Raw genomic sequence first — 52,541 nt, forward strand, 5'->3', positions numbered from 1 at the left:
ATTCGCGCGGATCATCTCCGTCGCCGACGCCTTCGACGCCATGACCTCGACGCGTTCCTACCGCCCGGCCCGGCCCATCGAGGACGCCGTCGCGGAACTTCGCAGATCCGCCGGCAGCCAGTTCGACCCCGACATCGTCACCGCGTTCCTGCACGCGCTGCGGACCCACGGATGGCAGTTGCCCGATCCGGTCGCTCCACCCGACGACGACATCGCCGAGATCACGCAGCAGGATCACGACGACCCCTCCGCGCCGATCGCGGTGACGGGTGAGGGCGACCCGGCTCCGCGTTAGGCGCCGGTCAGCAGGTCCCGTCCTCGTACAGCCTTCGCTTGTTGATGTACTGCACGATGCCGTCGGGCACCAGGTACCAGATCGGCTCGCCGGCCTCCACCCGCTCACGGCACTCGGTGGAGGAGATCGACAACGCCGGGACCTCGACCAGGCTGACCCGGCCGGCCGGCAGGCCGGGATCGGCCAGGCTGTGGCCGGGGCGGGTGCACCCGATGAAGTGCGCGAGCTCGAACATCTCATCGGCGTTGTGCCACGCGAGCATCTGCTCGAGCGCGTCGGCGCCGGTGATGAAGAAGAACTCGGTGTCCGGGCCGTGCAGCTCGCGCATCTCCCGAAGGGTGTCCACGGTGTAGGTCGGCCCCGCCCGGTCGATGTCGATGCGGCTGACCGAGAATCGCGGATTCGAGGCGGTGGCGATCACCGTCATCAGGTAGCGGTCCTCGGCCGGAGCGACCTTCCTGCGGGTCTTCTGCCAGGGCTGGCCCGTCGGCACGAACACGACCTCGTCGAGGCCGAACAGGTGCGCCACCTCGCTGGCCGCCACCAGGTGACCATGGTGAATCGGATCGAAGGTGCCACCCATGATTCCGATCCTGCGGGGCCCCCTCGTACTCATAGGGGAACCCTAGCGAGCAGTGCTCACGGGGCCGCCGACCGCCCCGGCCGGGTGCGGGAAGAGGTACGCGCGACCCGGAGGGAACCCTGGGCTTCGGCGGTTCGTCGGAACTAGCATGCCGGATATGACGAAGACCCCGGATCGTTCACGCACTCGCTTTCCCGGGATCAGCTCCCGGGCCTATGAGCACCCCGCCGACCGTTCGGCGCTGGTGGCGCTGAGGTCGCTGACCGGGTTCGACACCGTACTGAGGCGCCTGTCCGGGCTCTTCAGCGAGCGTGCAATCCGGCTCATGTTCCTCGGCGGCAGCGTCCGGGTGGGCGAGGACCAGTTCCGCAACATCCACGACATGGTGCGCGACAGTTCCTACATCCTCGACTTCGACGAGGTCCCCGAACTCTACGTCGTGCAGGATCCCACGCCGAACGCCATGGCGATCGGCACCGACAAGCCGTTCATCGTGATCAACACGGGTCTGCTGGACCTGCTCGACGACGAGGAACTGCGTTACGTCGTCGGCCACGAGGTCGGTCACATCCTGTCCGGGCACGCGGTCTACCGCACCATGCTGCTGATCCTCACCTCGCTCGGCGCCCGCCTCGCGTGGCTGCCGCTCGGCAACATCGGCATCGCGGCCATCATCATGGGCCTCCAGGAGTGGCAGCGGAAGTCCGAGCTGTCCGCCGACCGGGCCGGCCTGCTGACCAGCCAGGACCCCGAGGCGGTGAAGCGCGCGCTGATGAAGATGGCGGGCGGTAGCCGGCTCACCGAGATGAACGCCGAGGCCTTCCACGCGCAGGCCCGGGAGTACGACGCCGCGGGTGACGTGCGCGACGGCCTGCTGAAGTTCCTGAACCTGATGCGGCGGTCGCACCCCTACGCCGTCGTGCGGTTCGCCGAGATCGACAGGTGGGCGCGCGAGGGCGAGTACCAGCGGATCCTCGACGGCGCCTACCCCCGCCGCGCCGACGACCGCGACGCCAAGATCTCCGACGAGGTCAAGAACGCCGCGAACGCCTACCGCGAGTCCTGGAGCCGCACCGCCGACCCGTTCATCGGCAAGGTCCGCGACGTCGCCGAGGGTGCCGCGAGCGCCGCCGAGGGGCTCTTCGACCGCATCGGCCGCAGGGGCGGCGGCGGCCAGACCCGCGAGAACTGACGCCACAGAATCAGACATAGGGCGACATCAGTAGCATTTCCCCATCACGCTCTTGACTTCCCCTTTTTTGTAAACTTTGCTCACAGAGCCGAATATTTCTCATGCGTCACGGTTTGGGGCACCGGGCGCATTGGCTCTGGGAGCACAGCGCATGCGACATCTCCTGAGGACGAAGGCCGCCCGGATCGGGCTGGCCGCGGCATTGACGGCCACCGGGCTGACCATGACGGCCGCCTCCGCCGGGGCGCAGTCATCCGAGCCGATCTATCTCGACCGGCACGCCCGAACCGACGCGCGCGTCGCCGACCTGCTCAAGCGCATGACGCTGGAGGAGAAGGTCGGCCAGATGACACAGATCGCCGTGGCCCGGCTGCGGGGCGACTGCGAGTGGACCAACGGCGACTGGCGGCCGGACTGCCTGAAGGCGGTGTTCGACGACGCCAAGACGGGATCGATCCTGTCCGGCGGGGGCATGACGCCGCCCACCAACACGCCCAAGGCATGGGCCGAGATGGTGAACCACGTCCAGAAGTACGCCATCGAGCACAGCAGGCTGCGCATCCCGATCATCTATGGCGTCGACGCGGTGCACGGCCACAACAACGTCTCCGGTGCAACGATCTTCCCGCACCAGATCGGCCTGGGGTCCAGCTGGAACGACGCGCTGGCGCGCGACGTCGGCGCGGCGACCTCCAAGGTCGTCAAGGCCACCGGCCCGACCTGGAACTTCGCGCCCGTCTCCGACCTGGCCAGGGACGCACGGTGGGGCCGCTACTATGAGGCCTTCTCCGAGGATCCGGTGCTCGCCGGCTCGCTCGCCGGCAGCACCGTGAAGGGCATGGAGGCGGCCGGTCAGGTGGCCGCGACGGTGAAGCACTTCGGCGGCTACTCCGAGCCGTTCAACGGCCACGACCGGACCAACGCCGACGTCTCGATGCGCTACCTGCAGGACACGCTGCTCCCCCCGTACAAGGACCAGGTCGACGCGGGCGCCGACACGCTCATGGCCAACTCGGGCGCGGTCAACGGCATCCCCGCGCACGCCTCCAAGTACCTCCTCACCGACGTGGTGCGCAAGCAGTGGGGCTTCAAGGGCGTCGTCATCACCGACTGGCGGGACGTGAAGGCGCTCGAGGAGAGCTACCACATCGCCGGGGACTACAAGCACGCGATCGCCGCCTCGGTCAACGCCGGCGTCGACATGGCCATGGAGCCCTACAGCGCCAAGGAGTTCACCGACGGACTGCTGGCCGCGGTCCGCGACGGCCTGGTGCCGAGGAAGCGCATCGACGAGGCCGCCTCGCGCATCCTGCGGCTGAAGTTCGAGCGCGGGCTCTTCGAGAACCCCTATGTCGACCCGGCCAAGGCCGACGGCATCGTCCTGAACGCCGACACCGCGCTGGCCCGCAAGGCCGCGGCCGAGTCGCTCGTGCTGCTGCGCAACCAGGGCGGCGCGCTGCCGCTCGCCGCCGGCAAGAGGATCGTGGTCACCGGTGAGAGCGCCGACAGCCTGCCGAACCAGATGGGCGGCTGGACCATCGGCTGGCAGGGAATGGCCGACGGCGATCGGGTCCCCGGCCAGACGGTCCTCGCCGGACTGCGCACCGGAGCCCCGTCGGGCACCTCGATCGAGCACGCCACCACCAAGGACGACGCCGTCGACAAGACCGAGGACGCCGACGCCGCCGTCGTGGTCATCGGCGAGAAGCCCGGCGCCGAGGGCACCAACGACAAGGAGGTCCCCGCCTTCACGGCCGAGCAGCAGGACCTGGTCGCGGCGCTCAAGGCCACCGGCAAGCCGGTCATCGCCGTACTGATCACCGGGCGCCCGCTGGTGCTGGGCAAGGTGAACGACGCCGACGCGGTCCTCGCGGCGTGGCTGCCCGGCTCCGAGGGCGGCAACGCCGTCGCCGACGCGGTCTACGGCAAGACCAACCCCACGGGCGTGCTGCCGGTCTCGTGGCCGAAGAGCGTCGGCGACATGCCGATGTACTACCAGCAGCTGCCCGGGACCAACGCCGGGGAGAGCTCCGGCTACGACCCGCAGTACGCCTTCGCGCACGGCCTCTCCTACACCTCGTTCGCTGTACAGGGCGTGACTCTCGGGTCGGAGTCCGCCTCGCGGCGCGGGAACGTCTCGGTACGGGTGGCCAACAGCGGTCCCCGGGACGGCGACATGATCGTTCCGGTGTTCGCCGCACAGCCGGTCAGTCCGGTCCTGGTGCCGCCGAAGCGGTTGGCCGGGTACGCGCGGGTGCCGCTCAATGCCGGCGAGGCCAAGACGGTGACGCTGTCCATCCCGCTGTCGCGGCTGGCGGTCACGGCGGGCGACGTCAACGGGGCGGGTCCCCGTACCGTCCTGCCCGGCGCCTACAAGATCCTGGTGGGTGACAAGAGCGCGGACCTCACCGTCCGCTGACGCACCGGACGGCAAGAGCGCACGAGGCCTCCCGCGACGCGCGGTCGCGGGAGGCCTCGTGCCGTCTCGGCCGCGTCTCGCTCAGACGCCCCTGAGGTGGCCCTCGCCGGTGACGACGTACTTGGTCGAGGTCAGCTCGGGCAGCCCCATCGGGCCGCGGGCGTGCAGCTTCTGGGTGGAGATGCCGATCTCGGCGCCGAAGCCGAACTCCTCGCCGTCGGTGAACCGGGTGGAGGCGTTGACCATGACGGCGGCCGAGTCGACCAGTGCCACGAACCGCTTGGCCGCCCCCTGCGAGGTGGTGACGATCGCCTCGGTGTGGCCCGAGCCGTACCGCCGGATGTGCGCGACCGCTTCCTCGAGGGAGTCGACGACGGCCGCGGCGATGTCCAGGGAGAGATACTCGGTCGAGTAGTCCTCCTCGGTGGCCGGCACAACGTCATCGCCGTAGGACCGGACGCGGGCGTCACCGTGCACGGTGACGTTCTCGTCGCGCAGAGCCCTCAGGGCCACCGGCAGGAACGCCTCGGCGATGTCGGCGTGCACGAGGACGGTCTCGGCGGCGTTGCAGACCGACGGGCGCTGCGTCTTGGCGTTGATCAGGATGTCCACCGCCAGATCGACGTCGGCCGACGCGTCGACGTACACGGCGCAGTTGCCCACCCCTGTCTCGATCACCGGCACGGTCGATTCCTCGACCACCGAGTTGATGAGCGCGGCGCCGCCACGCGGGATCAGGACGTCGACCAGCCCGCGGGCGCGCATCAGGTGCTTCACCGACTGGCGCGAGGTCCCGGGGACCAGCTGAACGGAGTCGGCCGGGAGTTGGGTGCCGGCGAGCGCGTCGCGCATCACGTCCACCAGCGCGGTGTTGGAGTCGTAGGCCGACGACGAGCCCCGCAGCAGCACGGCGTTACCGCTCTTGAGAGTGAGCGCGGCGGCGTCGACGGTCACGTTGGGCCGGCCCTCGTAGATGATGCCGACCACCCCCAGCGGCACCCGTACCTGCCGCAGCTCCAAACCGTTCGGCAGCGTGTAGCCGCGGACGCTCTCGCCGACCGGGTCGGGCAGCGCGGCGACCTGCCGGACGGCCTCGGCGATCGCGGCGACACGCTGCTCGGTGAGGCTCAACCGGTCGATCATCGCTTCGGCGGTGCCGCCCTCGCGCGCCCTTGCGACATCGGATTCATTGGCCTTGAGGATCTCGGGGGCCCGGGTGATCAGGGCGTCGGCGATGGCGTTCAGCGCCGCGTCCTTGGCCCGGCGTGGCAGCGGGGCCAGTTCGGCGGCCGCCTGCCTCGCCCGTCCCGCGACCTCGAGCACCTGCTCGCGCGTTGCCTCACTCATCGCCTGTTCCCTCTCGTGATCTCGCGGTTGTAAGCGCGTCGACGGCCGTCACCAGCAGTACGAGATCGTCCCGGTGGATGATCTCGCGCTCGTACTCGGGGCCCAGTTCGCGGGCGAGCCAGCGGGTCGAGCGTCCCATCAGATCAGGGATCTCCCCCGCGTCGTAGTTCACCAGACCGCGGGCGACCACGCGGCCCGCACGGTCGCAGACGTCCACCGGATCGCCCGCGGCGAAGTCGCCCTGGACGCCGGTGACTCCGGCCGGCAGCAGCGATTTGCGGCGCCGTACGACGGCCTCCACCGCGCCCGGGTCCAGTACGAGCCGTCCCTGCCCGGTGGTGGCGTGCGCGAGCCACAGGTGGCGGGTGGAGGGCCGGCGGCCGTTCGGGTGGAAGAAGGTGCCGACCGGCCCTCCTGCGAGCGCGGCGGCGGCGGACGCGGCGTTGGTCAGCACCACCGGCACGCCGGCACCCGTGGCGATCCGGGCGGCCTCGACCTTGGTGACCATCCCGCCGGTACCGACCCTGCTGCCGGTCCCGCCAAAATCGACGCCCGCCAGATCCTCAGGCGATCGGATCTCGGCGAGGCGGCGTGAGCCGGGCCGCCGCGGATCGCCGTCGTACAGCGCGTCGACGTCGGAGAGCAACACCAGGGCGTCGGCCCGGATCAGATGCGCCACCAGCGCGGCCAGGCGGTCGTTGTCGCCGAACCGGATCTCGTCGGTGGCGACCGTGTCGTTCTCGTTGACGATCGGGACGATCCCGAGCGTCAGCAGCTGGGCCAGGGTGCGCTGGGCGTTGCGGTGGTGGGTGCGCCTGATCAGATCGTCGGCGGTGAGCAGTATCTGGCCGACCCGCAGCCCGTACGCGGCGAAGGCGGACGCGTAGCGCGCGAGCAGCAGCCCCTGGCCGACGCTCGCCGCCGCCTGCTGCGTGGCGAGATCGCGGGGACGGCGTGGCAGCCCCAGCGGACCCAGGCCCGCGGCGATCGCCCCCGAGGAGACGAACACGACCTCGCCGCCCTCAGAACGCCGGGCGGCCAGCACGCCGACCAGGGCGTCGACGCGGTCGGCGTCGAGCATGCCCTCCGGGGTGGTGAGAGACGACGACCCCACCTTGACCACGATGCGGCGCGCGTCGGCGATCGCCGTGCGCACCCCTGTCCTCTCGGACAAACTCGGCCTCCTCAGGTCGGGGACTTCACCAGGGCTACCAGTCGCTGAGCCGCCGGTCGGTGCCGCGGGGGCCGAGACCCGACTCGGCGCCGGCGGCGATGTCCGGCTCCCAGTCGAAGACCACCGACTCCTGCTCGGTGCCGATCATGACGGTGGCGCCGGACTCGGCACCGGCCTTCGCGAGCCGTTCCTCGATGCCGAGCCGCGCCAGCCGGTCGGCGAGGTAGCCCACCGCCTCCTCGTTGGTGAAATCGGTCTGGCGGAGCCACCGCGTGGGCTTGGCCCCCGTGACCAGGTAGGTGTTGTCGCCGAGGTTCTTGACCTCGAACTCCACCCCGCCCACCGCGGCCGGGCGGAGAACGATCCTGGTCGGCTCCTCGGGCGGCAGCGTGGCTCGGTGGGCCTCGACCATCTCGGCCATCGCGAAAGCCAGGTCGCGCAGCCCCTCGTGCGACGCCGCCGACACCTCGAAGACCCGCATGCCGCGCGCCTCGAACTCGGGCCGTACGAGGTCGGCGAGCTCGCGGCCGTCCGGCACGTCGATCTTGTTGAGGACCACCAGGCGCGGCCGGTCGGACAGCGGCCGGTCACCGAGCACCTCGTCGTAGGCCCGGAGCTCGCGCTCGATGACCTCGAAGTCCGACACCGGGTCGCGGCCCGGCTCTGGGGTGGCGCAGTCGAGCACGTGAGCGAGGGTCGAGGAGCGCTCGATGTGTCGCAGGAACTCCAGCCCGAGGCCCCTGCCCTCGCTGGCGCCCTCGATCAGGCCGGGGACGTCGGCGACGGTGAAGACGTGGTCACCGGCGCTCACCACACCGAGATTGGGGACGAGCGTCGTGAAGGGATAGTCAGCGATCTTGGGCTTGGCCGCGGACATCGAGGCGATCAGCGACGACTTGCCTGCGCTCGGGAACCCGACCAGCGCGACGTCGGCGACGGTCTTGAGCTCCAGCACCAGGTCCTGCTCCGTGCCGGGCTCGCCGAGCAGCGCGAACCCGGGGGCCTTGCGCTTGGCCGACGCCAGCGCGGCGTTGCCGAGACCGCCCTTGCCGCCTTCGACGACCACGTACCGGGTCCCCGCCCCGACCAGGTCGGCCAGCACCGTCCCGCGGGCGGACTTCACCACCGTGCCGTTCGGCACGGGAAGCACGACGTCGCCGCCGTCGGCGCCATTGCGGTTCGAGCCCTGCCCGGGCCTGCCGTTGCCGGCCCTGCGATGCGGCCGCCGGTGGTAGTCCAGCAGGCTCGCGGCGTTCGGGTCGACCTCCAGGATCACGTCGCCGCCATGCCCGCCGTTGCCCCCGTCGGGCCCCCCGAGCGGCTTGAACTTCTCCCGGTGAACGGAGGCGCACCCGTGCCCGCCGTTGCCCGCCGCCACATGCAGGACCACACGGTCCACGAAATCAGGCACGTCGCTCCCTCCCTCTCCTCATGTCGATCTCCTAGCGCCGGCCCGCACGGGCCGTCCGGAGAAAACGACAAGGGCGGACCGGTACCGGTCCGCCCTTGGTCAATAGCCTGTGTGCTGCGGCGGACTACTCCGCCGGCGGGACGATGCTCACGGCACGACGGCCGCGGTATCGGCCGAACTCGACCGTGCCGGCCATGAGCGCGAACAGCGTGTCGTCGCCGCCACGCCCGACGTTGAGACCGGGGTGGAAGTGGGTGCCGCGCTGACGCACGATGATCTCGCCCGCGTTCACGACCTGGCCACCGTAACGCTTCACGCCGAGGCGCTGAGCGTTGGAGTCACGGCCGTTACGGCTGGACGAGGCGCCCTTCTTGTGTGCCATCTTCTGCCTCCTCCTGGGTCATCCCCGCGTGTGCGGGGGCGGCCTTACTTTCCGGCCTTGATTCCGGTGACCTTGACCTGGGTGTACGGCTGACGGTGACCCATCCGCCGCTTGTACCCGGTCTTGTTCCGGTAGTGCATGATGTTGATCTTGGGGCCCTTGGTCGCGCCGAGGATCTCGGCACTGACCACGAACTTCGACAGCTCGGCCGCCTTGCTCACGACGTTGTCGCCGTCGACGACCAGCAGCGCCGGGAACGTCACCGTCGAGCCGACCTCTCCGGTCAGCTTGTCGACGGTGAGCACGTCATCGACGGCCACCTTCTCCTGCCTGCCGCCGCAACGGACAATCGCGTACACGCGGAACCCTTCCGGACCATCCCCGTATCACGGGGCTGAAACTCCTGTGTCGGCCTCGTCGCTCAGAGACCCGAGGATCTGAAGTCCTGCGCCAAGTCCGCAATTCTCGGGTGGCCCGTAACGATCCCGGGCGCGAGGACACGCGCGTGCCAGACGCGCGGTTTAACAGAGTACCGGAACCCCCGGCCGGAAAGCGAACCGGCCGGGACACCCGGAACCCGCGACCGGCCTCAGTCGGCGTCCTCAGAGCCGACCTCGGCCTTGGCCCGCGACCGGCGGGGGCGGCGCTTACGGCCGTTGCTGGTGGCCGCCGCGTCCTCCTCGGGCCCCTTGGGCTCCGCCGGGGCCCCGGCACCGACCGGATCCACGGGATCGACCGCCTCGACCGCGCCCAGGGTGGCTCGGACCTCGACGGCCGACTCGGCGGCGTCCTCGGCGGCGTTCTCGGCGGCCAGAGCCACGGGCTCGGGCATACCGGGCAGTGTCCGCGTCTCAACCGTCTCAACCGACTCAAGGGACTCAGCGACCTCGGCCGCCTCTACCGCCTCGGCCGACGCCGACGTCGCCTTCGCACGCGACCGGCCGCCCTTGGCCCGCCCCTGCTTCCGGTCCGGCTTGCCGGTCTCGTCCTCGTGGTCGGCCACCGCGGGCCGCTCGGCCTCGTGCCGGGCGAGCTTCTTCTCGACCGTCTTCTCGACGTCGCCCTTGCGCTTGCGGCGGCGGGGCGTCGCCGCCTGCTCGGGCTTGTCCTCGACCGGGGTCAGCGACACGTGGATGCCGCGGCCGTTGCAGCACTCGCAGACCTCCGAGAAGGCCTCCAGCAGGCCCTGGCCGACCCGCTTACGGGTCATCTGGACCAGGCCGAGCGAGGTGACCTCGGCCACCTGGTGCTTGGTGCGGTCGCGGGCGAGGCACTCGAGGAGCCGCCGCAGGACCAGATCACGGTTGCTCTCGAGCACCATGTCGATGAAGTCGACCACGATGATGCCGCCCAGGTCCCGCAGCCGCAGCTGACGAACGATCTCCTCGGCCGCCTCGAGGTTGTTGCGGGTGACGGTCTCCTCGAGGTTGCCGCCCTGGCCGGTGAATTTGCCGGTGTTGACGTCGACGACGGTCATCGCCTCGGTACGGTCGATCACCAGCGAGCCGCCGCTGGGCAGCCACACCTTGCGCTCGAGTGCCTTGGCGATCTGCTCGTCGATGCGATAGGTGGTGAGGACGTCCTCGGGGCCGGTCCACTTCGTCGCCCGGCCGGCGAGGTGCGGCGCGACGTAGCTGACGTAGTCCTCGACCATGCTCCACGCCTGGTCGCCCGAGACCACGAGTTCGCCGAAGTCCTCGTTGAAGATGTCGCGGACCACCCGGATCGTCAGGTCGGGTTCGCCGTAGAGCAGTTCGGGCGCCGACGCCGTCTTGCTCTGGCGCTGGATGTTCTCCCACTGGGCGGCCAGCCGCGACACGTCACGGGCCAGCTCCTCCTCGGTGGCACCCTCGGCGGCGGTACGGACGATCACGCCGGCGTTCTCGGGCATGACGCGCTTGAGGATCTGCTTGAGCCGCGCGCGCTCCTTGTCGGGCAGCTTGCGGCTGATGCCGGTCATCGAGCCGTCCGGCACGTACACGAGGTAGCGGCCGGGCAGCGAGACCTGGCTGGTCAGGCGGGCGCCCTTGTGACCGAGCGGGTCCTTGGTGACCTGTACGAGCACGGACTGGCCGGACCGCAGTGCCGACTCGATGCGGCGCGGCTGGCCTTCGAGCCCGGCGATGTCCCAGTTGACCTCGCCCGCGTAGAGCACCGCGTTGCGGCCCTTGCCGATGTCGACGAACGCCGCCTCCATCGACGGCAGGACGTTCTGGACCTTGCCGAGGTAGACGTTGCCGACGTACGACTGGTGGCTGGCCCGGTCGACGTAGTGCTCGACCAGCACGTCGTCCTCGAGCACGGCGATCTGCGTGCGCTCGCCCTCCTGGCGGACCACCATGACGCGTTCGACCGCCTCGCGCCGTGCCAGGAATTCGGACTCGGTGATGATCGGCGGGCGGCGGCGGCCCTGCTCACGACCCTCACGGCGGCGCTGCTTCTTGGCCTCGAGCCGGGTCGAGCCCTTGACCGACTGCACCTCGTCCTCGACCGCACGCGCCTCGCGCACGTGGACGACCGTGTTCGGCGGGTCGTCCTGGCCGGTGTCGTCGGTGTCGGCGACGCCTACGGCACGCCGGCGACGCCGCCGACGCCGCCGGGTCGAGCCGGCCGTGCCATCGTCCTCGTCGGTGTCGTCGTCCTCGTCGGACTTCTCGGGCTTCTCGGCCTTGCCGGCCCTCGTGGCCTTGCCCTGCCTCTCGGCGGGCTCGGCCTTCGCCGCGGCCGCGGGCCGGTCCTCCTCGTCGGAGGTGTCGTCGGCGCTCTCGTCGGCCCCGTCCTTGGCCTTGCCCCGGCCACGGCCGCCGCGGCGCCGCCGGCGGCGGGACGGCCGGTCACCGGACTCGTCGTCATCGGCCTCGTCGCCGCTCTCGGCGGCCTCGTCGTCCGGCTCCTCGACGCGGGCCTTGCCGCCGGCGGCGGGTGCCGCCGGAGCCGCCTGCTCGGGCGGCCCGGCCGGCTGGAAGACGACCATGGGCGGCTGGAAGGTCACCGCCGGGATGCCCACCACGCTGACCTCGACCGCCGGCTCCTCGGGGACGTCCCGCGGTTCGGCCGGCTCCGGGGCCGTCTCGCGCTTACGAGACCGGCTCCTCGTCGTCTTCTTGGGCTTCACCGGCTCGTCGGCCGGCTCGGCCGGCGACTCCACGTCGGGCTCGGGAGGGCTCGCCTGGTCACCGGACGGCGCGGCCGCCGCCGGAACGGCGGGGACAGGGGCCGCCGGGGTGTCATCGATCTCCGGGGGCGGGCCCGCCGGGCGGCTGGCCGCACGGCGACGCGGACGCCTCTCGGCGCTCATCTCCACGCCGGTCGAATCGCTATCTGTCTGTTCTGTGCCTTCGGCACCGTTGGCCGAATCGGCCTCGTTCTCGAGCATGCGGGCAATCTCCTGTCAGGCCCCCGGGCGCTACGGCATGACACACCATCAGGTGAATCAGCACCGTGCGCCGCACAGGAGCTCCGTCTGTCGTCAGAGTCGTCACATCCCGGGCTTTCGTCCGGAGCGAACGACAAAAGTCGTTGGGGGCGCGCCCTTCCGTCCCCTGCGGTGCGGCACCGTGTGCACGATGCCGTCCCTACGGATGGGCGCCGACCACGTCCGCGCTCACGGCTCCGGCCGGCATGCTCGCGAGACCGTGCCCCGCAGTGGCGTCGCCACCTGGCGGTTCGGTCTCACGGTCAGGATCCAGTGGGTCCGTGAGCTCGCCGGTGTCCGCGTTCAGTGGGCCCTGCGCCAGCCGAGTCACCAATGGGGGTGACGGCGGCGCGAAGCCGGCCACCTGACGCAGTCCGGCTAGGACGTCGTCAGGTCGTACGGCAGGAGTAGTCTGCCGAACAACCATTCGAAGTATCACACAAGGGACAGCGGTCTCGTCCGAGCCGCGCCGATCAGACTCACCGGGCTGAATCCCGCAAGTACTGACGGCGGACCTGGCGTCGAAACGGCGCAGTCCCTTCTTGGTGAGGCGTTCCACCTCGACCTCAGCGGCGGCCATGAAGGCTTCGGTGGCCTCGACGGCGGTGTCTGGGGCGACACCGTCCAGTCTTATCGTCCACTCGGACGCCTCCAGCCGGTCCGCGATCGACGTGCCCGCCCGGGCCACCACGACATCGAGGATGTCGAGGCCGCTGGGGAGTGCTTCGTCGAGGGCGGTCCGCACCCACGCGGGGTCGCGGGTTGCGGTGAGCCCGATCTCGAGATATTCCGCCTCACTGGCCACCCCGGTCGCCGCCGCACCCGCGTAAGAGATCTTGGGATGCGGCGTGAATCCGGCGCTGTGCGCGACAGGGATCCCGGCGCGCCGTACTGCGCGTTCCACGGCCCGGGAGATGTCGCGGTGACTCGTGAACCGCAACCTGCCGCGCTTGGCATAGCGCACTCGCAGGCGCTGGGTCACGGGAACCGGCGCTGGACCCTCCGGCATGGGAGCCAGGGTCTCAATCCTTCCTACTAGCGTCCAGTAAAACGTCTGCACATCGAGGGTGCCGCCAGGCCCCGGCCGTGCGCATCGCCTGAGATGCCGGCCCCGGCCGAGCCGTACAGCACCCTTATAGAGTACGGGGCTCACGGTCCACCTGCGCCCATGGCCCGGAGCAAGGAACGTGTCACGTCGCCCACCGGCCGTATGACGTTGGTTCTCGTCCACCGCGCCGAGCTCGCCAGCGCGGCGCGGGAGGCACGCCACACGCGCCCCGCCGCGCCCAGCACCGGCCGCACGAGGGCCCGCCAGATCCAGCGAACGGGCCGTACAGCCAGGTGGAACAGCACCCGGCCGAGGAACGACGCGATCATCCCGACGACCCTCCAGGCGAACGCCAGGACGTCGATCACCACCCGGCCGCATGCGGCCAGCGCGGCGCCCACGGCCCGGTACGCGGCCCGCACGGCCCTGCCGCTCCACGTGACCAGGGCGACCAACGGCGTGACGACAGCGATCCGGAGCCCGATGCCGATCCAGCGGATCACCTGGCCGGCGGGGACGATCACATAGCGGTACAGCGCCAGGCCGAGGGGCGCGAGGATCACGCGGAAGAACCAGGACACTGGTCGGACGATCAGCCAGAGGCCCAGCCAGCGCAGCGTTACGGCCACCGCGTGCAGGGCCCAACGCAGGGGCAGCACCACCAGCGTGGTCCACACCCACCACAGCGGGGCCACGAGCAGACGCGCGAACGCCCATGCGAGGCCGCGCCACAACGCCGCCAGCGGGGCCACCACCAGGCGGGTGAACGCCCACACCATTCCACGCCACAGCCAGGTCAGCGGCAGCACCACCAACGTCGCCCACAGCCACCGCAGCGGCGCCGCCACCAAATGCGCGAACGCCCACATCAGACCCCGCCAGAGCCTGGCCAACGGCGCCACGATCAATGTGGCCCACACCCACCGGAGCGGGATCACGAGCAGATGCGCGAACGCCCACACGAGGGCCCGCCACAGCGCCGACAAGGGCACCACTACGCACGTCGCCCACACCCACCGCAGAGGTGCCACCACGACACGGTCGAGCACCCAGCCGATCGGTCTGAGCACGTAGGCGCACACGCAGCGGCCGAGCAGCGCGAAGAGTTCCCAGAGCAACCGCACCGGCAGCACGATCAGCACGCCGATCACCCTCGCCGGCCAGAGAACGCAACCCGGCGGACTCGACTCGGCGGGCGGCCGTCGCTTCACCAGATCGACGTGAGGCTCGGGAGGAGGGGGGCCTGGCGGATCAATCATGATCCGTTAGACGCGGCGACGCGGCGGCGCGTTCACCTCATCGAGACGGCGTTCTCCTGAGCTTCCTCAGCGGACGACGGTCAGCGGCAGGAGCTTCTTCCCGGTGGGGCCGATCTGGATCTCGGTGTCCATCGTGGGGCAGACACCGCAGTCGTAGCAGGGCGTCCACCGGCAGTCCTCGACCTCGGTCCCGTCCACCGCGTCCTGCCAGTCCTGCCAGAGCCATTCCCGGTCGAGCCCGGCGTCGAGGTGGTCCCAGGGGAGCACCTCGACCTCGTCACGCTCACGGGTCGTGTACCAGGCAAGATCGACGGGCTGCTCCGCGAAGGCCGTCTCGGCCGCGGCGGCCCACCGCTCGTAGGAGAAGTGCTCGCTCCAGCCGTCGAAGCGGCCCCCGGCCTCCCACACGGCCCGGATGACGTCGCCGACCCGCCGGTCGCCCCGGGACAGCAGCCCCTCGATGATCGACGGCTTGCCGTCGTGGTAGCGCAGGCCGATCGACTTGCCGTACTCCCGGTCCCGGCGCAGCGTGTCCTTCAGCGCGCGGAGGCGGCGGTCGACGGTCTCGTGGTCGGCCTGGGCCGCCCACTGGAACGGCGTGTGCGGCTTGGGCACGAACCCGCCGATGGACACCGTGCATCGGATGTCGCGACGTCCGGTGGCCTCCCGCCCCGCCTTGATGACCCGCCGGGCCATGCCGGCGATGGCGAGGACGTCCTCGTCCTCCTCGGTGGGCAGCCCGCACATGAAGTACAGCTTGACCTGCCGCCAGCCGTTCTCGTACGCCGTCGTCACGGTGCGGATCAGGTCGTCCTCGGTGACCATCTTGTTGATGACCTTGCGCATCCGCTCGGACCCGCCCTCGGGGGCGAAGGTCAGGCCGGACCGGCGCCCGCCCCGGGACAGCTCGTTGGCGAGAGTGATGTTGAAGGCGTCGACGCGGGTGGAGGGCAGCGACAGCGAGGTGTTCGTGCCCTCGTAGCGGTCGGCCAGCCCCTTGGCGATGTCGCCGATCTCGCTGTGGTCGGCGCTGGACAGCGACAGGAGCCCCACCTCGTCGATCCCCGACTCCTTGAGCCCGGTCTCGACCATGTCGCCGATGGTGGTGATCGAACGCTCGCGCACCGGACGCGTGATCATGCCGGCCTGGCAGAACCGGCACCCGCGCGTGCAGCCGCGGAAGATCTCCACGCTGAACCGCTCGTGCACGGTCTCGGCCAGCGGGACGAGCGGCTTCTTCGGGTACGGCCACTCGTCCAGGTCCATGACGGTGTGCTTCACGATCCGCCAGGGGACACCCGGCCGGTTCGGCACGACGCGCTGGATCCGGCCGTCGGGCAGGTACGACACGTCGTAGAACCGCGGCACGTAAACGCCGCCGGACTTCGCGAGGCGCAGCAGCAGCTCGTCACGCCCGCCGGGCTCGCCCTCACGGCGCCACTCCCTGATCACCTCGGTGATCGCGAGGGCGACCTGCTCACCGTCGCCGAGCACCGCCGCGTCGAGGAAGTCGGCGATCGGCTCGGGGTTGAAGGCGGCATGTCCCCCGGCCAGCACGATCGGGTGCTCGTCGGTGCGGTCGGCGGCGCGCAGCGGGATTCCGGCCAGGTCGAGCGCGGTCAGCAGATTGGTGTAGCCGAGCTCGGTGGCGAAGCTGACGCCGAGAACGTCGAAGGCCCCCACGGGGCGGTGCGCGTCCACGGTGAACTGCGGGATCGCGTGTTTCCGCATGAGCGCCTCGAGATCGGGCCAGACGGAGTAGGTCCGTTCCGCGAGCACGCCCTCGCGCTCGTTGAGGATCTCGTACAGGATCTGCACGCCCTGGTTCGGGAGCCCGACCTCATAGGCGTCCGGGTACATGAGGGCCCAGCGGACCTCGGCCTCATCCCAGTCCTTGACCTGTGAGTTCAACTCGCCACCGACATACTGAATCGGCTTCTGCACGGTCGGGAGCAGCGGCTCCAGACGGGGGAAGATCGATTCAATGGGCATAGGGATCTCCGGAGACAGAACGCGCGGATGAACCCCCACCCTACTGTGTTCATGGCCGCGCCTCCGGCGCGGCGGCTCGGGGGCGCTGGCGATCAGACGTTGTGGGAGCGGAGGTGCACGGCCTGCAGGAGGCCCAGCGCGATCATGTTGGCGAAGGTGGCCGAGCCTCCGTAGGACAGGAAGGGCAGGGGCAGGCCGGTGATCGGCATGATGCCGAGCGTCATGCCGACGTTCTCGAAGGTCTGGAAGGCCAGCCAGCACACGACGCCGCTGGCGACCAAGGTGCCGAACAGGTCCATGGCCTGGCTTGCGATCCGCAGGCCGTGCCAGAGCACGATGCCGAGGAGCACCAGGATCACGAGGGCGCCGACGAAGCCGAGCTCCTCCCCCGCCACCGTGAAGATGAAGTCGGTCTGCTGCTCGGGCACGAAGTGGCCGGCGGTCTGCTCACCGTTGAAGAGCCCCTTGCCGCTGAAGCCGCCCGAGCCCACCGCGATGCGCGCCTGCTGGGCGTTGTAGCCGGCGCCGCGCGGGTCGGCCGCCGGATTGGCGAACGCCGTGAAGCGGGCGATCTGGTACGGCTTCAGGAATCCGAACCACCACACCGCGAAGCCGGCGAAGGCGGCGGCGCCGACCAGGCCGGCCATCCAGCGCTTCGGCGCGCCCGAGATGGCGAGCATGCCCATGACCACCGCGCCGAACACCAGCGTGGTGCCGAGGTCCGGCTGCAACATGATCAGTACGGCGGGCAGCGCCGCGAGCGCCAGGCCGAGCAGGATGTCGCGATACCCCGGGCCCTCCTCGCCGTCGCGGGGCTCGCCGAGCAGCATGGCGAGGAGGATCACCAGACCCACCTTGCCGAACTCGGACGGCTGCACCTGGAAGCCGCCGCCGAGCACGATCCAGGAGTGGGATCCGTTGATGGTGTCGCCCAGCGGGGACAGCACCGCGATCAGGCCGATGCACGACAGGGCGTACAGGAACGGCGCGTAGGCCCGCAGCAGCCGGTAGTCCAGCACACTCACCAGGGCGCCGAGGGCGAACCCGATCAGCAGGTTCAGCAGATGCCGCTTGAGGAAGGCGTGCGGGTCCCTGGGCAGGCCGATCGGGCCGACGCGGGTCGCCGACCACACCAGCAACGCCCCGATCACCGACAGTGCGAGCACCGCGAAGATCAACGTCCAGTCCAGACGGCGCAGTGCGGACGCCTTCCGCCACCAGGGCGGACGCTGAAGGTGGCTGCTGATCATGGCGCGGCGAAGGTTCCGTCGCGACGCGGCTTCGGCAGCCTGGCCGGCGGCTTCCCGCCGGGCCATACCGCCTTCTTGCCGTTCAGGCCGTAGATGGTCTCGTAGATCTCCCGTACGGCCGGCGCGGCGACCGCGCCGCCCGTGGCCGACTGCGTCACCATGACCACCACGGCGAGCCGCGGGTCGTTCGCCGGGGCGTACGAGGCGAACCAGGCGGTGTCGTCCTTGCCGTAGACCTCCGCGGTGCCGGTCTTGCCGGCCACCGCGACCTTCTTGAAGTCGAAGCCGGAGAAGGCCCCGGCGGCGGTGCCCTTCGTCGGTACCTCGGCCAGTGCCTTCTGCATGTAGGTGATGACCTTGGGGTCAACGGGCAGGCGGCGCTGCGCGGGCGGCTCGATCTCACGGACCACGGTGCCGTCCTGCCGCACGACGGCACGGGCCAGCCGGGGCACGACGAGCTTGCCGCCGTTGGCGACGGCCGCGTAGGCGCGGGCCAGCTGCAGCGGCGTCACGAGTACGTCGCCCTGGCCGACGGAGAAGTTCGCGGCGTCACCGGCGCGGAGGATGTAGCCGTCCACGCAGTTCTCCGCGGCCATCTGTTTGAGGAAGGAGGCGCGGCTGGGGTCGGTGCGCTCAAGCTCCGGATATCCGCTCTTCGCCGCCCGGCAGTTCTCCTGCTTGGTCGCCTCCCAGTAGTCCTTCTTCCAGGTCCGGTCGGGAATCCGGCCGGCCGACTCGCTGGGCAGGTCGATCCCGGTGGGCCTGCCGAACCCGAACGTCCGGGCCATCGCCGGCATCGGGTCCTTGGGTTTCGGCACCGGATGTATACCGCCGTCGCGCAGCCACTCCTCGTAGGCGAACCGGTAGAAGATCGTGTCGCACGAGACCACCAGGGCCTTGTGCAGGTCCATCGGCCCGTGACCCTGGCCTTCGAAGTTGGTGAAGGCCCGGCTGCCCACGTTGTACGAGCCGGGGCAGTCGTAGATGCCGTTGAGCGAATAGCCGTCCCGCACCGCCGCCGCGACCGACGAGATCTTGAACGTCGAGCCCGGGGCGAACTGCCCCTGCGTGGCGCGGGAGATCAGCGGCTCGCCCTGGCCCTTGCCGAGCAGCGCGTCGTACTCGGACTGGGTGATCCCGCCGGTCCAGACGGCCGGGTCGTACGTGGGCAGGCTGGCGAGGGCGATCACGCGGCCCGTCTTGACGTCGAGCACGACGCCGGCCGCGGCCTCGGCCTTCTTGCCCTGCTTGCGCATGTCGTCGACGGCCTTGCCGATGGCCCGCTCGACCGCGCCCTGCACCTTGGCGTCGATGCTCGTGACGAGATGGTCGCCGGGCCGCGCGGGCTCCTCACGGGCGGTGCCGGTGACCCGCCCCTGGCTGTCGACCATGAGGCGGCGGATCCCCGGCTCGCCGCGCAGGTCGGCGTCGTAGACCGCCTCGAGGCCGTCCCTGCCGACCAGGTCGACCCGGCTGTAGCCGGTGACCTTGATGCCCTTGCGCCGGTCCATCTCCTCCTGCGTGATCGGCTGAAGGTAGCCGAGCGCCTGCACGGCGGTGGCGCCCTCGGTCTTCGGATAGTCCCGTACGGCCTGGACCTGGGCGATGACCCCGGGGAACTCCTCCTGCCGTTCCATGATCTGCAGGGCGCGCTTGATGTCGACATGGTCGTCGATGGGGATCGGCTGGTACGGGGAGCCGGGCCAGCAGGGCCGCTTGATCCCAGGCGCGCACAGCCGGGTCTTGAGCGCCAGATCGTTGTAGGTGGTGCCGAGCACGCCCGCCAGCCGGTGGAGCACCGCCCTGCCGCCGTCGCGCTGCCGCGCCATGGCCTTGCTGTCCACCGAGACGACGAGCGCGCTGCGGTTGCGGACGAGCGGGCGGCCCACGTCATCGAGGATCTGCCCGCGCAGGGCGGGGACCACGATGTCACGGGTCCGGTTCTCGGCGGCGACCTGCTTGTAGTGCGCGCCGTTCATGACCTGAAGGGTCCACAGCCGGCCGATGAGCACGAGCAGCAGGGTGACCACCATGACGTGCAGCACCATCAGCCGGAAATACGAGGCGGACCTCACATGCGCTCCCTGGCCATGGCGCGGAAACGGGCGGTGGCCGGATCGTAGCGATCATGGCCTCGTTCGCCCTCGAGGCGACGGGTGAGGCGGAGGACCGCCCAGACCACGAATGGGCTGGCGAGCACGTCGTAGAGGACCATGAGGGGCACCAGGCGGGACGCCACCGGCAGGCTCGCCCGCGGATCGCCGAGCATCATGCCCACCCCGACGTAAAGCAGCGTCCCCGCGAGCGCGCCCGCCGCCACCCCGATGAACGGGGTGACCGGCGAGCGGTCCATCTCGTCGGCGAACAGCCCGCAGATATAGCCGGCCAGGCAGTAGACCAGGGCGTACCGCCCGATGGTGTGGTCGGCGGGCGGCACGATGTCGGCGGTCAGGCCGGCGCAGAACCCGGTGACCAGGCCGAGCAGCGGACCGTTGACCAGCGCGAGCGCCACGACGGTGAGCAGCACCAGGTCGGGGGCGACCGAGCCCGGCAATGGAAGGCGGTTCGTCACCGACACCTGGACGATCAAGGCAAGGGTGATCACGGCCACGGCGGTGAGCCTGCGTCCGGTCGGTGGCCTCGAAGCGGTGGAGTGCAGCATGTCAGTCCCCCCTGCCGGTCCTGCCGGCCGGTGTGTTCATGACCGTGGTCCCCGGCCGGGGGGCGGGCCGGCTGGACGGATCACCGGTTGATCGGTTCGTGGGCGCGGCCATCGGGCTGTCGGCCGGGCCGGCCGTCGGACTCACCAACGGGGTGCCCGGCTGCCCGGGGACCGGGCTTTCGGTCGGGCTTCCGGTCGGGCAGGGGCAGAGGCTCGGGCTCGGCGCAGCCGGCGTGGGCGCGCCCTTCGGGCGCGGCGGAAGCACGGCGTCGCGCGGATCCTCCTTCGGCGGTGCGACCACGACGCCGACCACATCGAGGCTGGTGAACTGTACGAACGGCCGGATAAAGGCGGTGCGGGTGATGGCGCCCTGCGTCTGCTCGACCTTCTCGACCGTACCGATCGGCACACCAGGAACATAGGGACGTTCGCCCTGTGAACCGAGCGTCACGATGCGCTGACCCGGGGTCAAGGGCGCGTTGACGTCGAGCAGCTGCAGCCGGATCGGATTGGCGCCGCCGCTGCCGAGCCCGCGGCGGCCCACGCCCTGTGCGATCCCGATCTCCTTGGAGTCCTCGACCCGGCTGCCGATCGCCGACGCGGCGTCGGTGGCGAGCAGTACGGTCGCCGTGTCGGGCCCCACGCGGGTCACCCGGCCGACCAGGCCGTCCCCCGTCATCACCGTCATGTCGTTCTGCACGCCGCTGCGGCTGCCGACGTCGATGGTCACGGTGTCCTCGAAGCCCTGACCGGCGGAGATCACCTGGCCGGACACGATCTTGTAGCCGCCGATCCCCGCCGAGCGCAGCAGCCGGCCGAGCTGGCCGCTGCGGTCCTGATCCTGCCGGTTCGCCCGTAGCTGCTCGCGCAGGCGCTGGTTCTCCAGGGCGAGCCGGTCGGCGCGGCGCCGCTCCCGCGGCGCGTCGGTGATGGCGTCGACGGTGTTGCCGATGGGCCGTACGGCGGACGCCGAGAAGCGCTCGATCGGCCCGAAGACGGCCGCGCCGAGACCGCGCAGGCCGCGCAGCGGCGAGTTGTCACCGCCCCGGTAGTCGACCGTGATCAGCGTGAGCGCGACGAACAGGAGCACGCCGAGTGCCGTGCGTGTGTGCCGGGTGTCGTTCACGAGGTCGAGGTCAGCGCCGTGGTTCGGGGACGAGCACCTGCCGCAGCGACTCGAAGTCCTCGACGCATTTGCCGGTGCCGAGGACGACCGAGTCGAGGGGGTTGTCGACCATATGGATCGGCATGCCGGTCTCTTCGCGCAGGCGTTCGGCCAGGTTCCTCAGCAGGGCACCACCGCCGGTGAGCGCGATGCCCCGGTCCATGACGTCGCCGGACAGCTCCGGCGGGCACTTGTCGAGCGTGGTCTTGACCGCGTCGACGATGGAGTTGACCGGCTCCTCGATCGCCCTCCGCACCTCTTCGGCGGAGATCACGATCGTCTTGGGCAGGCCGCTGACCAGGTCGCGGCCGCGGATCTCGGCATGCGGCTCGTCGGCGGACGGGTAGGCCGAGCCGATCGCCATCTTGATCTCTTCGGCGGTGCGCTCGCCGAGCATCAAGGAGTACTCCTTCTTGGAGTACGAGATGACCGCCTGGTCGAGTTCGTCGCCGCCCACCCGTACGGACTGGCTGGTGACGATGCCGCCGAGCGAGATGATCGCGACTTCGGTCGTGCCACCGCCGATGTCGACCACCATGTTCCCGGTCGGCTCGTGAACCGGGAGGCCCGCGCCGATCGCCGCCGCCATCGGCTCCTCGATGATGTAGACCCGCCGGGCACCGGCCTGGTATCCGGCCTCCTTCACCGCGCGCTGCTCGACCCCCGTGATGCCGCTCGGCACCGCCACCACGATCCGGGGCTTGGCGAAGTGCCGGCGCTTGTGCACCTTCTGAATGAAGTAGCGGAGCATCCGCTCGGTCACGTCGAAGTCCGCGATCACACCGTCCTTGAGCGGCCGTATGGCGACGATGTTGCCCGGCGTCCGGCCGATCATCCGCTTCGCCTCGATGCCGACCGCCACGATTTTCCCGGTGTTGGTGTTGATCGCCACTACGGAGGGTTCGTTGAGCACAATGCCGCGGCCACGTACGTACACCAAAGTGTTCGCTGTACCCAGATCGACCGCCATATCACGGCCTAGGAACGACAGCTTGTTACCCATGAAGAAAGGGAGCCTTCCTGCTGGCGGCGGACGTGCGGAGCGGCATGCTCATCGTAACGCGACAGACCCGGCGAGGTCAGTGACCATGAGCCTCCGCGTTGGTCCAAATACCTCCGATCGAGACGTCACTCGCCGGTAAACGCAAGCGGACCGGGTCCCCCCGGTCCGCATGTCTCAGTGTCGCGACTCAGAAAAGATCCGGAAAGAACAGCTTGATCTCTCGCTCGGCCGAGTCGGTCGAGTCGGAGCCGTGCACGATGTTCTCCTGGATCTCCAGTGCGTGGTCGCCGCGGATCGTGCCCGGGGCCGCGCTGACCGGGTCGGTCGCGCCGGCCAGGCCACGGAACGCCTCGACGGCACGGGGTCCCTCGACCACCAGCGCGACGAGCGGGCCACCGGTGATGAACTCGACGAGCGAGCCGAAGAACGGCTTCGCCCGGTGCTCCTCGTAGTGCTGCTCGGCCGTCTCGGCGCTGAGCGTGCGCAGCTCCAAAGCGACGATCTTCAGACCCTTGCGCTCGATCCGCGCGATGACGTCGCCGACGAGGCCGCGGCGGACACCGTCGGGCTTGACCAGGACAAGAGTGCGCTCGGACACGGATGACTCCCCAACTTGACTGCGTTGATTTGCGCTCGCTCCGCTCACGCGGCTCGGGGGGCTTCGGAGACCCCTCGCGTGCGTTTCAGGAGGATACCCGCCGCGAGCGGCCGGCGAGAATGGCGCCGCCCGCCATCAGGACGGCGATGACGCCCGCGACAACGAGCCAGACGCGGAACGCGGAGGTGAGCGCGTAGACGACCTCCTGCCGTCCCCCGCCCGCGTCGACGGCCTCGTTGACCTCGGCGACCTGCAGGGGGCCGACGATGAGGTAGCCGGTGAGGACCGCCGGAAAGCACAGGGCGATCCCGAACAGCGCCGATCCGAGTCCGGTCGCGCGCAGTGACGCGGCGAGCGCCGTTCCAATCCCCGCTCCGAGCGCGGACAGCGGGACGGCGAGCAACCACGTGCTCGAGGTGGCGTCCGTGGTCAGGAAGACAAGAACCGCGATGATGACCAGACCGTGGCCGGTCAGCACGGCCGTACGGGTGCCGCCCTCGTGGAGCCGGGCGGTGAGCAGGGCACCGGCGATCGCGGCGGCGGCTCCGGCGGCGAAGGGCGCGACGGGGACCCCGCCGGGCCCGGACTCGGTGCTGACGAGCCCGGTCAGCGGGGCGGCCACCGGCACCGTCAGCAGTCCCGTAGTGAGCGAGACGACGGCGAAGCCGTGCGGGCTGCCCATGGCGGTGTTGCGGAAGCCCGCCAGCGCCAGGCCCAGCAACGCGGCCAGGCCGATGCCGGCGACGATGAGCTGCGCTCCCGGCGACCAGCCGTAGGTGGTGACGACCGCCAGGAAGGCGAACCCGGCGGCGGGGACGAACGGGAGCAGCAACTGGGTGCGCTCAGTGTGGCGCAGTACCGGCAGCGGACCGGCCTTCATCCAGATCCGGAGGATCACCAGTAGCGCGACGGCACCCAGCGCGAGCCCGATGAGCCATGGGTAGGGCTGGAGCACCGCCCGCCACCGGCCACTCGCGGCACCGTCGGCGTCCCCTGCCGCGCCACCTGCCGCGTCCCCTCCGGCGGCCGCGGGCACCGCGTACATCGCGGCGGGCATGGCAATGATCAGGGCGGCGGTGAACACCCCGGCCCACAGGGCGATCAGGGCGCGGCCGTGCCGTTCCCAGACCAGGATCAGCGTGGCGGGCAGCATCACTCCGGCGCCGACGCCCTGGACCACCCGTACCGCCCCGATGACCGGCACCGAACCGGCGAACTGGGCGGCGATCTCACCCGCCAGGACGCACAGCAGGCCGGCCAGCAGTACCAGCCACGCGGGAACCCGGCGGGCGGCGACCGCCGAGATCGGCACGGTCAGCAGCAGCGCCGGCAGCGCCAGCCCGTTCGCGCGCACCAGCCCCGCGGCCGCGCCGGGTTCGAGACCGAGATCGCGCAGCGCCGGCGCGACGACGTACGAGACCGTGTTGGGCACCACGAGCGCGACGACCGGCACCGCGGTGACCGCGACGAGCAGCACGGTGAGGCCCGCGAGCCGGTCCCCGAGGCTTTTTCCCGGTTCGAGGTCGGCGGCGGACCCATGCGCTTTCGCCGGGGATTCCTGCAATGGAGCGGACACGACCATCTCCTGGGGTCGACATCCGCCATGCGCGTCAATTACACGGCTTTGCCCGATTTGCGTATTAGCCGCAAATCGTGAGTTCTGGCGGATGAATTGAGGTGCCGTCTCCGCACGAATTTAGCGCGCTTCCGTTCCCTCCACCTTGCGTCCGAGCCAAATGGTCGTCACCCAAAGCGCTCCGAATACGACACCGAGGATGAACATGGTCGGCACCACGAAGCCCGTGGCGATCATCACCACCTGCAGGACGCCGCCGGCGATGACCGCCCACGGGAAACGGAGCAGGCCGGCGAGCAGGACGCAGGCGAGGGCCAGCGCACCCCCGACCATCCCGGCCGACGCCGCGTCGGCGTGCGCGACGGAGATCGCGACCGGGATCGCCAGCCCGATCACGATCGCCTCACAGACGAGCACCGCCGCCAACAGCCTTCTCATGACCCTCTACTCTCTGGAGAAAATGGCGTGCCTCCGCGCGGTCACGGGGAGCCGGCGCCCGCCCGCGACGACGCCGAGGTCATCGGTCGTCGACTCGCAGCATCACGCGGGCGTCGCCGGCGGTCACGACCGACCCGGTGATCAGCACACCCGCGCCCCGGTACTCGCCGGTCTCCTCGGCCAGCGCGATGGCCTGATCGATGGCGTCGTCCAGCCGGGAGATCACGTGCACGCGCTCGACGCCGAAGATCCCCTCGGCCAGCTCGCCGAGTTCCTCGGGCGGCATCGAGCGCGGGGAGGAGTTACGGGTCACGACCAGCTCCTCGACCACCGGTTCGAGGTGTTCGAGCATGCCGGCGACGTCCTTGTCCTCGGCGACGGCGACGACGCTGGTGAGCCTGGTGAACCCGAAGGCCTCGGTCAGCGTCCGCACGGTCGCCTCCATCCCCGCCGGGTTGTGCGACGCGTCGAGCAGCACGGTCGGGCCGGTCCGCACGACCTCGAGCCGCCCCGGCGAGGCCGCCTTGGCCAGGCCGGTGCGCACCAGCCGGGGATCCAGCCGACCCTCACCGCCCTCACCGCCCTCGTACGGCACCGGAGCCGCGCCCCGGGTCACCGCGTCCAGGTTCGCCTCTCCCGCGGTCGCGGCCCCGCCGGCGAAGGCCTCCACCGCGGCGAGCGCGCACGCGGCGTTGCTCGCCTGGTGCTCGCCGAACAGCGGCAGGAAGATTTCGTCATAGCCGCCGTTCAGGCCCTTGAGCGTCAGCACCTGACCGCCGACGGCCAGATCACACTCGACGACGCCGAACTCGATCCCCTCGCGGGCCACCATCGCCGGTGCCTCGGCCGCCTTCCGCAAGAGAACCTCGGCCGCGGCCAGCGGCTGCTGGGCCATGACGACGATCGAGCCCTCCTTGATGATCCCCGCCTTCTCAGCCGCGATCTCCTCGATGGTGTCGCCGAGATAGCGGGTGTGGTCGACACTGATCGGCGTCAGGACCGCCACCGCAGCGTCGACGACGTTGGTCGCGTCCCACGTGCCCCCCATGCCGACCTCGACCACGGCGACGTCGACCGGTGCGTCCGCGAAGGCGGAGAAGGCCATGGCGGTGACGACCTCGAAGAACGACAGCCGCACGCCGTGCTTGTCGTCGATCATGTCGATGTACGGCGCGATCTCCTGGTAGGCCTCGACGAACGCCTCCTCGCCGATCGGCTCTCCGTCGATCGCGATCCGCTCGCGTACCGACCGCAGCTCCGGGCTGGTGATCAGCCCGGTGCGCAGCCCCCGCTCCCTGAGCAGCGTCTCGATCATCCGCGCGGTGCTCGTCTTGCCGTTGGTGCCGGCCACGTGGATCACCGGATACGCGTGCTGCGGCGAGCCCAGGAGGTCGACCAGATCGCGAACGCGATCGATCGTCGGGTCGAGCTGCCACTCGACGCGGCGCTCGCGCAGGGCCGCTTCGACGCCCGGATAGTCAGAGACCTGTGGTTCCGTCACACTGAAAGCCTACTCACCACCGGGCGACCCGCCGGAACACCCGACCGCGCCGTACCGGCACTCGACTCTGGAAGGCAAGTCTCTGGAAGGCGAATCTCTGGAAGGCAACGTGGGCTTCGATGGCCTCGACGATGTCTCCTCCTCCGGTGCCTCCGCCTCCTGCACCCCGTCCCGCGTCTTCTTCCGCGAGTGGGACGCGAGAGCGCCCGGTGACCGGCGCAGCCTGGACCGGGCGCGCGCGCTCATCGAAGCGCTGCGGATCAACACGGCGGGCATCCCCGTGCTGACGGTCGTGGGTTCCAAGGGCAAGGGCACCGCCGCCGCGTACGCTTCGGCCGTAGTGTCCGCGGCCGGCCGGCGGGTCGTGACGATCACCAGCCCGCACTACCGCACCGTCCGGGAACGGATCCGGGTCGACGGCTCCGCCGTTTCGGCGGCCGGGCTGGCGGCACTCGCCGGGCGGATCTCCGGCGGCATGGCGCGGCTCCCGGCACCGCGGGGCGGCTACCTCGCGCCCTCCGGGCTGTTCATCGTGGCGGGCGTCCTGCACGCCCTGGACCTCGACGCTGACGCGCTCGTCGTCGAGGCCGGCCGGGGCGGCCGCTCCGACGAGGCGAGCCTCTTCCCGCCCACCGTGGCGGCGGTGACGCCGGTGTTCGAGGAGCACCTCGGCGAGCTCGGGGACTCGGTGGCCGACATCGCCCGCGACAAGGCGTCGGTCATCGGCCCGAACACCCTGGCCGTACTGTCGGCGCCGCAACGCGATGACGTTGAACCGGTGCTGCGCGCGGCAGTGGCCGAGGCCTCCGGCGGCCGAACGGCGTACGAGCCCGCACGCCCCGGCGACGTTCCGGACGTTCCGCCCGGCCCGCTGCCCGGCGGGCTTGGCGCCGCGAACGCCGAGCTCGGCTACCTCGCGGCCAGGCGCCTGCTCGAGCTCACCGGCGGCACCCGCCCGGCGGCGGAGCCCCTGCGGGCGGTGCTGTCGTCGATGTCGCTGCCCGGCCGGCTGTCCTGGCATCCGGTCCCCGAGGCACCGGTCTCGGTGCTCCTCGACCAGGCCGTGAACGGGCCGGGCGCCGCGGCGGCCCGCACCGCCGCGCGTTCCCGGGGCGGAGCCGACCATGTGCTCGTGTCGCTCTCGGACGACAAGGATCTCGACGGTGTCATCGCCGCCCTGCGCGGGCTCCCGGTCACCTTCGTCCGCCTCGACCGCCCACATCTGGGCTTCACCCGGCCGGTCCCGGCGCACTGGACCGTACTCGGCGAGCACGAGCTGACCGTCCGCGCCCTGACCCGTCTCGGTGGGCGGGTGATCGCCCTGGGCAACGTCAGTTTCGTCGCCCGCATGCTCGAACTCCTCGACGTCTCGGCGGAGCCCCTTTTCACCTTGGTCCGCCGGGTTGACCGCCATCCCAACGATCACTGACGCGCCGCGGGCCTCAGTTCTTGCGGGCGACCCCACCGACGATCCACGCGTCCTCGGCGACGGGCACACCGTCGCTCTCGTCCGGCCGCCACCGGCTGACGTAGACCAGCCCCGGATCGACCAGCTCCAGGCCGTCGAAGAAACCGAGGATGTCCGCACGGGTGCGGCGGGCGTCGCCGCTGCGCTTGAGGAAACTGCGGTAGACGTCCTGAGCCGCGTCGATGGCCTCGGGGTGATCCTCGGAGACGACATGGGACAGCGCGAGATAGCTGCCCGGCGGTATCGCGTCACGGAGCCGGGCGACGATCTCGTACGGGCGGTCGTCGTCGGCGAAGAAGTGCAGGATCGCGAAGAGCAGGATCGCCACCGGCCGGTCGAAGTCGATGTACGACCGGATGGCCGGGTTGTCCAGGATGGTGTCCGGATCGAGCAGGTCGGCGTTCACCACGATCGTCTGCCCGTTCTCGGTCAGCAACGCGCGCGCGTGCGCGAGGACGATCGGGTCGTTGTCGACATAGGCCACCCGGGCGCCGGGGGCATGGGTCCGGGCCACCTGGTGGACGTTGTTCTGGGTCGGCAGCCCGGTGCCGATGTCGACGAACTGGCGGATGCCCCGTTCGGCGAGGAAGCGTACGGCGCGGCCGAGGAAGGCGCGGTTGCGCCGGGAGATCTCGGCGATCTCCGGCGCGAGCGCGAGCAGCTTGTCGGCCGCGGCCCGGTCGACGGCGTAGTTGTCCTTGCCTCCGAGGTAGTAGTCGTACATGCGCGCGATGCTCGGCGAGGTGGTGTCGATGCCCGACGGCACCCTCTCGGTCCCGTCTGCCACGTCTGGCCCCCAAATCGCCTCTCGGACCCATCGGGCGGGGCCATGCCCTTCCCCGCCCGCGGCCGGTGCCGCCATCGCCCACCGGAACGTGATTTTCGCGGCCATGTCACGATCCGCTGTAGATCATCGCACTGTACGTCATCACGACGGGCCCGCGACACCCCAGCGTGTTCACAGAACTCCATTCCGTTTCGCCGTCGTGCCCCCCGTGTCGGGGTCGTCCCCGTCAGCCGGCGGGGAGTGACGCCAGTTGGCCCTCCAGCCGGATGATGTCGGCCTCGGCCTGTTCGAGGCGGTCGCGGTTCTTCGCGATGACCGCCTCGGGGGCCTTGGCCATGAAGGCTTCGTTGCCGAGCTTGCGCCGGGCGTGGTCCACCTCCTTGCGGGCCGCGGCCAGGTCCTTGGCCAGCCGGGCGCGTTCGGCCTTGACGTCGATGACCCCGGCGGTGTCCAGCCGCACGGTCACGGCCTCGACGACCAGCGACGCCGTCGGGACGAACTCGCCCGCGGGCTCGGTCAGGCGCAGCAGCAGGCGGACGGCCTCTTCGTGCGCCGCCAGTGGCGAGCCGGCGAACTCCAGCGCGGCCGTGACCCACTGCCCCGGCTTGAGACCCTGGTCCGACCGGAACCGGCGCACCTCGGTGACCAGACGCCGCAACGAGGTGATCTCGGCCTCCGCCGCCGTGTCGACGACCGGCTCCGTGGTCTGGGGCTCCGTGGTCTGGGGCTCCGTGGTCTGGGGCTCCGTGGTCTCGGGCTCCGTGGTCTCGGGCTCCTCGCCGGCCGGCCACGGCGCCACCACGATCGACTCCGACCCGTCAGAACCGTGCAGGGCGGTCCAGAGTTCCTCGGTGACGAACGGGGTCATCGGGTGCAGAAGCCTCAGCAGAACGTCGAGCACCTCGCCCAGCACCCGGCGGGTTGCGGCCGCCGGCGCACCGCCCTGCGCCAAGGGCACCTTGGCCAGCTCCACGTACCAGTCGCAGAACTCGTCCCAGGCGAAGTGGTAGAGCGTCTCGCACGCCTTGGCGAAGTCGTAGTTGTCGAAGTGCCGGTCGACCTCCGCCGTGACCTGCCGCAACCGGGACAGGATCCACCGGTCGGCGACGGACCGGCCGGCCGGCAGCGGGCCGTCGAGCGTCGCCCCGTTCATCAGGGCGAACCGCGCGGCATTCCACAGCTTGTTGCAGAAGTTCCGGGACCCCTGCGCCCAATCCTCGGCGACCGGCACGTCACCGCCGGGGTTCGCGCCGCGCAGCAGCGTGAAACGGGTGGCGTCGGCGCCGTACTCGTCGATCCAGTCGAGCGGGTCGATGACGTTGCCGGCCGACTTCGACATCTTCTTGCCGAACCGGTCGCGGACCATGCCGTGCAGCGCGATCTCCCTGAACGGCACCGCGCGGTCCGCCGCCTCGTCCTTCATCGCGTACAGGCCGAACATCATCATCCGGGCGACCCAGAAGAACAGGATGTCGTAGCCGGTGACCAGCACGCTGGTCGGGTAGAAGCGGCGCAGGTCGCCGGTCTCCTCGGGCCAGCCGAGGGTCGAGAAGGGCCACAGGGCCGAGGAGAACCAGGTGTCGAGCACGTCGGTGTCCTGCGTCCAGCCCTCGGGGGCCGACTCGCCCGGGCCGACACAGCGGACCTCGCCGTCCGGGCCGTACCACACCGGGATCCGGTGGCCCCACCACAGCTGCCGGCTGATGCACCAGTCGTGCATGTTGTCGACCCACGCGAAGTAGCGCGACGCCATCTCCGGCGGCTGGATGCGCACCCGCCCGTCGCGCACGGCGTCACCGGCCGCCTTGGCGAGCGGCGCGACCCGCACGAACCACTGCAGCGACACCCGGGGCTCGACCACGGTGGCGCACCGCTGGCAGTGACCCACCGCGTGCTCGTACGGGCGGACCTCCTTGACGACGCGGCCCTCCTCGCGCAGCGCCGCGACGATGGCCGGGCGCGCCTCGAACCGGTCGAGACCGAGGAACGGCCCGTGCGCGGTGATGACGCCGTGCTCGTCGATGACCGTCAGCGTGGGCAACGAGTGCCGGCGACCGATCTCGAAGTCGTTCGGATCGTGCGCCGGGGTCACCTTGACGGCACCCGTGCCGAAGGCCGGGTCGACGTGCTCGTCGGCGACGACCGGGATGCGGCGGCCGGTCAGCGGCAGCTCGACCTCACGGCCCACCATGTGCCGGTAGCGCTCGTCGTCGGGATGCACCGCGACGGCGGCGTCGCCCAGCATCGTCTCGGCGCGGGTGGTCGCCACCACGATGGAGTCGTCACCGGAGCCGTACCGGATCGAGACGAGCTCGCCCTCACGGTCCTCGTGCTCGACCTCGATGTCGGACAGCGCGGTGAGGCATCGCGGGCACCAGTTGATGATCCGCTCGGCGCGGTAGATCAGCCCATCCTCGTAGAGCCGCTTGAAGATGGTGAGGACGGCCCGGGAGAGCCCGGCGTCCATCGTGAAGCGTTCCCTGGACCAGTCGACGCTGTCGCCGAGCCGCCTCATCTGGCCGAGGATGCGGCCGCCCGACTCTTCCTTCCACTGCCACACCCGGTCGACGAACGCCTCGCGACCGAGGTCGTGCCTGGACAGGCCGTCCTTGGCGAGTTCGCGCTCGACGACGTTCTGGGTGGCGATCCCCGCGTGGTCCATGCCCGGCAGCCACAGCGTCTCGTGGCCCTGCATCCGGCGGCGGCGGATCAGCGCGTCCTGAATCGAATGATCCAGAGCGTGCCCCATGTGCAACGATCCAGTTACATTCGGAGGCGGGATCACTATGGAGAAGTGCGGGCGGGCACTGTTTCGTTCGGGGTCGGCGGTGAACAGTCCCGCCGAGATCCAGCGTTCGTAGAGTCTGCCCTCGACGTCGGCTGGAGTGTACTGACTGGACAGGTCGACGTCGGCGGCACGCTCGCCGCGATCCTTGGGCTCTTTCACGGGGGGAGATTCTACGGAGCATCCGCGCGGTGGAACGCGGCGACCCGAGAATGAGTCGAAATACAGGAGAATGTCCCCGGCGGTCGTACGGCCGTACGCAGTTTACCGCGCCGCAGATGGCAAGCCTGGCGCTGAGGAGTGACGATGAGCGGTTGGAACCCCCCACCGGGCCAGGGCGGCGGCGCGCCGTACGGCGGTGTCCCGGGGCAGGGGCAGCCCGGATACGGGCAGCAGCCGGGCGGTCAGCCCGGATACGGGCAGCAGCAGCCGGGCGGTCAGCCCGGTTATGGACAGCAGCAGCCGGGTGGCCAGCCTGGATATGGACAGCAGCAGCCGGGTGGCCAGCCTGGATATGGACAGCAGCCCGGTTACGGTCAGCCCCAGTACGGCCAGCCGGCGCCGGGGCCGTACGGGCAGCCGCCGTACCCGCCGCGCAAGTCCAACACGGGTCTGATCGTCGGACTCGTCGGCGGCGCCATGGCGCTGGTCGTGCTGCTGGTGGTCGTCGGCGTGGTCCTCGCGTCGAGCGGCAAGGAATACCAGGTCAGCACGCCCTCAATGGCCGGTGGACTGGCGCGTGACCCGTCGGGAGAGGGCTCGTACGGCCAGACCGCCAGCCTGATGCGAACGCAGATGCGGAGCGCGACGAACAACAAGGTCTCCGACGTCAGGAGCGCCGTCTACGGCACCAGCTCCGATCGCTACCTCTTCATCGGCGGCAACGGAGACCTCGGCAGCCCCAGCGCCTTCATGCAGGGAGTCCGGTCGGCCGCCGGCAGCAGCGGTTCGACCTCCACATCGGTCAGCGAGGTCGACAGCGGCGGGGACGGCAAGGCCGCCTGCTCCACGACGAGCGCCAACCTGCCGTCGTCCGGGACCTACTCGATCGCGATGTGCTTCTGGGCCACCGAGACCACATTCGGGATGATCATGCCGATCCCGAACACGTCGTCGCAGCTCACGACCCCCCGCAGCAAGTCCAGCACCGAGGTCGCGTCGCTCATGCGCCGCATGCGCGCCGACATCGAGACCGAGAAGTAGCCGAGCGGCCGGCTCGTACGAACGACAGAACCGCACCGTCCCTTCCGAGAGAGGGATGGTGCGGTTCTCTGTTCAGCGGCTCAGGTGCCGAAGGCGGCGCGGATGACGGGTCAGGCGGACTTCTCGCGAGGCTCCCGCTTGGTGCGCTCGCGCGGCACCAGTGTCGGGTTCACGTGCTCGAGCACCGCCTCGCGGGTGATGACCACGCGGGCGACGTCGACCCGGCTCGGCACCTCGTACATCACCGAGAGGAGTACCTCCTCGAGGATCGCCCGCAGACCACGGGCGCCCGTGCCGCGCAGGATCGCCTGGTCGGCGATCGCCTCGAGGGCGTCGTCGGTGAAGTCCAGGTCCACCCCGTCGAGCTCGAACAGCCGGTGGTACTGCTTCACCAGCGCGTTCTTGGGCTCGGTGAGGATGCTGATCAATGCGTCGCGGTCGAGGTTGTGCACGTTGGTGATGATCGGGAGCCGACCCACGAACTCGGGGATCATCCCGAACTTCAGCAGGTCCTCGGGCATCACGTCGGCGAAGAGGTCGGCCGTGTCCTCGAACTCGGTCTTCGAGCGGATCACGGCACCGAAGCCCATGCCCTGCTTGCCGACCCGGGACTCGACGATCTTCTCCAGTCCGGCGAACGCGCCACCGCAGATGAACAGGACGTTCGTCGTGTCGATCTGGATGAACTCCTGATGCGGGTGCTTGCGCCCGCCCTGTGGCGGCACCGAGGCGGTGGTGCCCTCAAGGATCTTCAGCAGGGCCTGCTGCACGCCCTCACCCGAGACGTCACGAGTGATCGACGGGTTTTCGCTCTTACGAGCGATCTTGTCGACCTCGTCGATGTAGATGATCCCGGTCTCGGCCTTCTTGACGTCGTAGTCGGCCGCCTGGATCAGCTTCAGCAGGATGTTCTCCACATCCTCGCCGACGTAACCCGCCTCGGTCAGCGCCGTCGCGTCGGCGATCGCGAACGGCACGTTGAGCAGCTTGGCCAGCGTCTGCGCGAGCAGGGTCTTGCCCGAGCCCGTCGGGCCCAGCAGCAGGATGTTGGACTTGGCCAACTCGACCGCGTCGTCTCTGCCGTCTCCGGACTGGATCCGCTTGTAGTGGTTGTAGACGGCGACCGACAGTGCCTTCTTGGCCGTCTCCTGCCCGATGACGTAGGAGTCGAGGAACTCGTAGATCTCCCGCGGTTTGGGCAGGTTGTCCCACTTCAGATCGGAGGTCTCGGAGAGCTCCTCCTCGATGATCTCGTTGCAGAGATCGATGCACTCGTCGCAGATGTACACGCCCGGACCCGCGATGAGCTTCTTGACCTGCTTCTGGCTCTTTCCACAGAACGAGCACTTGAGCAGGTCACCACCGTCGCCGATGCGTGCCACCCAACTGTCTCCTTTTCGTGGGGCCGCCCGTCTTGAGTTGCGGCGCGGTCCTTCGCTTCAAAAGGCTCTCGACGTCGGCTTCGACGTTACCGTCTTCGAGGCACCAGGAAAGCCCCTCGTTGGCAAGTATGTCGGCGAGGCCTGGGGAGAACCCCGGGATCCGCCGTCTTACGACGACACTACCTCGGCGCGGCGTTTCCTGCTCACGAAGACGTCGTCGACCAAGCCGTACTCCTTGGCCTCCTCGGCCGTCAGGATCTTGTCACGCTCGATGTCCTTGCGGACCTGGTCGATCTTCTGTCCGCTGTGCCGGGCCAGGATGTCCTCGAGCTGTTCCCGGATCCGCATGATCTCGCGGGCCTGGATCTCGATGTCGCTGGACTGGCCGTACGAGCCCTCGGTGGCCGGCTGGTGGATCAGGATCCGCGAGTGCGGCAGCGCCGCCCGCTTGCCCGGCGTGCCGGCGGCGAGGAGTACGGCCGCGGCCGACGCGGCCTGGCCGATGCACACCGTCTGGATGTCGGGCTTGACGAACTGCATCGTGTCGTAGATCGCCGTCATGGCGGTGAACGAGCCGCCCGGCGAGTTGATGTAGATGCTGATGTCGCGGTCCGGGTCGATCGACTCCAGCGTCAGCAACTGGGCCATCACGTCGTTGGCCGACGCGTCGTCGATCTGGACCCCGAGGAAGATGATCCGCTCCTCGAAGAGCTTGTTGTACGGGTTCATCTCCTTGACCCCGTACGTGGTGCGCTCGACGAAAGAGGGGATGATGTATCGGCTCTCGACTGGCATGGCCGCACCGCCGATCTGGATGCCGGGCCGGATCAGGTCGCTCACTTCAATGCCTCCGCTATGTCGCAGGTGAATCAGGAGACCGGGCCCTCGGAGGGCACCTGCGTGGCACTGCGCACCACGTGGTCCACGAACCCGTAGTCCTGGGCCTCCTCGGCCGTGAACCAGCGGTCGCGGTCGGAGTCCCGCTCGATCTGGTCGACGGGCTGCCCCGTGTGGAACGCGATCCGGTCGGCGAGCGTCCGCTTCACGTACAGCATCTGCTCGGCCTGGATCTTGATGTCGGAGGCGGTGCCCCCGATGCCGCCGGACGGCTGGTGCATCATGATCCGCGCGTGCGGCAGGGCGTAACGCTTGCCCGTCGCGCCGGCGCAGAGCAGGAACTGCCCCATCGACGCGGCCAGGCCCATGCCCACGGTGGCGACGTCGTTCGGGACGTACTGCATGATGTCGTAGATCGCCATGCCGGCGGTCACCGAGCCGCCGGGCGAGTTGATGTAGAGGTAGATGTCGCGCTTGCCGTCCTCGGCCGAGAGCAGCAGCAGCTCGGCGCAGATGCGGTTGGCGATATCGTCGTCGACCTGCTGGCCCAGGAAGATGATGCGCTCACGCAGCAGCCGCTGGAACAACTGGTCGCCGAGCGGCAACAGGGGCGCCTCGGCCACCCGGGACACGATGCGCGTCGGGTCGTCGAACGTCGGAGGGATGCTCACCGGTTCCTCCGGTCTGTATCGGGTCGGATGATTGGACATTAACGCGCTCCACAGACCGCTCAAGCCGGTGGAGCCGGGTTTTCGCTCGGGGCGTACCGTGTTTGATCGCCGCGCCCGCGGCACGCCCGCGGCCGGGACGCGTTCGGGCCGGCACCGACCCGCTGGGGGTGGCACCGGCCCGTGGTGTCGCCGTCGACGGCGTCGCCGTCAGGATGCGGCCGCGCTGAAGATCAGGCGTCCTTGGTCTTGGCCTCGTCGGCCTTGTCGGCATCATCGGCCTCGTCCGCGGGCTTGGCGTCGTCCCCGGAGGCGGCGGCGGCCTCGGCCGTGTCGTCGGCCCCGGCCGCGTCGTCGCCGGTATCGTCGCCGGTCTCCTCGACGGTCTCGCCGCCGAGTTCGCGCTGGATCGTGTCAGCGTCGAGCTCGTTGCCCGACTCGTCAACGATCTTCACGTTCTCGACCAGGACGTTGAGCGACTTGGTGCGCAGTACCTCGGACACGAGGGCGGGAAGCTGCCCGCTCTCGGTGAGGTGCTGGGCGAGCTGCTGCGGCTGCATCCCGATCTGCATGGCCTGCGTGACGACGTACTCGCTGAGCTCCTCGTTCTCGACGTTCAGCTCCTCCTGGAGGGCGAGCTGGTCGAGCACGAAGCCACCCTTGACCGCCTGGCGCGCCGCCTCGGCGATCTCGGTGTCGAACTCCTCCTCGGACTTCTCCTCCTCCTGGAGGTAGGCCTCCTTGGTGAGCCCGGCGTACTGGAGCTGCTGCTCGAGCTGCTCGTTGCGGCGGGTGATCTCGCCCTCGATGACGCCGTCGGGCAGCGGGATGTCGATCTTCTCGAGGAGTGCCTCGAGGGCCTTGTCCCGTGCCTGCGCCAGCTGCTGTCCGCGCTTCTGGCGCTCCAGGCGCTTGCGGACGTCGGCACGCAGCTCGCCGATCGTGTCGAACTCGCTCGCCAGCTGGGCGAACTCGTCGTCGAGCTCGGGCAGCTCTTTGATCTTGACACTGTGCACGGTGACGGTGACCTCGGCCTCCTCGCCCTCGTGCTCACCGCCCGCGAGCGTGCTCGTGAAGGTCTTGGACTCCTCCGCGCTCATTCCGGCGAGGGCCTCGTCGAGTCCCTCGATGGAGGACTTGCTGCCCACCTCGTAGGAGTAGCCGGTGGTGCGCGCGTCCTCGACGTCCTCGCCGTCGATCTGGGCGGCCAGGTCGATGGACACGAAGTCGCCGTTCTCGGCCGGGCGGCTCGCAGCGGTCAGCGCGGCGAACCGCTCACGCAGGTTGCCGATGGTCTCCTCGACCTCGTCCGGCGTGACCACCGCGTCGTCGACGACCACCTCGAGATCCTTGAAGTCCGGCACCTCGAACTTGGGCCGGATGTCGACCTCGGCGGTGAAGGCGAACTCCTTGCCGTCGTCGAGGTTGGTGATCTCGACGTCCGGCTGACCGAGGACGAAGACCTCGGACTCCTCGACGGCCCGCCCATAGAGCTCCGGCAGGGCGTCGTTGACGGCCTCCTGTAGCACCGCTCCCCTGCCGACGTACTGGTCGATCAGCCGGGCCGGCACCTTGCCAGGACGGAAGCCCTTGAGCCGCACCTGCTTCGAGAGCTCTTTGTACGCCTTGTCGAGGTTGGGCTTGAGCTCGTCGAACGGCACCTCGACGGTGAGCTTGACACGCGTCGCGGTCAGCTCCTCAACATCGGTCTTCACTGGGGTAGGTCTCCTTGATCCAGCGTGATCGCGGCGCCGTCTGCTAACAGCCACGGGCTTCCGGCCGCATCCTCAGCCTGGCGCGGGCACGCGCAATGAGCAGCGCCGCACGCCTTCGCCCGTCAAGTCTATGGGGTTCCGGCAGCGCGCGCGTACGCACTGCCGGTTGTACCCCTCGTGGCGTCGCGCGGCACCCGGCCGGACGGCTCGACAGCCGGATGCCTCATGCCGGAGAAGCGGGATGCCTCAGAAGTTCGAGATGACCTCCTGGAACACCTCGCGGATGCTGTTGGCGTCCGAGGCGTCGTAGGCGGCCCCTTCAGTGGCCTGGGCGATCTGCCGCAGCACGTTCTGATCGGCGTTGGCGCCGTACCCGATGGTGAAGACGCGGACCGCCTCGCCGTCCTTGTTGGACAGCTTGCCGAGCAGCGTGTCGAGGTCGAGCCCGCCCTGCCGCTCGTTCTGGCCGTCGGTGAGGACGACCACGGCGTTGATCGAGTCCTCCTTCCGGCCGGCCCGCATCGTGTCGTACGCCGCGGCCGTGGTGTTGTACAGGCCGGTGGCGCCGCTCAGGGTCATCTGGTTCAGCGCGGTCCGCATCGAAGCGCGGTGGGCGGCGTCCATCGATGCCACCGGTACGAGCTGCCTCCAGTCCTGCTGGCCGTCCAGTTGCGCGGAGAACATCCACAGCCCGACCTCGTCGTGGCCGCGGAACTCACCGAGCGACTCGGCCGCGGCCGCCTTGGCCAGGTCGCCCTTCGACTTGCCGGTGCCGGCGACCTCCTCCCGCATCGACCCCGACCGGTCCACGACGAGCAGCACCTTCGCGGGCTTGCGCAGCTCCGCCCAGGTCTCGAGCACCGAATCGAGCACACCCGGCTGCGGCACCGTGAGCATGGTCGTGGGCTGGTCGCGCAGCAGCCCGTTCGCCTGGGTGGCCTGCTCTCCGGGGCGCCCCTGATGGTCACGGTAGCCATGCCGCTGGAACAGCTTCTGCGACCTCTCACCGTGCAGATAGGTGAGGAACGCGTCCGAGGCCCGCTTCTTCGCCGGGTCGAGCCCGTTCATCGGCACGTACGGATGGTCGGAGAGGATCGTGCCCTCTTTGGGGTAGATCGCGACCAACGGGATCTTGGGCTTGGCATGTTTGCCGAGCTGGCTTGGATCCAGGGTGGGGTTGCCCTGGTTGTAGGCCCAGACGAAGTCCTCTTCGATGGTGATGGCGGAGATGTACGACAGGGCCTCGCCCCGGTCGTCGGCCCGCTGAAGGTTGGTCAGGAATGTCAGCGCCGTGTCGCCGTAGTGCACGATCGAGCGCTCGATATTGCGCACGAAGGCCTGGTTCTTGGGGTTGGCGATGTCGTCTCTGCCGAGGTCGCTGGTGGTACCTGTGATCGCGAAGTAGGCGCCGACGGTGGCGTTGAGCCCGGAGGTCGACAGATTCGGGTTGGTCTTGCCGAGCCGGAACTCGCCCCACTCCGGGTGGCCGTACGCGGCCCAGCCCTTGGGATCGGTGGCCAGTTTGGCCAGGTCACTCCAGCCGATCGCCTTGCCCGGCCAGCCGAGGACCTGTGCCATCGGCTTGGGCATGGCGATCGTCAGCGGTGTGGTCATGATCGGCTGCGGGGTGCCGTCGGCGACCGGCGGGGCCTTGTCGAGGGCCTGGACGCGCTGGCGCAGGAGCGTGATCCAGACACTCGACGCCGGGCTCCACACGTCCGGGCGCGGGCCGTCGACCGACTCGTCCCAGCCGCGGGCGAGCGCCTGCATCGCGGTGCCCGAGTTCTTCGAGTCCACCGTGACCTTGACGCACTTGCCGTCGACGCTGGCCTGCTTGCCGAACTCGTCCGCCGCCTTCTGCAGCAGGCCCACCTTGTCCTGCGACGCGGCCATGCGCAGGCGGACTGCGCCGTCGCAGTCGCTCTGCGCGCCGCGTGAGCACCCGCTGAGCACCGACACGAACGCGACGACGACGAGAAGCGCCGAGATACGGCGGCGCCCGCTGTTCCCCGAACCCAGCAGGTCCACATGTCCTCCTACGACCTACACAAGCGTTTTCTGGGCAAGCTCCCACAAAAGCGCTTTGCTCACGAGGATTGGAGGGATGTCGTGGCGAAACCGTTCCCTGTTACCCGGATTCCGCTCCATGTCACCCGGATCACGCTCCCTGTCACCCGGATTCCGTCGGCGAGGCGTCACTCCAGGCCGAGACTCGCGTAGTCGTAACCGCCGAACATCTGGCTGACGTACACGTTGGTCAGCCGCGAGCCCCGGTAGAGCAGCGACTTGTCGTACACGAGCGGGAGGATGACCGCGCGGTCCATCACCGTGCGGTCCAGTTCGGCGGTGACACCGTCTCGTGCCGTCTGGTCCTTGGTCACGGCCGCCTTGTCCAACAGGCCGTTGATCTCGGTGTCGTCGATCTCGGCCAGGTTGTTGTTGTTGGTGCTCGTGATGCCGTCCCCGTCGATGAGCGGAGGGAAGAAGCCGAGACCGGTGGGATAGTCCGGCCCCCACACCGAGACGATCAACCCCAGGTCGTTGGCGTGGACGAAGGACGGCTTGCCCGCGTGGTCCCGGTAGTAGTCGGTCGCGGGGTACTCCCGGATCCGGGCCTTGATCCCCACCCGGTCGAGCGCGTGGGTCAGCGCCTCGGCGATCATCTTGTCCTTCGGACGGTCCGCCCTCACCGCGATGTTGGTATTGAAGCCATTGGGCTTGCCACAGGCCGTGAGCTCCTCCCTCGCCTTGGCGAGCCCGGCGGGATAGAGGTCGAAGCGCTGGCGTCCCGCGACGACCGGCGGCAGCAGGTTCGTGGCCACCTCGGCGGCCTGCGGACCGCCGAGCGCCGTCTGAATGGTGCTCCGGTCCACGGCGTACTGCACGGCGCGGCGGCAGCGCACGTTGTCGAACGGAGCGACCTTGGTGGACATCGCGACGTAGCGCAGGAATCCGGTCGTCGGGTTGTCGGTATTGCGCTTGAGGCCGGCGTCGCTCAGGGCGCGGGCCCTGGCCGCGTCGACCAGACCCGATCCGGACACGTCCAGATCGGCCTGACCGGCCAGGAGCTGCGAGTCGACCGCGGTCGGGTCGGTCTGCAAGGTCACGTCGATCCGGTCCACCAGCTGCTTACGGACGGCGTCGTCACTCCAGTTGGGATTGCGCACGAGCGTGATCGTCTTGCCCTCGGCATAAGTCTCGAACTTGTACGGACCGGTGGATACGATCTGTTTCTTGTAGTCGGCCCCGGTGTCCTTGGCCTGCGGGACCGGTGCCGTCTGCGGCAGCGCGACGATGTAGTCGAAATCGGCGTACGGCTTGTTCAGATGGAACGTCACCGTCTGGTCGTCGGGTGTCGAGACACCGGTGAACTTCTCGAGGTCCTTGTCCTTGTACGGGCCCGCGTAGTTGCCCCCGGCGAGCAGCTCCTGGAAGTACGCAGGCCCGTTGCCCAACACGTCCTTGGCGAACGTACGAGCGACCGCGTAGCGCACGTCCTTGGCGGTGACCGGTGTGCCGTCTTCGTACTTCAGGCCCGGCCGCAGCCGGTAGGTCCACGTCTTCAGGTCATCGCTCGGCTGACCGGGCCCGCTCGCGAGATCGGCGGTCGGCCGGAGCCCCTCTGTGCCGGGCACGCTCTTGTACGTGAGGAGTGAGCGCGCGTACAGGCGGCTGAAGTTCCATGACGAGGTCTGGTACATGTCGCCGGGGTCGATCGAGTCGAAGTCGACGCTGTGCCGCATTCGCAGCGTCCCGCCCTTGGTCGACGACGGGTTGAGGACCTTGGTCAGCGCGGCGTCGGCGACCGGGGTCGAGGTGGTTCGGTCCACCGGCGGATCATCGGGCCTGGCCAGCTGTACGGCGACCACCACGGCACCGGCCACCAGGGCGACCCCGGCGGCCGCCGCGGCCACCGGCAGCCAGGGCTTGCGCGGCCTGCGCGGGGGCCGGGTGGCTGAGCCGCCCATCGGTCCCCATCCCGGGGGCGGCGCGGGCTGGTGCGGCGGCAGCTGCGCGTTCGGGCGGCCGGGGTCGGTGCCGCGCATGTTCGGGTCCGTGCCCCAGGCCGGCGACTGTGCTGGCTGGTGCTGGGCTGGCTGTGCTGGCTGGTGCTGGGCTGGCTGGTGCTGGGCTGGCTGTGCTGGCTGGTGCTGTACTGACAGGGGCTGGGCCTGCTGGAGTTGGGCTGGCGGGGCCTGGGGCTGCGGTCCGGCCATCGACACGGGCGCGGGCTGCGCGTAGGAGGCCGCCGAGGGCCCGGCGTGCGCGACGGGCGCACCCCATCCGGAGCCCGGGACGGGGCTGTGGGCCACCGAGCCGGTGAGTGCGGCCAGCACCTGCTGGACCGTCGGGCGCTGGGACGGGTGCTTGTAGAGGCAGTACCACACGAGGTCGCGCAGCGGACCCTGGAGATCCCCGATGAACGGGTCGGTGTTGAGGATCCGGTGCATCACCACGGGGATCGAGTCCTGGCCGAACGGCGGCGCGCCGGTCGCCGCGAAGACCATCGTCGCGCCCCAGGCGAAGACGTCGACGGCCGGTGTGATCTGCTGCCCGGTCAGTTGCTCTGGTGCCATGTACGCGGGCGTGCCCACGATGCCGCTGGAGACCGAGATCGTCGAGTCAAGGGCTCTCGCGATGCCGAAGTCGATGACCCGGGGCCGGTCCGCGTTGAGCAGTACATTGCTCGGCTTGAAGTCCCGGTGCACCACGTTGGCCTGGTGAATGGCGATGAGCGCGTTCAACGTGCCGATCGCGACCCGTTGCAGCTCGGGGCCGGACAGCGGGCCGTCCGAGCGTACGGTGTCGGAGAGCGGTTGCCCTTCGACGTACTCGCTGACGATGTAGGGCGTCCGGCCCTCCATGTCGGCCTCGAAGATGCGCGCCGTGAATGAGGGCTCGATCCGCTGCGCGGCGGCCACTTCCTTCGCGAAGTAGCGACGCGCGCGGGCGTCACTGCTCAGATGGGTACGCAGCAGCTTGATCGCATAGAACGGCCCGGTGGTCTCGTCTCCGTCCCCGCCCGGGCCTGCGTCGTCGCCGTCATGCACCGTACCGGCGCCGGAGCCGTCCTCGCCGGGCTCGTTCCCGCCTGGCTCGTTTCCCCTGGCCCCGTTCCCACTGGCCTCGTTCCCACTGGCCTCGTTCTCACTGGCCGCGGGGCCCTCGGAGCCGCTCTTGTCGGCCACACCGAGGTAGACGATGCCCTGGCCGCCCTCGCCGAGCAGGCCGATCAGCCGGTAGCCGCCCAGTCGCTCCGGATCACCCGGCCGTAGGGGACGGGAATCCGGCATGGGTGCCTCCAGGGGGCCGATGGGGGGAATGGCGCCCCCATTCTCCACCCCAATGTCGGCGATCGCCACGCCGGCCGGTCCTCTGCGTCAGGAGAACCGACCGGTTCATCGAGCCCGACCGCCGTCGGGGCTATTCAGCCGCCGCTCTTGCGGCGGAACTGACGTCGGCTTTTCGCCGGCCCGTGCGTATGGGAGACGCCACTGGAATTCTTTCCCTGCCCGCCCGCTCTCTCGGCCGACTGCTGACCGCGTTTGCGCTCGAGCGCCTCACGGAACCTCCGCTTCGCCTCGTCGTCGGGATTCGTCGGTTCCGACTCTTCAGAAGCCATTCCAACCTCCTGCTCTCTAGTACACACCTTGACACGCTTCGTTCAGCCGGGCGAATGCGCCGCCGCGGCCCCGGGTCCCCGACGTCGTCAGGAGTGCCCGCGGATCGGGTGCGGCCGGTACGGCGCCTCCAGCCGGGCGACCTCGTCGTCGGTCAGCGTCACGTCCACGGCGGCGACCGCGTCCTCCAGATGCCGTTCCTTGGTCGCGCCCACGACCGGAGCCGTCACTCCCGGCTTCGCCAGCAGCCAGGCCAATGCGATCTGCGCCGGTGGCAGGCCGCGTTCGGCGGCGACCTCGCGTACGACCTCGACGACATCGAAATCGTCGTCGACGTACAACGTCTCGGCGAACCGGTCGCTGCCGCCGCGGGCCGTGTCCCGCTGGGAGCCGCGCTCCTGGTTCCCGGCCAGGAGGCCGCGCGCCAGCGGGCTCCACGGAATGACACCCACACCCTGGTCGAGACAGAGCGGCATCATCTCCCGCTCCTCCTCCCGGTACACCAGGTTGTAGTGGTTCTGCATGGACACGAACCGCGTCCATCCGTTCGCCAGAGCGGCATCCTGCATCTTCGCGAACTGCCAGGCGTACATGCTCGACGCACCGATGTACCGCGCCTTGCCGGCCCGCACCACATCGTGCAACGCCTCCATCGTCTCCTCCACCGGCGTCTCCGGATCGAAGCGATGAATCTGATAAAGATCCACATAGTCGGTGCCCAACCGGGTCAGCGAGGCGTCGATCCCGGCCAGCACATGTTTGCGGGACAGACCATGCTCGTTCGGCCCCGGACCCATCGGGAAGTAGACCTTCGTGGCGAGCACGTAGTCGTCACGGCGGGGGAAGAGACGCCCGAGCAGCCGGCCCGTGATCTCCTCACTCACCCCTGTGGAGTACATGTCCGCTGTGTCGAAGAAGGTCACCCCTGCATCGACCGCCCGCCGCACGATCGGCTCGGCCGCGTCCTCCTCGAGAGCCCATGCCCGTTTGGCCGGATCGCCGTAGCTCATCATCCCCAGGCAGATCCGCGAGACCTTCAGCCCTGACTCGCCGAGCCTCGTATGAATCATGTCGTCTCCCTCTCAGTAGAAGGCCGCAGCAGGCCGCTGAGGACCGCACACCTGGCAACCGACACAAAGCCCAATAATCTCCCCGAACCGTAGGCGGCCGCGCCAGAGGGTCGTACCCGACCGCGGTGACGGGCGACCTGGCGAGGGACAAGAGCCGGATCAGGCGACCAGGCGCCGGACCAGGTCACGGTAGTCGTCCTTCATGGGCAGCTCACGTTCGACATGGACGCGCCGGCGCGCGGCGGTGACATCGACACCGCGGATCGGATCATGGCCCGTCTTGTCATAGGTCTCCCACCACAGCCCGACGCCGCGCCGCTGCCACGCGGGCAGCTCGTTGAAGTTGATGTCACGGGCGAAGAGCAGTTCGTTCTTGGCCGAGACCGTGGCACCCCGCAGAACCTCGGTGGCCTGCCGCGGGGTGTGCCCCTCGTTACGGAGGGTCCAGTAGCACCAGCCGTTGAGGGCACACCGGGAGGCGTCGGCCTGCCGCCAGGACAGGTAGTCGACCACATCATCGACGCCGGTGCCCACCCAGATCCGGCCGTCGAAACAGGCGGGTTCGCCCGCGGCGTGGGTGAACGCGGCCGTGGCGATGCTCGCCGACAGCGACACGAGCTTTTCCACCTCACGCCCGAACAGGTCGAATTCCGGGCCGAGGACGACGGAGATCTCGTCGCTCTCCGTATAGGCATAGCCGCCGCCGAGTTCGGTGAGCAGCGCTTGGGCGGCCTCGACCATCAGGGCGGAGAAGCGCGGGTCGAAGGGCTTGTCGAAACGCTTCTCGGTGAACCGGGAGAAACCCCGCCCGTCGACCCGCACGATGGTCCACGCCCCCGGCAGCACGACGAGGGAATGAAACCATTCGCGCTCGCGCATCCGCGTCTCAAGACTCTTGCCACGCACCAGCGTCTCCTTCAGCCCGTCCCGCCCGCTTGCCCGCCCCGCCCGCTTGCCCGTCGCGGCGAGTGGGCTCGCCGGGCCGGGCCACCCTCATCCGTGCCGTTCGGCGTCCTCCTGCCGGTCACCGGCCTCGTTCATGGCCGTGACGTCGAAGCCACCCGCGCCGTCGAACCGTACGACCCGCAGCTCATCGAACCCGTCCGAGCGCCGAGGACGGCGCAGACGGTTCACTGTGGCAAAGATCCCGACGTCGGGCACCCGGGTTTTCGGGGGGCGGGCGGCATTGCGCCGCACCGAGCCGGGCACGTCGGGTGGGAACCAGTACCCGGTCACCCTCGCCCCGTGTTCGCGCGCCATCGCGATGAGCGGGTCCCATTCCTCCGGTGATGGGTTGGTGTTGTCCACCGCGACGTTCCGCCTCGCTGTGAGCGCCTCATCGATCAGGCGCATCTGGCGCCGCTGACGGTGTCGCTTGCCGAGTTCGTCCTTACTGACGTGTACGTGAGTGCCGGCCAGCCGATCACGGAAGAACGTCGATTTCCCGGATCCCTGCAACCCGATGAGGATCGCGACCTCGGGCACGCCCGCATCCGCACCGGACCGTTCGCTCATGTCGCCTCCGAATTCTTTCGCTCGGGGCGGCTCGCTGATCGTCGCGGCTTCGGCGGCGAGCGTCGCTTCCTGGCTTCCATTGCGGTCAATCCACTGTCCCACTCAATTGTCCCGCTCAATTGTCCCGCTCAACTGTGCCGCTGAACTGTCGCGCTGAACTGTCGCGCTCGACGCCGGGCCCGGCGGCAGGTCACGTCGCCGCAGATGACGGCCTCCGGTCCGGGCACCATCACCTGCTGCGCAGCCGGAGAACGAGCGGCCGGAAAACAACTGGCATGGCCGGCAGGAGCCGACCTATCGTCGGCCCGATCCCGAGACGAGGAGGCTGTCATGTACCGCGACGACGAGGTGCCGTTTTGAGCGGACCAGCAAGCGCCGCAGGGGGTTCCCTCTAGCGAGACCCGGGTCAAGCGAGGCGACCGCATCGTGGGCGGCGAGATCGTGGGCGGCCAGAAGGAACTGATCGAGAAGCTGGGCGGCAAGGACCCGTGCCCGTGCGGCTCCGGGCGGCGGTTTCCAGCGCTGCTGCCGGTCGACCGGCCGCTACGACGGAGTCCTGGCCGACCACTACGTACGGCGGCGTGAGTTCTGATGGGGACGGCCGGAAGCCGGCACCGGCGGCGGCTTCCGGCGCGGTCCTCATCGCAACGCGGGATCGGGATCCGGATCTCAACGCGGGATCCGGATGGTCAACGCGGACCTCAATGCGGGATCGGGCGCGCAGGGCGCGGTGTGACCTCCTCGCGGAACTCCTCGATGATCGAGCTGATCTGCCTCATCTGAACAGTGCGCTCGATCCGGTCCAGATAGAGGGATCGCCGCGCGAGACCGTCGACCGTCACGGCGAAGTACAGGGCCATGAGCGGATTCACGAACAGTTCGCTGTTGCGAGTGCGCACGGTGAATCGTACGTCCCCGAAATCGCCGCGCACGGCGGCGGCGATCGAGCCGTTCACGATGCTCGGGTGGTCGGGGGTGTTCGCCTGCGCGTGCGCGACGGCGTCGAGGTAGAGGGCTCCCTCGCGGCTGGCGCGCGACACCGAGAACGCACCGAGATAGGAGCCGTCGCGTTCGAGGGCCGCCAGGTTCTCCAGTACATGGGCGTGGCTGATGCCGTGGTAGGCGTCGACCCCGAACCCCAGGCAGGCGACGATCCGCTCGGGTACATCCAGACCTCGGACCGCGGCCAGGCTGGCCATGTCCTCCTCGGGCGTGCCGAGACCGGACTCGTCGCCGCGCATGAGGATGTCGGTGCCGCCGTCGACGAGCACCACGGCGTCGATGTCGAGCCTTTCGATCAGAGTGCGGTAGGCGGCGCGCAGCGGCCGTACGCCCACCTTGGGGAAGGCGTACACAGTGGCGGGCAGGTGATGCGCCGCCAGCCAGCGGGCGAGGGTGCGCTCGGGGAAGTACCGCTCCGGACCCGCCGTCTCGGGCCCGATCGCGGCGACGTCCTGGTCGAGCCAGACGTCGGCGTCCAAGCCGTACAGCGCGGTGAAGGACAGGTTGGCGAGATGGACCGTCCGGCCCGCGTCCGACAGCGCCAACGCGAGCGGCAGCCCCGCGTAGACGTCGAAGCCGCCGCCCGCGCCGGCCACCAGGACCCGCTTGGCCTTCCGCAAGCGCGTGAAGAGCGCGGGCTCCTGCAGAGAGAACATCCCGGGAAGCTACCAATCGAAAGATCGTGAAACTATCGCTTTTCGCAGGCCCTCCCCCGCTGTGAGCCGCGCCGCCCATGCTGCCGGTACGGCGAGTCCAGCGCGCGAACGGATCAGTCGTCGAAGTCGGTGTCGCGGCTGACGGGCTCCCAAGCCAGCGCCTCCTCACGTGTGGCGTCGAGATGGGCGAGGATCGCGTCCGCCGAGTCGTTGCCCAGAGGCAGCCGCAGCGGGGTCTCCTTCGCGTCCAGCGCGGCGAGGATGGCCGCGGCCGCCTTCACCGGGTCGCCGGGCTGCTTGCCGTCGGTGCTCGGCAGTGCGGTGCGCACCGGCCCGACGGTCTCCTCGTACGCGGGGATGGCGGCCGACTGCAGCAGGGCGCCGGCACCCGCGAACGAGGTGCGGAACGCTCCGGGCTCGACGATCAGCACCTTGATGCCGAACGGGGCGACCTCGTGCGACAGAGCCTCGGTCAGGCCCTCCAGAGCGAACTTCGTCGCCGAGTAGCCGCCGACGCCGGCGAACGAGAACCGGCCTCCCATGCTGCTCATCTGCACGATGGCGCCCGAGCCCCGGCTGCGCATGTGCGGCAGTACCGCCCGGGTCAGCGCGGCGGGGCCGAAGAAGTGCAGCTCCATCAGCTCCCGCAGCTGACGGTCGGTGATCTCCTCGACCGCGCCGACCAGACCCCGGCCGGCGTTGTTGACCAGCACGTCGATCCGCCCGTACCAGAGCATCACCTCGGCCACGACCGCGGCGACGCGGGCCGGGTCGGTCACATCCAGGGCGACGGGCACCACCCGATCGGGATGCGCGGCGACGAGGCGGTCGAGCGCCTCGATCGAGCGGGCCGCCGCCACGACCGTGTCACCGGTGGCGAGCGCCGCCTCTGCGATCGCCTGGCCGAAACCCGAGGACGCGCCGGTGATCAGCCAGACACGACCGGCGGCGTCGCGGGCCGGGGAACGTTCAGTGCTCATCGTCATATCCACCACTCTGGTCATCGCCACGGACTCGGTCTTTCACGAAAATCTCGTCTTCCACGAACTTGGCCGTCTTCACGACGTCGGCTCGACGCTCCCCGTTATCGCAGCCACCGGATCCGGCCGTCCAAGACAGAGGACCACTCACTCCATAAAGAGGACTTATCGTCGGTGCATGGAGCTGCGCCAACTGCGGTATCTCGTCGTGATCGCCGACGAGGGGAACCTGGGCCGGGCCGCGAACCTGCTGTACGTAAGTCAGCCCGCCCTCTCGTACGCCCTCAAGAACCTGGAGGCGGAACTCGGAGTGCGGCTGTTCGATCGGCACGCGGGAGGTGTGACGGCCACCGTCGCCGGGCGCGACATTGTGGCCGAGGCGCGCCGCACGCTGCGCCAGGCCGACCTGGTGACGGCCGCGGCCGAACGGCACCGGCGCGGCGAGACCGGAGTGCTGCGGGTCGGCTTCGCGGCGAGCGGCGCCGGCGAGCTCACCACGCGGGCTCGCGCTGAGTTCTCCCGCCGACACCCCGGCGTACGCGTGCAGCCCAAGCGCTTCGACTGGGGCGAGGAGGCGGCGGGGCTGCGCGACGGCCGCGTCGACGTCGCCTTCGTCTGGCTGCCCAACGACCTCACCGGTCTGCACGCCGAGGTCGTGCACACCGAACCCAGGATCGTCGGTCTGCCGACCGGCCACCTGCTCGCCCATCGCGACGGCATCTCCGTGCTCGAGGTCAACGACGAACCCCTCATGTGGACCGAGCGGGCGCCGCGCGAGTGGGTCGACTGGTGGGCGGTGAACCCCAGGCCGGACGGGTCGAGCCCACGCTGGGGACCGACCAACGACAATGTCGAGGAGATGCTCGAGCAGGTGGCCGGAGGCGCCGCCATCTGCTTCGTCCCCTGGAGCATGGCCCGGTACTACGCCCGTCCCGATCTCTCCTGGGTCCCGCTCACCGATGTCGAACCGCTGCGCGTCGCCCTCGCATGGCCGAGCAGCGCGGACAACGCGCTCGTGCGACACTTCGCCGACGTCGTCCGCGAACTGGCCTCGGCCGAAGAAGCACGGGATTCTTCCTCGCCCCGGGAACAAAGACCCCCGCTCCGGTAGTTGGGATCTCCGTGGCCGGTGTGCCAGTGTCCCCCGGGCTCATACACCGCCTTCGCGGAATACCGTTCGGCTGGAGCCGCGTTGAGCTTTTCGCCGAGAGGCGACCTGCACACCGGTTCGCAAACGTTCTAGGGGCCCGCACGCGATGCGTGCGGGCCCCTAGTGCCGCATCAAGGAACGTTTGCCCTGTTCGATGACGCGCCGTCTGGGTGCTGGCCCGGACGGTGTGTCGCGGCCAGTCTGTGCGGGTGGCTGAACGGGTTCGGGTGCGTGAGATCGACGAGGACGAGGGCGGCCGGCTGTTGCGGATCATCCGCAGGGGCACGGGTTCGGTGGTGACCTGGCGGCGGGCGCAGATGGTGTTGCTGTCCGCCCAGGGCATGAGCGTGAGCAAGATCGCTGAGGTGACCTTCACCAGCAGCGACCGGGTCCGGGACGTGATCCATAACTTCAACGCCGACGGCTTCGGCTCCCTGTACCCCAAGTACTCCGGTGGGCGGCCGAAGACGTTCACCCTGGCGGAGCGCCGGGAGATCAAGAAGATCGCCAAATCGAAGCCGGCCGAGCACGGCCTGCCGTTTTCGACCTGGAGCCTGGCCAAGCTGGCCGACTTCCTGGTCGCCGAGGGGGTGGTCGACGACATCAGCCACGAGGGCCTGCGCATTCTGCTCCGCGAGGAAGGCGTCACCTTTCAACGTGTGAAGACCTGGAAGACCTCCCGCGACCCGGACTATGAGGCCAAGAAGGCGCGCGTGGAGCACTTGTACGCGATCGCCGACCGGCAGGTCATCCCCGACGGCGGCGAACCGCAGGTGGTGTTCTGCCTGGATGAGTTCGGGCCGCTCAACCTCCAGCCCCACCCGGGCCGCCAATGGGCCGAACGCGGCGGCGGGCACAAAGACCCCGACCGTGAGCCCAGGCCCCGGCGGCGGGCGACCTACACCCGCCCGCACGGGGTCCGGCACCTGTTCGCGGCCTATGACCTGGGCACCGACAAGCTCTACGGGCACATCAAGAAGACCAAGAATCGTTCGAAGTTCCTGGAGTTCTGCCGCTACCTGCGCAGCCTCCACCCGGCCGAAGTCCGCATCGCCATCATCTGCGATAACTACTCCCCGCACCTGACCACCAAGCGGTGCCGCCGGGTGGCGGACTGGGCCGAGGCCAACAACGTCGAGATCGCCTACACCCCGACCAACTCCTCCTGGCTCAACCGGATCGAGGCCCAGTTCACCGCCCTGCGCTACTTCACCCTCGACGGCACCGACCATCCCAGCCACAAAGAACAGAGCAGCATGATCCGCCGCTACATCATCTGGCGGAACAAACACGCAACCGACGAACGCCTACGCGCCATCGTCAACAAGGCGAACGTTGCCTGATGCGGCACTAGTACGGCAGCCGCCAATTGCTAGCTGACCAGGGCATTTCCTCGGTTTAGGCGGGTGCGCTGGTGGAACCAGCGCGAGCGTGCCTGGTGGCGGCGTCGCCAGTTCAGCCAGTGTGCGGCGTGGCCGGGCGGGTAGGCGCGTTGGAGGGCGGCGGCGAGCAGGCGCTTGATTTCCGGGACGGTCAGTGGGATCAGCCCAGGGTCGTTGGGCGGGGCCTGGTTGGGGTTGACAGGCGGCGGGGCCTGGGTGTCGGTTTGGTCTTTGAGCTGGGCGGCGGTGATGGCGCAGATGGCAAGGGTGGCCATGACCAGCACGATGTGGCGGAGGATTGCGGTGTAGAGCCGTGCCTGGCACTCATCCAGGCCGAAGCAGTCCTTGCCGAACTCGAAATCCTCCTCGATGGGCCATCTCAGCCCGGCGGCCCGGATCAGCCTGGTCTTGGTCAAAAGCCGGCCTTCGGGCACGTAGCAGTAGTGGAAGGCCAGCTCGCCGGTTTTGAGGTGGCGGCGGATGAGCAGGTGATGACGTGGTGAGGCGGTGGCGATCCACGCCCAGGCGTACCACCGCTCGCCCTTGGAGCCCTTGCCGGCGGAGCGGACCTCCCAGCGCCGTTTGTTCTTGGTCAGCTGCTTTACTGCCTGCGCGCAGGTCAGCTTTGTCCCCGCGGCCGGCGTGAGCGTGAAACTGGAGGCGACCCGCAGCACGTAAGCCTGGCTGTTGTCTTCGAGGAACTCGCGCAGTTGGGTGCAGCTGCCGTACACCTCATCACCGCAGATGAAGTCGAACCTCAGGCCGTCGGCGTAGGCGTCCACGCAGATGTCGATGGCCAGCTGGCCCTTGGTGCGGAACTCCAGGTCCAGCGGCAGGCCCATGACCAGGGACGTCACCGGATCGGTGATGTGCTCTTGCGGTATCCACTGCCGCGCGCCGGCCAGCGCGTGCCCGGTCCTGCCTCGGACATAGGACAAGTGCACCGTGTTGATGCCGTTCGCGACACGGCCCGCGCACCCCATGTACTGGCGTTTCACCCCGGCCGTGGCCTCGCCCTGTTTTCCTGCCCGGTCTCGTCGATCGCCCCGATCACCAGGCCACCGCGCCGTCGGCGCCGCGCGGCCGCATCCAGGCCTTCCGCCGCGAACCGCCGTATCTCGCTCATCGCGGCGGACTCATCCCAGGCCGCTCGGTTCAGCAACCGCTGCGTCCGGTCCGGCGACCTGTCTCCGGCATGCTCGGCGATCGTCCACCCGTTCCGCTTCGGCAGCTCGCTGACCAGGGCCGACACGTACTTCCCCGCCTGCTGCCAGGTCCCGGTCCGGGCAAAGCACGACTTCAGCCGCTCCAGCAGCTCGATCTGTTTCCGGCGGGCCAGCCCCGCCCCTATCCTGGCAGCAGCAGCCGCCTTCGATTCTGTTGTCTTCACAAACACATGATCGTCAGGCGGCTGCGCCCATGAACGCGGACTCTCCCACTGCATCCCGCCAGGTCAAACCAACAATGGCGGCTGCCGTACTAGAACGTCATGCCCCTAGAAGAGCGATGTCCGCACGCGCAAGGAGATGTTCGGACGCTCAAGGGGCGGGCGGGCCGTCCCCGTACGCCAGCCCCTCGTACTCCACCCCTCGGTCCGCGCCGCGGAGCCC

41 protein-coding genes and 1 pseudogene are annotated in these 52,541 nt (G+C 69.5%); 8 read left to right on the forward strand and 34 right to left on the reverse strand.

Features of this window, described 5'->3' with window-relative positions; genetic code table 11:
• Positions 1-295 (forward strand): HD-GYP domain-containing protein (locus tag HKK74_RS34770; RefSeq protein ID WP_376771583.1); only part of this gene is annotated, 295 nt, incomplete at its 5' end.
• 7 nt (positions 296-302) lie between these two features.
• On the opposite strand, the gene nadD is transcribed toward HKK74_RS34770, so the two are convergent.
• Positions 303-911 (reverse strand): nicotinate-nucleotide adenylyltransferase, encoded by a 609-nt coding sequence (gene nadD, locus HKK74_RS34775; RefSeq protein WP_187247668.1) that lies wholly within the window; start codon positions 909-911, stop codon positions 303-305.
• 115 nt (positions 912-1,026) lie between these two features.
• On the opposite strand from nadD, the gene HKK74_RS34780 reads away from it, so the two are divergent.
• Together HKK74_RS34780 and HKK74_RS34785 are read left to right on the forward strand one after the other, a co-directional pair.
• Complete coding sequence (locus HKK74_RS34780) at positions 1,027-2,070, forward strand: M48 family metallopeptidase (RefSeq protein WP_187247669.1); 1,044 nt, start codon at positions 1,027-1,029, stop codon at positions 2,068-2,070.
• 151 nt (positions 2,071-2,221) lie between these two features.
• Entirely contained in the window at positions 2,222-4,489 is a 2,268-nt protein-coding gene (locus tag HKK74_RS34785) for a glycoside hydrolase family 3 N-terminal domain-containing protein (protein WP_187247670.1), read from the forward strand.
• 81 nt (positions 4,490-4,570) lie between these two features.
• Here HKK74_RS34785 and HKK74_RS34790 read toward each other — a convergent pair whose 3' ends face one another.
• The 18 genes from HKK74_RS34790 to HKK74_RS34875 form a co-directional block, all read right to left on the reverse strand.
• Positions 4,571-5,836: a glutamate-5-semialdehyde dehydrogenase gene (locus HKK74_RS34790; RefSeq protein WP_187247671.1), complete on the reverse strand. Its 1,266-nt coding sequence runs from the start codon at positions 5,834-5,836 to the stop codon at positions 4,571-4,573.
• Positions 5,829-7,010 carry a glutamate 5-kinase gene (proB, locus tag HKK74_RS34795; RefSeq protein WP_246492286.1) on the reverse strand — a complete coding sequence of 394 codons (1,182 nt, stop codon included), beginning with the start codon at positions 7,008-7,010 and terminating at the stop codon, positions 5,829-5,831. Before proB ends, HKK74_RS34790 begins: the two co-directional genes overlap by 8 nt.
• Before the next feature lie 34 nt (positions 7,011-7,044).
• The gene (gene obgE / locus HKK74_RS34800; RefSeq protein ID WP_187247672.1) at positions 7,045-8,421 is read right to left on the reverse strand and encodes a GTPase ObgE; all 1,377 of its coding nucleotides are present in this window, start codon (positions 8,419-8,421) and stop codon (positions 7,045-7,047) included.
• Positions 8,422-8,545: 124 nt separating this feature from the next.
• Positions 8,546-8,803, reverse strand: a complete 258-nt coding sequence (rpmA, locus tag HKK74_RS34805) for a 50S ribosomal protein L27 (RefSeq protein WP_187247673.1) — start codon at positions 8,801-8,803, stop codon at positions 8,546-8,548.
• A 44-nt stretch (positions 8,804-8,847) separates the two neighbouring features.
• Positions 8,848-9,162: a 50S ribosomal protein L21 gene (gene rplU / locus HKK74_RS34810; protein WP_187247674.1), complete on the reverse strand. Its 315-nt coding sequence runs from the start codon at positions 9,160-9,162 to the stop codon at positions 8,848-8,850.
• Between the two features lie 230 nt (positions 9,163-9,392).
• Complete coding sequence (locus HKK74_RS34815) at positions 9,393-12,179, reverse strand: Rne/Rng family ribonuclease (protein WP_187247675.1); 2,787 nt, start codon at positions 12,177-12,179, stop codon at positions 9,393-9,395.
• Positions 12,180-12,378: 199 nt separating this feature from the next.
• The gene (locus HKK74_RS34820; RefSeq protein WP_187247676.1) at positions 12,379-13,227 is read right to left on the reverse strand and encodes a TIGR03936 family radical SAM-associated protein; all 849 of its coding nucleotides are present in this window, start codon (positions 13,225-13,227) and stop codon (positions 12,379-12,381) included.
• 140 nt (positions 13,228-13,367) lie between these two features.
• A complete protein-coding gene (locus HKK74_RS34825) occupies positions 13,368-14,477 on the reverse strand; it encodes a phosphatidylglycerol lysyltransferase domain-containing protein (protein WP_187247677.1) in 1,110 nt (369 codons plus the stop codon).
• Positions 14,478-14,591: 114 nt separating this feature from the next.
• The gene (locus tag HKK74_RS34830) at positions 14,592-16,517 is read right to left on the reverse strand and encodes a TIGR03960 family B12-binding radical SAM protein (protein ID WP_187247678.1); all 1,926 of its coding nucleotides are present in this window, start codon (positions 16,515-16,517) and stop codon (positions 14,592-14,594) included.
• A gap of 92 nt (positions 16,518-16,609) precedes the next feature.
• Positions 16,610-17,767 carry a rod shape-determining protein RodA gene (gene rodA / locus HKK74_RS34835; RefSeq protein WP_187247679.1) on the reverse strand — a complete coding sequence of 386 codons (1,158 nt, stop codon included), beginning with the start codon at positions 17,765-17,767 and terminating at the stop codon, positions 16,610-16,612.
• Complete coding sequence (gene mrdA / locus HKK74_RS34840; protein WP_222723116.1) at positions 17,764-19,815, reverse strand: penicillin-binding protein 2; 2,052 nt, start codon at positions 19,813-19,815, stop codon at positions 17,764-17,766. Before mrdA ends, rodA begins: the two co-directional genes overlap by 4 nt.
• A gap of 23 nt (positions 19,816-19,838) precedes the next feature.
• The gene (gene mreD, locus HKK74_RS34845) at positions 19,839-20,429 is read right to left on the reverse strand and encodes a rod shape-determining protein MreD (RefSeq protein WP_187247681.1); all 591 of its coding nucleotides are present in this window, start codon (positions 20,427-20,429) and stop codon (positions 19,839-19,841) included.
• Position 20,430: 1 nt separating this feature from the next.
• On the reverse strand, positions 20,431-21,555 hold the full coding sequence (gene mreC, locus HKK74_RS34850; RefSeq protein ID WP_187247682.1) for a rod shape-determining protein MreC: 1,125 nt from the start codon (positions 21,553-21,555) through the stop codon (positions 20,431-20,433).
• A gap of 10 nt (positions 21,556-21,565) precedes the next feature.
• Positions 21,566-22,597 (reverse strand): rod shape-determining protein, encoded by a 1,032-nt coding sequence (locus HKK74_RS34855; protein WP_187247683.1) that lies wholly within the window; start codon positions 22,595-22,597, stop codon positions 21,566-21,568.
• Positions 22,598-22,784: 187 nt separating this feature from the next.
• Positions 22,785-23,195, reverse strand: a complete 411-nt coding sequence (gene ndk, locus HKK74_RS34860; protein ID WP_187247684.1) for a nucleoside-diphosphate kinase — start codon at positions 23,193-23,195, stop codon at positions 22,785-22,787.
• An 85-nt stretch (positions 23,196-23,280) separates the two neighbouring features.
• Positions 23,281-24,771: a hypothetical protein gene (locus HKK74_RS34865; RefSeq protein WP_187247685.1), complete on the reverse strand. Its 1,491-nt coding sequence runs from the start codon at positions 24,769-24,771 to the stop codon at positions 23,281-23,283.
• A gap of 120 nt (positions 24,772-24,891) precedes the next feature.
• On the reverse strand, positions 24,892-25,209 hold the full coding sequence (locus HKK74_RS34870) for a DUF4233 domain-containing protein (protein WP_187247686.1): 318 nt from the start codon (positions 25,207-25,209) through the stop codon (positions 24,892-24,894).
• A gap of 79 nt (positions 25,210-25,288) precedes the next feature.
• Entirely contained in the window at positions 25,289-26,710 is a 1,422-nt protein-coding gene (locus HKK74_RS34875; protein WP_187247687.1) for a bifunctional folylpolyglutamate synthase/dihydrofolate synthase, read from the reverse strand.
• A gap of 109 nt (positions 26,711-26,819) precedes the next feature.
• Here HKK74_RS34875 and HKK74_RS34880 point away from each other — a divergent pair, with 109 nt between their 5' ends.
• Entirely contained in the window at positions 26,820-28,139 is a 1,320-nt protein-coding gene (locus HKK74_RS34880) for a folylpolyglutamate synthase family protein (protein ID WP_187247688.1), read from the forward strand.
• Positions 28,140-28,152: 13 nt separating this feature from the next.
• Here the strand turns inward: HKK74_RS34880 and HKK74_RS34885 are convergent, their stop codons facing one another.
• Entirely contained in the window at positions 28,153-28,965 is an 813-nt protein-coding gene (locus HKK74_RS34885; RefSeq protein WP_312882084.1) for an SAM-dependent methyltransferase, read from the reverse strand.
• A gap of 226 nt (positions 28,966-29,191) precedes the next feature.
• Entirely contained in the window at positions 29,192-31,912 is a 2,721-nt protein-coding gene (locus tag HKK74_RS34890) for a valine--tRNA ligase (RefSeq protein WP_187247689.1), read from the reverse strand.
• A 144-nt stretch (positions 31,913-32,056) separates the two neighbouring features.
• On the opposite strand from HKK74_RS34890, the gene HKK74_RS34895 reads away from it, so the two are divergent.
• Complete coding sequence (locus HKK74_RS34895) at positions 32,057-32,953, forward strand: hypothetical protein (RefSeq protein ID WP_187247690.1); 897 nt, start codon at positions 32,057-32,059, stop codon at positions 32,951-32,953.
• Positions 32,954-33,063: 110 nt separating this feature from the next.
• Here the strand turns inward: HKK74_RS34895 and clpX are convergent, their stop codons facing one another.
• The 10 genes from clpX to HKK74_RS34945 all read right to left on the reverse strand — a co-directional run bounded on the left by clpX (position 33,064) and on the right by HKK74_RS34945 (position 45,761).
• On the reverse strand, positions 33,064-34,335 hold the full coding sequence (gene clpX / locus HKK74_RS34900; protein WP_187247691.1) for an ATP-dependent Clp protease ATP-binding subunit ClpX: 1,272 nt from the start codon (positions 34,333-34,335) through the stop codon (positions 33,064-33,066).
• A gap of 168 nt (positions 34,336-34,503) precedes the next feature.
• Positions 34,504-35,130, reverse strand: a complete 627-nt coding sequence (locus HKK74_RS34905; RefSeq protein WP_187247704.1) for an ATP-dependent Clp protease proteolytic subunit — start codon at positions 35,128-35,130, stop codon at positions 34,504-34,506.
• Between the two features lie 74 nt (positions 35,131-35,204).
• Positions 35,205-35,843: an ATP-dependent Clp protease proteolytic subunit gene (locus HKK74_RS34910; protein ID WP_312882085.1), complete on the reverse strand. Its 639-nt coding sequence runs from the start codon at positions 35,841-35,843 to the stop codon at positions 35,205-35,207.
• Positions 35,844-36,073: 230 nt separating this feature from the next.
• Entirely contained in the window at positions 36,074-37,555 is a 1,482-nt protein-coding gene (gene tig, locus HKK74_RS34915) for a trigger factor (protein WP_187247692.1), read from the reverse strand.
• Positions 37,556-37,801: 246 nt separating this feature from the next.
• Positions 37,802-39,583: a substrate-binding and VWA domain-containing protein gene (locus HKK74_RS34920; RefSeq protein ID WP_312882086.1), complete on the reverse strand. Its 1,782-nt coding sequence runs from the start codon at positions 39,581-39,583 to the stop codon at positions 37,802-37,804.
• 167 nt (positions 39,584-39,750) lie between these two features.
• On the reverse strand, positions 39,751-42,849 hold the full coding sequence (locus HKK74_RS34925) for an ABC transporter substrate-binding protein (RefSeq protein ID WP_187247693.1): 3,099 nt from the start codon (positions 42,847-42,849) through the stop codon (positions 39,751-39,753).
• 134 nt (positions 42,850-42,983) lie between these two features.
• The gene (locus HKK74_RS34930; protein WP_187247694.1) at positions 42,984-43,178 is read right to left on the reverse strand and encodes a DUF5302 domain-containing protein; all 195 of its coding nucleotides are present in this window, start codon (positions 43,176-43,178) and stop codon (positions 42,984-42,986) included.
• Positions 43,179-43,265: 87 nt separating this feature from the next.
• Entirely contained in the window at positions 43,266-44,246 is a 981-nt protein-coding gene (locus HKK74_RS34935; RefSeq protein WP_187247695.1) for an aldo/keto reductase, read from the reverse strand.
• Between the two features lie 159 nt (positions 44,247-44,405).
• Positions 44,406-45,152 carry a tRNA(His) guanylyltransferase Thg1 family protein gene (locus tag HKK74_RS34940; RefSeq protein ID WP_222723112.1) on the reverse strand — a complete coding sequence of 249 codons (747 nt, stop codon included), beginning with the start codon at positions 45,150-45,152 and terminating at the stop codon, positions 44,406-44,408.
• An 87-nt stretch (positions 45,153-45,239) separates the two neighbouring features.
• Positions 45,240-45,761: an ATP-binding protein gene (locus tag HKK74_RS34945; protein WP_187247696.1), complete on the reverse strand. Its 522-nt coding sequence runs from the start codon at positions 45,759-45,761 to the stop codon at positions 45,240-45,242.
• Positions 45,762-46,187: 426 nt separating this feature from the next.
• Here HKK74_RS34945 and HKK74_RS34950 point away from each other — a divergent pair, with 426 nt between their 5' ends.
• A complete protein-coding gene (locus HKK74_RS34950; RefSeq protein ID WP_222723113.1) occupies positions 46,188-46,346 on the forward strand; it encodes an SEC-C metal-binding domain-containing protein in 159 nt (52 codons plus the stop codon).
• A 116-nt stretch (positions 46,347-46,462) separates the two neighbouring features.
• On the opposite strand, the gene HKK74_RS34955 is transcribed toward HKK74_RS34950, so the two are convergent.
• Positions 46,463-47,419: a DUF1152 domain-containing protein gene (locus HKK74_RS34955; protein ID WP_187247697.1), complete on the reverse strand. Its 957-nt coding sequence runs from the start codon at positions 47,417-47,419 to the stop codon at positions 46,463-46,465.
• Between the two features lie 113 nt (positions 47,420-47,532).
• Positions 47,533-48,399 (reverse strand): oxidoreductase, encoded by an 867-nt coding sequence (locus HKK74_RS34960; protein WP_187247698.1) that lies wholly within the window; start codon positions 48,397-48,399, stop codon positions 47,533-47,535.
• Positions 48,400-48,577: 178 nt separating this feature from the next.
• Here HKK74_RS34960 and HKK74_RS34965 point away from each other — a divergent pair, with 178 nt between their 5' ends.
• Positions 48,578-49,510 carry a LysR family transcriptional regulator gene (locus HKK74_RS34965; RefSeq protein ID WP_187247699.1) on the forward strand — a complete coding sequence of 311 codons (933 nt, stop codon included), beginning with the start codon at positions 48,578-48,580 and terminating at the stop codon, positions 49,508-49,510.
• 248 nt (positions 49,511-49,758) lie between these two features.
• Positions 49,759-50,892 carry an IS630 family transposase gene (locus HKK74_RS34970; protein WP_187247700.1) on the forward strand — a complete coding sequence of 378 codons (1,134 nt, stop codon included), beginning with the start codon at positions 49,759-49,761 and terminating at the stop codon, positions 50,890-50,892.
• A 29-nt stretch (positions 50,893-50,921) separates the two neighbouring features.
• Here HKK74_RS34970 and HKK74_RS34975 read toward each other — a convergent pair.
• Positions 50,922-52,321: pseudogene (locus HKK74_RS34975) on the reverse strand (IS701 family transposase).
• Positions 52,322-52,541: the final 220 nt, after the last annotated feature.

The organism is Actinomadura alba (genome assembly GCF_014323705.1).
In the GTDB taxonomy this organism is placed as follows: Bacteria; Actinomycetota; Actinomycetes; order Streptosporangiales; family Streptosporangiaceae; genus Actinomadura_C; species Actinomadura_C alba.

What these genes read in the sequence shown, in the direction of transcription:
- nadD (WP_187247668.1), bottom strand. Translation starts at nt 911, where the DNA reads ATGAGTACGAGGGGGCCCCGCAGGATCGGAATCATGGGTGGCACCTTC.
- HKK74_RS34780 (WP_187247669.1), top strand. Translation starts at nt 1,027, where the DNA reads ATGCCGGATATGACGAAGACCCCGGATCGTTCACGCACTCGCTTTCCC.
- HKK74_RS34785 (WP_187247670.1), top strand. Translation starts at nt 2,222, where the DNA reads ATGCGACATCTCCTGAGGACGAAGGCCGCCCGGATCGGGCTGGCCGCG.
- HKK74_RS34790 (WP_187247671.1), bottom strand. Translation starts at nt 5,836, where the DNA reads ATGAGTGAGGCAACGCGCGAGCAGGTGCTCGAGGTCGCGGGACGGGCG.
- rpmA (WP_187247673.1), bottom strand. Translation starts at nt 8,803, where the DNA reads ATGGCACACAAGAAGGGCGCCTCGTCCAGCCGTAACGGCCGTGACTCC.
- HKK74_RS34815 (WP_187247675.1), bottom strand. Translation starts at nt 12,179, where the DNA reads ATGCTCGAGAACGAGGCCGATTCGGCCAACGGTGCCGAAGGCACAGAA.
- HKK74_RS34820 (WP_187247676.1), bottom strand. Translation starts at nt 13,227, where the DNA reads ATGCCGGAGGGTCCAGCGCCGGTTCCCGTGACCCAGCGCCTGCGAGTG.
- HKK74_RS34830 (WP_187247678.1), bottom strand. Translation starts at nt 16,517, where the DNA reads ATGCCCATTGAATCGATCTTCCCCCGTCTGGAGCCGCTGCTCCCGACC.
- rodA (WP_187247679.1), bottom strand. Translation starts at nt 17,767, where the DNA reads ATGATCAGCAGCCACCTTCAGCGTCCGCCCTGGTGGCGGAAGGCGTCC.
- mrdA (WP_222723116.1), bottom strand. Translation starts at nt 19,815, where the DNA reads ATGGTGCTGCACGTCATGGTGGTCACCCTGCTGCTCGTGCTCATCGGC.
- mreD (WP_187247681.1), bottom strand. Translation starts at nt 20,429, where the DNA reads ATGCTGCACTCCACCGCTTCGAGGCCACCGACCGGACGCAGGCTCACC.
- HKK74_RS34855 (WP_187247683.1), bottom strand. Translation starts at nt 22,597, where the DNA reads ATGGGTAACAAGCTGTCGTTCCTAGGCCGTGATATGGCGGTCGATCTG.
- HKK74_RS34870 (WP_187247686.1), bottom strand. Translation starts at nt 25,209, where the DNA reads ATGAGAAGGCTGTTGGCGGCGGTGCTCGTCTGTGAGGCGATCGTGATC.
- HKK74_RS34895 (WP_187247690.1), top strand. Translation starts at nt 32,057, where the DNA reads ATGAGCGGTTGGAACCCCCCACCGGGCCAGGGCGGCGGCGCGCCGTAC.
- HKK74_RS34905 (WP_187247704.1), bottom strand. Translation starts at nt 35,130, where the DNA reads ATGCCAGTCGAGAGCCGATACATCATCCCCTCTTTCGTCGAGCGCACC.
- HKK74_RS34925 (WP_187247693.1), bottom strand. Translation starts at nt 42,849, where the DNA reads ATGCCGGATTCCCGTCCCCTACGGCCGGGTGATCCGGAGCGACTGGGC.
- HKK74_RS34930 (WP_187247694.1), bottom strand. Translation starts at nt 43,178, where the DNA reads ATGGCTTCTGAAGAGTCGGAACCGACGAATCCCGACGACGAGGCGAAG.
- HKK74_RS34935 (WP_187247695.1), bottom strand. Translation starts at nt 44,246, where the DNA reads ATGATTCATACGAGGCTCGGCGAGTCAGGGCTGAAGGTCTCGCGGATC.
- HKK74_RS34945 (WP_187247696.1), bottom strand. Translation starts at nt 45,761, where the DNA reads ATGAGCGAACGGTCCGGTGCGGATGCGGGCGTGCCCGAGGTCGCGATC.
- HKK74_RS34955 (WP_187247697.1), bottom strand. Translation starts at nt 47,419, where the DNA reads ATGTTCTCTCTGCAGGAGCCCGCGCTCTTCACGCGCTTGCGGAAGGCC.
- HKK74_RS34960 (WP_187247698.1), bottom strand. Translation starts at nt 48,399, where the DNA reads ATGAGCACTGAACGTTCCCCGGCCCGCGACGCCGCCGGTCGTGTCTGG.
- HKK74_RS34965 (WP_187247699.1), top strand. Translation starts at nt 48,578, where the DNA reads ATGGAGCTGCGCCAACTGCGGTATCTCGTCGTGATCGCCGACGAGGGG.